Here is a 53,379-nt window from a genome sequence, read left to right as displayed (position 1 = left end):
AAGCCGCCGATGAAGGCCCCGATGCCCTCGGGACCGGCCGTGAAGGCCAGCGAGTAGCCGTAGAACACCCACAGGATCGCCACGAGGGAGAACACCGCGAAGACCTGGGTGAGCAGGGACAGCATGTTCTTGGTGCGCACGAGGCCGCCGTAGAACAGCGCGAGCCCCGGGATCGTCATGAGGATGACGAGCACCGTCGAGACGATCATCCAGGCGGTGTCGCCCTTGTCGACGGTGGGGGCCGTGGGAACGGGCGGGGCGGCCGGAACGGCTGGAGCCGGGGCTTGGGCGAGAGCCGGCTCGAAGGCCAGCAACGCAAGCGCGGCCCCTCCGAGGGCGAGCGCGAGAGCGGGACGAAACTTCATCGGACGAAAACTCCGGAATGGTGAAAGAGAGGACATCACAGGGCGTCGGTGTCGGTCTCGCCCGTACGGATGCGAACCGCCTTCTCGAGCGAGGTGACGAAGATCTTGCCGTCGCCGATCTGGCCGGTGCGGGCAGCACTCGTGATGGCCTCGATGACCTGCGGCACCATCTCGCTGGCGACCGCGACCTCGATCTTCAGCTTCGGCAGAAAGCTCACGGCATATTCGGCGCCGCGGTAGATCTCCGTATGGCCCTTCTGCCGGCCGTACCCCTTCACTTCGGTCACGGTGAGGCCGTGCACGCCGAGGGCGGTGAGCGCGTCGCGCACCTCCTCGAGCTTGAACGGCTTGATGACCGCCATCACAATCTTCATGGGAAATGCCCCCTTGGGTCTCTTGGGCTGCGGGCAGCCCATGGACGGTTGCAGCGAACGCGCGCCAGGTTCGGCGCGTGTGTCGCAGGGGGTTATTCAAGAACCGTGCCAAACCGGCCAAACGGCCTCGTTCAACAGGTCTGCCCGTTCAGGAGGCAGTGCCAGTTGCACAGGCGTTCGGCGCTTTGCTCAAATTGTGGGCGGAAACCGGCGCTTTCTCAACCGCCACGGTTGCGGATGAGGCCTTCTTGGGCAACGGAGGCCACGAGCGTCCCGTCCTGCTTGAAGATCAGGCCGCGGGAGAAGCCGCGGGCTCCCGACGCGCTCGGGGTATCCTGGGCATAGAGCAGCCATTCGTCCGCCCGGAAGGGACGGTGGAACCAGAGCGCATGGTCGAGGCTCGCGGCCTGGACATTGGGATCGAACACCGTTCGGCCGTGGGGCACCAGGGAGGTGTCTAGCAGGGTCATGTCGGTGGCGTAGGCCAGCACGCATTGGTGGATCGCCGGATCGTCCGGCAGGGGGCCGGTGGCACGCATCCACACGTGGAATTGCGGCGGCATCGGCTCCCGGGACATGTAGCGCTCGATCTCCACGGGCTTGAGCTCGATGGGCCGCTCGCGTGTGTAGTAGGTGCGCATGGGCTCGGGCATCTGCGGCACGAGATCGGCCCGGATGTCCTCCTCGGACGGCAGCGCGTCCGGGGTCGGCACCCCCGGCATCACGGCCTCGTGGGCAAAGCCGTCCTCCTCGACTTGGAAGCTCGCTGACATGGCGAAGATCGCCTGGCCGTGCTGGATCGCCACCACCCGGCGCGTGGTGAAGCTCCGGCCGTCGCGGATCCGGTCGACCTCGTAGATGATCGGCACCTTCGGGTCGCCCGGCAGCATGAAATAGCCGTGCAGCGAATGGGGATGGCGTCCCTCGACGGTTCGGCAGGCCGCCACCAGGGCCTGTCCGATCACCTGCCCGCCGAACACCCGCTGCCAACCGGATTTCGGGCTCTGGCCCCGGAAGAGGTTCTCTTCCAGCTTCTCCAGATCGAGAAGGCTGAGCAGGTCGGCAACGGCGCGGGACATGGGTTCATCCTTGGGCACTCCCCGCCATCCATCGGGGAGCGGCGCGGGAACGTCAAGCTTCCATTAACGGTAGGCATGGACTGGGATCAGGCTAGCCGACCGGGGGGCGTGAGAGTGGCTGGTGAGGCGTGCTGCGGGAAAAGATAGTTGATCCATTTATCCCAAAGCTCCTCCTAGAAAGAGGAAGCATCGTGGCCACAGTACCAGAGCACACCCTAGACAACGCATGTCAACCATCCAATATTTGTCTGATCTTTTTCTGATAAAGCGCATAGATCATGGTACGAGAAATTGCTAAGCTAGAGATGATCGACAGCAAGGCGGTCAAGAGCTTGGTCGACGCCCAGGCGATTCACGGTGCCACGGTGCTGGGCCAGCCTGGCGGCTGGGCCGTCCTGGTGCGTTACGGCGCCCTGGAAAAGGCAGTCGCGGCTCAGAGATCGCGCCAGATGCGGCTGTGGCGTCACCTCGACACCGCCGCGAGCTTCATCCGGGACGAACTGCACCTGCCGCGCTTCGAGGTCGATGCCGTGGGCCATGAGCCGGAGGCGGTCGAGCGCCGGCGGCCCGACACGGCGGAACGACAACGCCAAGCCCATGCAGCGGCCGAGCATGATCGTTGGTTCCGGGCCGAGGTTCAGAAGGCTCTCGTGATGGCCGATGACCCCGCCACGGTGTGGGTGGCGCATGAGGACGTCAAAGCCCGCTGGGCGACGAAACGGGCGGCCCTGGTGGCGCGGATCGAGGCCTCGGAGGACGAGGCTTGAAGGTCGTCTGGCTTCCGCTCGCCCTGGACGATCTCGACGCGCAGATCGACTACATCGCGGCTCAGAACCCCAAGGCCGCCGTCGCGCAATTCGACCGTATTCTGCACCAGGCCGACAGGCTGGGCGATCACCCCGAAATGGGGCGGCCCGGCCGCGAGCCGGACACCCGCGAATGGGTGGTCACGGCCACTCCGTTCATCGTGATCTACCGCCTGCGGCCCAAGGCCCAAAGTCTCGAGATCCTGCGCCTCCTGCACGGTGCACAGCAATGGCCGGTGTGAGTTGCTTGGGACGAAACTGGTGGACGCAAGGGACTTAAAATCCCTCGTTGAAACTAAACGCGGCGGGGGGACTTGAACCCACGACCTCCCTGCCCGTAGATAGAATTGCTGTATCCCATCCACGTAGAAAGCAAGGTGCTCTATCCTGCTGAGCTACGCCGCGAAACTCGTTATTCTTTGTCGTTATTGACGACTAATTTAGGCTTCTTCCGACTAAGCCGTTCTCTTTTGGCTTCAGTGTTCTTTTTGATCTCATCCAATTTTTCTTCTGCGAATGGTTGAGCTGCTTTGATCAGCCCTTCGAAGCTATAGAGATTGGTATCACTCCCCCGCTTTGTGTGCCGCCGTTCATGGCGCGTAATAAGTCCTAACTCCTGCAGAGCCTTCACACGTTTCTGGATTGTACGAGGCTTTACACCAATAGCTTTCGCTATTGTCTCAACAGATGGGTGGGGAAGGTTATCGGAACGCCACCAGTAATGGGACAGATGGATAATGATGTTCATATCGAGGGCGTCTAACCCTAGAGCCTCCTGCTTCTCGATAATCACGTTAGGGATGGCATTCCACCCGGCTGCCATTAGCGACTTGCCCCACTTCTTTTCATTGACGCGAAGCTTCTCTACATCCAGCTCTTTAACGTCCGTGCTCTTACTCATTGGATGCCCTCGGCCTCGCTTGAATAAGGTTAATATTGCGAGGTCTTATTGAGAAAACAATGTCTCCAGGGGCGTCTCTAAATTCGTCCCCGGATGTATGGAAAGCCGCCCGCCGTGTGAACCCATGTACGCCGGGCGGATGTACCCAGGCGCACCCAAAGTAGGATTCATTGATAATCAGGACCAATGGATCAATGGACGAATGGTCAGATACTCATAGGACAATTCATGGGACGTCCTCCTGTTCGCCCGGTGCGGCCTGTTTTGAGTAAGTCAGATTTCAATTAGGCCCGCCTAGGCTGCGCATGTAGCCGTGAACGATCCGCCGCCGCTTGGCTTCGTCGTCCCGGAGCCAAGGACGTTTGCGCTCATAATCCTCGACGTCGCTGACGAGCCAAAGCCGGGTCCGACCGTTGTTCACGGCGGTGATGGGCTCGGGGAAGTTGGGATCAAACCGGATCAGATTGCGAAGGCCCTCCCGACTGTAGTTCCAGCGGCGGACGAGATCGGCCTGGGCGCAAAGGCGGGGAAAGTTAGGCACCATGCAAACATTGTTGCGCTGTGCTGGCAATATGCCAACGTATAAGTGCGCCCTTCGATAAAATCTCGGGATTGCGGGAGAGACCAATGATCCATCCTGACGACCACCATTTGCTGCATGACTGGCCTATCTACGGCCCCAAGCGGCCTGAGATCGCGGACCTGGTCCAAGCCCTGGCCGAGAAGGGCCTCCGGGTCGAAACCATCGAGGATCAGATCGAAGCCTTCCTGCGCGAAAAGTTGCGGGAGTTGGAGCGGCAGGAGACATCTAACCGGGGTCTGTGACTGGTTTCGCAAGCCCTATGGTCGCGGGTCTTGCTGACGGCAATAAGTGTTGCGGCCTCTGCTTGACGCATTCGCCGCAATGGGAAACACCTCGAAACGGACCTGAAGGAGACAGACATGAGCGCAGACGCGTCCCGCATCGTGATCGCCGGCGGGGGACTGGCGGGCCTGTCCCTGGCGCTGGCCCTCAAGCAGGCCTTGGGCGATGGGGTCGACGTGGTGATGTGCGATCCGGCGCTGGCGCGCGATCCGAACGGGGACCGCCGGGCCTTCGCCATCGCGGCGGCGGCGCGGCGGATGCTGAACGCCTTGGGCGTCTGGCCCGAGGTCGAGCCGAAGGCGCAGCCCATCCTCGACATGACCATCACCGACAGCCGCCTGCACGATCCGGTGCGGCCGGTCTTCCTCACCTTCGACGGCGCCGTGGACGACGGCGAACCCTTCGCCCACATGGTCACGTCCGGCGACCTGACGGCTTCCCTGCTCGAGGCCTGCCGGAACGCGGGCGTCAGCCTGCGGCCCACGGGCGTGAAAGGCTTTTCCAACGAGCCGGGCCGGATCGCGGTGACGCTCGGCGAGGGCGAACCCCTCTCCGCCCACCTGCTCGTGGCGGCGGACGGCGCGCGTTCGAAGCTGCGCGAGCGGGCCGGAATCGGCTGGATCGCCTGGCCGTACCGGCAATCGGCCATCGTGGCCACCATCGCGCACGAGCGCGACCACGAGGGCCGGGCCGTGGAGCATTTCCTGCCCTCCGGCCCCTTCGCGATCCTGCCTCTCAAGGATCCCGGCACCGTGCCGGATACGGGGCTTCCCCACCGCTCCTCCATCGTGTGGACCGAGCGCTCCGACGCGGTGCCGGTACTGCTGGAATCCCATCCGGAGGACCTTCTGCTGGAGCTGGAGCGCCGCTTCGGGCTGCAGCTCGGTCGCATCGCCTTCGACACCCGGCCGCACGCCTACCCGCTCTCCTTCGGGATTGCCCGCTCCTTCGTGGGCGAGCGCATCGCTCTCCTGGGCGACGCCGCGCATGTGATCCATCCCATCGCCGGGCAGGGTCTCAATTTGGGCCTGCACGACGCGGCGGCTTTGGCCGAGATCGTCATCGACGCCATGCGGCTGGGCGGCGATCCGGGCGGCGCGGATGTGCTCGACGCCTACGAGAGCGCCCGCCGCCGGGACATCACCGCCATGGGGGTGGTGACGGACGTGCTCAACCGCCTGTTTTCCAACGACGCCTTGCCGGTACGGCTCGCCCGGGATCTGGGCCTTGGCCTCGTGGACCGCATGCCGGGCCTCAAGCGCTTCTTCATCCGCGAGGCGGCCGGCACCACGAACCGGAACGCGCCCCGCCTCCTGAGGGGCGAGGCGCTCTAGGACCCTTGTGCCGCATCGTGCGACCGCAAAACCGGGACCCCTTGTGCGCGAGAGGCTCTAGCCCCGCTCGCTGTCGAGATGCGCCATGAGCGGCTCCGCGTAGCGCGTGCCTGCGGCGGAGCCCTTCGGAACGGCGGCCTCGATGGCCGCGAGATCCTCCGCGCTCAAGGTCACGTCCAGCGACCCCAGCGCCTCGGTCAGCCGGTCCCGGCGGCGGGCCCCCACCAGCGGCACGATCAGCGGGTCTTGCGCGGCCACCCACGCGATGGCGATCTGGGCCACGCTCACGCCCTTGCGCCTCGCGATGGCCCGCAGGGCTTCCACGAGGGCGAGGTTGCGGTCCGCGTTCTCGCCCTGGAAGCGCGGGCTGACGCTGCGGAAATCGCCGGCCTGAGCGGCGCCCTTTTGCCAATGCCCGCTGATGAGGCCCCGCGACAGGACCCCATAGGCCGTGACGCCGATGCCGAGCTCCCGGCAGGTTTGCAGGATGCCGTCCTCGATGCCCCGCGAGAGCAGCGAGTACTCGATCTGGAGGTCGGAGATGGGATGCACGGCGGCGGCCCGGCGGATCGTCTCGGAGCCCATCTCGGACAACCCGATATGGCGCACGTAGCCGGCCTTCACCATGTCGGCGATCGCCCCGATCGTGTCCTCGATCGGCACGGCGGGATCGAGGCGCGACGGGCGGTACACGTCGATGTGGTCGACGCCCAGGCGCTGGAGCGAATAGGCCAGGAAGTTCTTCACGGCGGCGGGCCGCGCATCGTAGCCGGACCAGCCGTTCTGCGGATCGCGCAGGGCCCCGAACTTCACGCTGATCACCACGTCGTCCCGGTTGCGGCCGCGCAGGGCCTCACCGATCAGCATCTCGTTGTGGCCCATGCCGTAGAAATCGCCGGTATCCAGCAGGGTGATCCCGGCCTCCAGGGCCGCGTGAATCGTGGCGATGCTCTCTTGTCGGTCGGCGGGGCCGTACATGCCCGACATGCCCATGCAGCCGAGGCCGAGGGCGGAAACGAGGGGGCCTGTCCGGCCGAGGGTCTTGGTGTGCATGGCAGGTCTCCGGAGGGGTGAAAGCCATATGCCCTCTTTTCGGCCGTGCGATAATCCGGCATGACCAGAACGGGCCGTTCGGAAACTCGAACAATGACGGATCTCGACCTTGGCGACCTCGACGCTTTCGCGGCGGTCGCCCGCACCCGCTCCTTCCGGCAGGCCGCGCGCCTGCGCGGGGTCTCGGCCTCGTCCTTGAGCGAAGCTCTGCGCCGTCTCGAGGGGCGGCTCGGCGTCCGGCTCCTCAACCGTACCACCCGCAGCGTGACGCCGACGGAGGCGGGCGAGCGATTGCTGGACCGCCTCGGACCCGCCTTGGTCGAGGTCGCCGCCGCCCTCGACGCGGTCAACCATTTCCGGGACAGCCCGACCGGAACCCTCCGGCTCAACGTGCCCCACATCGTGGCCCGCTCGGTCCTTCCGCCCGTCGTCGGCCGCTTCCTGCGGGCCCACCCCGGCATCGTGCTCGAGGTCACCACCGAGGACAGCCTCATCGACGTGCTGGCGGCGGGCTTCGACGCGGGCATCCGCTACGACGAGAGCCTGGAGCGGGACATGATCGCGGTCCCGGTCGGCCCGCGGGAGCAGTGTTATGTGACCGCCGCCGCGCCATCCTGCCTCGCCCTGCACGGCATCCCGTCCCATCCCCGCGACCTGCTGCATGTCCCGTGCGTCCGCCACCGCTTCATCAGCGGCGTCACCCTGCCGTGGGAGTTCGAGCGGGGTCCGGAGAGTGTCAAGATCAACCCGACGGGGCCGCTGATCGCCACCACCATCGACCTGGAATTGAGCGCCGCCGTCGAGGGCCTGGGCTTCATCCATACCTTCGCGGATTTTTTGGCGCCCGCTCTGGAGAGTGGCGCGCTGGTGCAGGTGCTGCACGCGTGGTCGCCGCGCTTCTCCGGCCCGTTTCTATACTATCCGAGCCGCCGCCACATGCCCGCGCCCCTGCGCGCCTTCGTGGATTTTCTCAAAGCCGAGGCCGCTTCCCGCGGCTAAGGTCTCAGCGCCGGAATCGGCCCATGGAAGGACACCCCATGCCCCTCTCGATGCATCAAGCCTCCATCCCGGTCTTCGTCCGGGGCCTCACCGTGCTGTCGGGTCTGCTGCGCAAGGGCGAGGCCCATGCGCGGGAGAACGGGCTCGACCCAGCCGACCTGATCGGCGCGCGCCTCGCGCCCGACATGCTGCCGCTCTCGGGCCAGGTGCAGCGCGCCAGCGACACCTCGAAGCTGTCGGGCGTGCGTCTCTCCGGTGTCGCGGCGCCGTCCTTCCCGGATACGGAAACGACCTTTCCGGAATTGCAGGAGCGCATCGCCAAGACGGTCGCGTATCTCGACAGCATCCCGCCGGACGCCCTGGACGGGAGTGAGGGACGGAGCGTCGAACTCTCCTTCGGAAGCCGAAAGCCGACATTCCGGGGCGATTCGTATCTCCTCACCTTCGCGCTGCCGAATTTTTATTTTCACGTCACGACGGCCCACGGCATCCTTCGCCATAAGGGCGTGAAGGTCGGCAAGGCCGATTTCCTCAGCCCTGCCGATTGATCACGTGATCCTCGGCGCATTGGCCGTGATCGCCCAGAACCTGGAGGATGCGGCACTCCCGCACTTCGCCATGGGCGCAGCCCTCGACCATCCGGGCGATCTCGGCCCGGAGGCTGGTGAGATGGGCGATGCGCCGGTCGATGGCCGCGAGGTGCTCCGTCGCGATGGCATCCACGGCCTCGCAGGATTGGCCCGGATCGAGGCTCAAGGCCATCATCTCCCGGATCACCGGCATGTCGAATCCCAGTTCGCGGGCATGGCGGATGAAGTCGAGCCGCCCCACGGAACGCGCATTGTAGCGCCGCTGCCCGCCCTCCGAACGGTCGGGTGCGTCCAAGAGACCGACCTCTTCATAGTAGCGAATGGTCGGCACCTTCACGCCCGTGCGCCGGGCCAATTCGCCGATGGACAATCCCCGCATGGCGCCTCAACTTTTCGCTTGAACCTCTAGTCGCTAGAGAGAGTAAGCCGATTCCCAACGCTTGAAAAGGAATCGCTTCATGGCCGAGGCCTGCTGCACGAACCATCATGGACACGACCACCACGGGCATGACCACCACGGGCACGATCACGCCCCTGAGGCCGCCGCGAAGGCTCACGATCAGGCTCACGACACCTGCGGCTGCGGTGGCGGCGTCCCGGTCTTCGACGGGGTGGACCCGCGCTACAAGCGGGTGCTGTGGACGGTGATCGCGCTCAACGGCGGCATGTTCCTGATCGAGCTGCTCGCCGGGCAGCTCGCCGGATCGCAGGCGCTCCAGGCCGACGCCCTCGACTTCCTGGCCGATACGGTCACCTACGGGCTGAGCCTGGCGGTCATCGGCGCGAGCCTTCGGGTGCGTGCCACGGCAGCCCTGGCCAAGGGCCTGAGCCTGACCGTCATGGGCGCCTGGGTCATGGGCTCGACGGCCTATGCGGTGCTGTTCCTCGACCTGCCTCGCGCCGAGATCATGGGCGGCATCGGCCTGATGGCCCTTGCCGTCAACGTGGCGAGCGTGCTCCTGCTCATGCGCTACAAGGATGGGGACGCCAATGTGCGCTCGGTCTGGCTCTGCTCCCGCAACGACGCCATCGGCAACGTGATCGTCATGGCGGCGGCGCTCGGCGTCTGGGGCAGCGCCTCGGCCTGGCCGGACCTTGCCGTGGCGGCCATCATGGCGGGCCTGTTCCTGACCTCGGCGGTGCAGATCCTGCGCCAGGCCTGGGCGGAGTTCCGCGCTGGTCCGACCCACGCTCATCCGTCTCCGGCGGAATGAAAAAGGCCGGGCTCCGAACCCGGCCTTACATCCCTGCAGGGGCGCGCCGGGACACCTAGTTCGAGGTGTACCGCTCCGTCAGTTCCTTGGTCCGCCGCTGCGTCATGTCGAGAACGCAGGCCTGCTGGGCCGCCGTCGTGCCGCTTCGGTTGTCCCACTCGGCGCCGATCAGCTCGAACAGGCAATTGGCGTTCCGGTAGGCGATCCAGGCCCGCTGGGCCTTCACGAGGTTCGCCTGCCAGGCCGGCTTCTGGTCGGCCGGCGTGTCGGTGTCGGCGGTGATATACGCCTGCGCACGCTGGTAGGCCACGTTCAGCGCCTTATCGGCTTCAGTGATCGCCTTGTTGAGGCAGTTCTGCGCCTCATAGCCGCCGAAGCGGTCGCAGGATGTCGGAGGCGCCCATTGGGCATGAGCCATCGTCGAGACGCATCCCAGGGCCAGGATGCCGAGAACGAGCCGGACCATCATCGTTGTCTTCCACGTTGCGCTGAGATGAAGGCCGGGCAAGACCCGGCCTTCCGTGTTTCGCGCTCAGGCCTTCTGCTTGGCGGCGCGCTCCATGCCCTCGCGGATCAGGCGATGGGCTTCCGTGGCGTCGCCCCAGCGGATGATCTTCACCCACTTGCCGGGCTCCAGATCCTTGTAGTGCTCGAAGAAGTGCTCGATCTGCTTGAGGGTGATCTCCGGCAGGTCCGTATAGGTCTTCACCCGGTCGTAGCGCTGGGTGAGCTTGCTCGACGGCACCGCGATGATCTTCTCGTCCTCGCCGCCGTCGTCCTCCATCACCAGCACGCCCACGGGCCGTACGTTGATGACGGCCCCGGGCGCGATGGCGCGGGTGTTGGCCACGAGCACGTCGCACGGGTCGCCGTCGCCCGAGAGCGTGTGCGGGACGAAGCCGTAATTGCCGGGGTAGCGCATGGACGTGTAGAGGAACCGGTCCACGAAGAGGGCGCCGGAATCCTTGTCCATCTCGTACTTGATGGGCTCGCCGCCGAGCGGCACTTCGATGACGACGTTCACGTCGTCCGGCGGGTTCTTTCCGGTCGGGATGGCGTCGATGCGCATAAGGGCGTTTCTCCGAACATGAGGCGGGTCGTCAAAAGACGCGTCTTATGGCCTCACTACCCGTACTCGGAGCAAGCAACAAGCCTGGGGAAGGTTTCAACCGAACAGATATGCGATCTTGGCTAACGGGATGCCGCCGATGCGCTCGTCTACCCGGGCGATGCTCCGGCCGCCCAGCCCTTCATAGAACGCGCAGGCCCGGGCGTTGTCGGCCAGGGCCCAGACCGCCACGCGCTCCATGTCCCGGTCGCGCAGGTCGTTGCGCACCGCCTTGAACAGCCGACGGCCGAAGCCGAGGCCCTGATACTCGGGCGCCAGGTAGAGCTCGTCGATCTCGCCGCCGGCAGGCAGGGCCCGGTCTCGGCAGCGGCCATAGGAGACGTAGCCCGCCACGCCCTGGCCGATATCGAGCACCGCCAGCGGGCGGCCCCGGCTCAGGGTCGAGCGCCACCAGCGCGGGCCGCGCCGGGCCAGCATCTTCTCCAGGGCGACGCCGGGAATGATGCCCTGGTAGGCCTCCCGCCAGGCCGCGTCGAACACCTTCGCCAGGGCGGGGGCGTCGGTGGGCTTGGCGTGGCGGATACTGACGAGAAGGTCGCTCATGGGCAGTCGCTTGAAAAAATCTGAGCCGCAACATCAGCTTCCGCCCGGGAGGGTTAACGCGCGCTTAACGGCCCCCGGTTCGAAAGCGTGACCATTCAAGCAGACAGGGAGACCGGTGCGCAGGGGCCAAAATGCCGCAAGCCGGCAAAGCATTGGACCTGGCGAGAGGGTGGGTTCAGCCCTGAACGTAGCCCGGCCGGTCGAGATCCTCGAGGAGGCCGATCCCCTTCGGCCGCCATCCGAGCCGCTCCTGCGTCAGGCGGCTCGAAGTCGGACAATCCAGACCTGCAAAATGCGCAAACCAGCCGAAATGCCGGGCAGCCTCGTCGGGGGTCAAGCTCCGCACCGGGAGATCGAGGCGGCGTCCGATCACGCCCGCGATGTCCCGGAACAGGATCCCCTCCTCGGCAACCCCGTGGTGGCGGGCCCCAGCGGATCCGTGTTCGAGGGCGAGCCGGAAGAGCCGGGCGGCATCGTCCCGGTGAACGGCGGGCCAGCGGTTCGCCCCATCGCCGATGAAGGCGGAGATTCCCGTCCGGCGGGCGATGCCGATGAGGATCGGCACGAAACCGCGATCCCCATCCCCATGCACGGACGGGGGGAGCCGCACCACCGACACAGGCAGGCCCTCGGCCGCAAGCGCGTTCGCCGCCTCCTCGGACGCGGCTCTGGGATGGGCGGCCGCGCCCGTGGCCGGGTCCGAGGCTTCGGTCGATACCCGACCCTGCGGCAGGATGCCGATCCCCGACGTGACCACGAGAGGGCGGTCCGAGCCCGCAAGGCCGGAACCGAGCGCCGCGATCACCCGCCGGTCAGCCTCGCAATTGTCCCGGAACGTCGTGAAATCATGGTTGAAGGCCGTGTGAATCACGCCCTCGGCCGCCTCGGCTCCCGCCCGCAGGCCGTCGAGGTCCTCGAGGCTGGCCCGGTGGACGCCGGCCCCGGCGGCCTCCAGAGCGTTGGCGGCTGCCTCGGAGCGCGCGAGGCCGGTGACCCGATGGCCCGCCTCCATCAGATCCCGCACGACCGCCCCGCCGATGAAGCCCGTTGCCCCCGTCACGAAAACCCGCATCCCGTTTCTCCTCGTCTCGCCATAGCCCGCAGGGTCGGCTGATGAGAGGAGGCTAGGCGATCACTCCGGGACGATCTATGCTGCATCGTCCTTGTTTTTCTCGCAATCGTCCAGGATGGGTCATGGACACGCTCTCGGATATCCTGTCGCTGCTGCGCCCCCTCGACTACATGTCGGCGGGTCTCGACGCGGGCGGCCGCTGGTCGGTCGGGTTTCCGGGCCCGCCCCACACGATCAAATGCGGGGCCGTGGTGTCCGGCCGGTGCTGGCTCTCGGTGGACGGCGTTCCCGAGGCGGCCCGCCTGGAGCCCGGTCATTGCTTCCTGCTCCCGGGCGGGCGTCCGTTCCGGCTGGCGAGCGACCCGGTCCTGCCGCCCGTTGCGGCAGGCAACGTTTTCGCCTCCGCCCGCCGGGGCGGGGTGGTCACCTGGAACGGCGGCGGGGACGTGCTCCTGGTCAGCAGCCGCTTCGCCCTGGCGCAGGACCAGGCGCCCGTCCTGCTGGGCCTCCTGCCGCCTCTCGTGCATATCCGCGCGCCCCTGAGCGGCGACCCCTTGCGCCGCTCGGTGGAGCAAATGATGGCGGAGCTGCGCGAGCCCCAGCCCGGCGGCGCGCTGGTCCTGCGGCACCTTGCGCACATGATGCTGGTCCAGGCCCTGCGGCTCTCCCTGAACGAGGAGCCTGAGGGTGCTGCGGGCTGGCTCGCCGGGCTCGCGGACAAGCGGCTGCGGGGCGCGATCAATGCCGTGCACGAAGACCCGGCGCGGCGCTGGACGCTTCGCGACCTGGCCGGGGAGGCGGGCATGTCGCGGTCGGCCTTCGCCCTCGCGTTCCGGAGCGCCGTGGGCACGGCCCCCATGGAGTACCTGACCCGTTGGCGGATGAGGCTGGCGGCGGACCGGCTGGCGCGCACGCAGGATCCGGTGTCCGGCATCGCCCTGTCGCTGGGTTACGAATCCGAGAGCGCCTTCGGCACGGCTTTCAAGCGGGTGATGGGCGTCTCGCCCCGGCAATACGGGCGCGGCCGACTACCCGTTTTGCCGGGCGACGGCGCTCCGCTCGATCCCCTACAAAAAAGCCCGCTCCTTTCGGAGCGGGCTTGAGGGTTCGGGCGCGAGACGCCCGCAGCCTTAGGCCGCGAGCTGGCGCAGCACGTACTGGAGAATGCCGCCGTTGCGGAAGTATTCCAGCTCGTCGAGCGTATCGATGCGGCAGACCAGCGGGACCGTCTTCTTGGAACCGTCCGCCGAGGTGATCTCCATCTCCATGCGCTGACGCGGCTTCACGTCGCCGGTCAGCCCCAGAATGGTGATCGTCTCGTCGCCCTTGAGGCCGAGCGACGCCCAGGAGGTGTCGCCCTCGAACACGAAGGGAGCCACGCCCATGCCGACGAGGTTCGAGCGGTGGATGCGCTCGAAGCTCTCGGCGATCACGGCGCGCACGCCCAGAAGGTTCGTGCCCTTCGCGGCCCAGTCGCGGGACGAGCCGGTGCCGTATTCCTTGCCGGCCAGGATCACCAGCGGCACGCCCTCGGCCTGGTAGCGCATGGCAGCGTCGTAGATCCACATCCGCTCGCCGGAGGGCTGGTGGATGGTGTAGCCGCCCTCGACCACGTGGCCGCTCTCGTCCTTCACCATCTGGTTCTTGATGCGGATATTGGCGAAGGTGCCGCGCATCATGACCTCGTGGTTGCCGCGACGGGTGCCGTACTGGTTGAAGTCGGCCACGCGCACCTGATGCGACTGGAGGTACTCGCCGGCGGGCGAGTTCGCCCGGATGTTGCCGGCGGGCGAGATGTGGTCGGTGGTGATCGAATCCTGGAAGAGGCCCAGCACCCGCGCATTCACGATATCCGTGACGGGCTTGGGCTCCTTGGTCATGCCCTCGAAATAGGGCGGGTTCTGCACGTAGGTCGAACCCATGTCCCACTCGTAGGTGAGGCCCGGCTCGAAGGTGACCTTCTTCCAGTTCTCGTCGCCCGTGAACACGTCGGCGTAGCGGGTCTTGAACAGCTCGCTCGTGATCGTGCGGTCGATGAACTCCTGCACCTCGGCGGAAGACGGCCAGATGTCCTTGAGGTAGACCGGCTGGCCGTCGGACCCGGTGCCCAGCGGCTCGGTGGTGAGGTCGATCAGCATGGAGCCCGCCAGCGCGTAGGCGACCACCAGCGGCGGCGAGGCCAGGTAGTTGGCGCGCACGTCCGGGTTCACGCGGCCCTCGAAGTTGCGGTTGCCCGATAGCACCGACACGGCCACGAGGTCGTTGTCGTTGATGGCCTTCGAGATGTTCTCCGGCAGCGGGCCCGAATTGCCGATGCAGGTGGTGCAGCCGAAGCCCACCAGGTTGAAGCCGAGCGTGTCCAGGTCGCCCTGCAGGCCGGCCTTCTTGAAGTATTCCTCGACGATCTGCGAGCCGGGCGCGAGCGAGGTCTTCACCCAGGGCTTCGACGACAGGCCCTTGGCGACGGCGTTGCGGGCCAGAAGCCCCGCGCCGATCATCACGCTCGGGTTCGAGGTGTTGGTGCAGGAGGTGATCGCCGCGATCACCACGTCGCCGTGGCCGATGTCGAAATTGGCGTCATCGACCTTGACGCGCTTGCCGATCTCGGCGGCCTTGCGGAACTCGGTCTCCATGGCGCCCTCGAAGGAGGTCTTGGAGGTGTCGAGCGTCACGCGGTCCTGCGGGCGCTTGGGGCCGGCGAGCGAGGGCTGCACGTCGCCCAGGTCCAGCGCCAGGCTGTCGGTGAAGACCGGGTCCGGCGTCTCGGCGGTGCGCCACATCCCTTGAGCCTTGGCGTAGGCCTCGACCAAAGCCACGCGCTCGGGGGTGCGGCTCGTGGTCTTGAGATAGTCGATCGTCTTCTGGTCGATCGGGAAGAAGCCGCAGGTGGCGCCGTATTCGGGCGCCATGTTGCCGATGGTGGCGCGGTCGGCCACGGACATGTCGTTGAGGCCCGGTCCGTAGAACTCCACGAACTTGCCCACCACGCCCTTCTTGCGCAGCATCTGGGTGACGGTGAGCACCAGGTCGGTGGCCGTGATGCCTTCCTTCAGCTTGCCCGTGAGCTTGAAGCCGATCACTTCCGGGATCAGCATGGAAACGGGCTGGCCCAGCATGGCGGCCTCGGCCTCGATGCCGCCCACGCCCCAGCCCAGCACGGCGAGGCCGTTGACCATGGTGGTGTGCGAGTCGGTGCCCACCAGGGTGTCCGGATAGGCGATCTCGTTGCCGGACGCCACGTCCTTGCGGGTCCACACGGTCTGGGACAGGAATTCCAGGTTGACCTGGTGGCAGATGCCGGTGCCGGGAGGCACCACCGAGAAGTTCTCGAAGGCGGTCTGGCCCCATTTCAGGAAGCGGTAGCGCTCGCCGTTGCGCTCGTATTCGAGCTCCACGTTGCGGTCGAAGGCCTTGGGCGTGCCGAACTCATCCACGATCACCGAGTGGTCGATGACGAGGTCGACGGGCACGAGCGGGTTGATCTTGCGCGGGTCGCCGCCGAGATTCTTCATGGCGTCGCGCATGGCCGCCAGATCCACCACGGCGGGCACGCCGGTGAAGTCCTGCATCAGCACGCGCGCCGGACGATAGGCGATCTCCTTCTCGTCCTTGCCCTTGTTGGCAAGCCAGGCCGCCACGGCCTCGATATCGGCCTTGTGGACGGTGCGGCCGTCCTCGTAGCGCAGGAGGTTCTCGAGCAGCACCTTCATGGAGAAGGGCAGGCGCGAGACGTCGGCGAGGCCGTTCTTTTCGGCCTCGGGGATGGAATAGTAGGTATAGGACTTGTCGCCGACCTGGAGGGTCTGGCTGGCATTGAAGCTATTGGAAGCGGTCACGGCGAATCCTCGCGTGCATTGGGTTACGAACACAGTGTTCGGCCGAAAGCGCGAAATGCGCGCGCCGCTCCGGGGGCGCCCGGACAGGGAAAAGCGCGCGAGACGGATTGGACGCCGTGGCGCGCGGCGCAGCCGCGGGTGGTATAGATCATTTTCAAACGCCCCGCTACACGGATTAGAACGATTCCGGGGTGGTTTTTCGCGGGGGGTTTTGCGGTTGCGTCTCAGCGTCAGGGGTTTGGCTTGCGAGCGGGGCGGGCGCCGGGTTTTCGACGGGGTCTCGTTCACTCTCGACGAGGGGGAAGCCCTACTCGTCACGGGACGCAACGGCGCCGGCAAATCCTCCCTCTTGGAGATGCTGGCCGGTCGTCTCCGCCCGGCCGGGGGCCGGATTCTCTGGGACGGAGCCGGGGAGCGCAGCCTGGCCGAGAGCCTTCACCATGTCGGCCACCGGGATGCCCTGAAGGGCGCCCTGACGGCTCGGGAAAACCTCGACTTCGCCCGGGACTTCCTGGGGTGTCCCGCGCTCTCCGCCCTCGAGGCCCTGGAGGCGGTGGGGCTCGCTCATGCGGCCCGGCTACCCGTGGGCTATCTCTCGGCCGGGCAGCGGCACCGGGTGGCGCTGGCCCGGCTCCTCGTGGCCCATCGCCCGCTCTGGCTCCTCGACGAACCGACCTCGGCCCTCGATGCCGCCTCGCAGGAGATCTTGCGCGGGCTCCTGGAGGATCACCGTGCGAAAGGCGGCCTGATCGCCGCCACGACGCACGTGCCGTTGTTTCTGAAGACGCCCAAAGAGATCCGGATCGAGCGCGCCTTCCCTCCCCCCTCCGCGGGGGAGGGTGCCGAGCGCAGCGAGGCGGGAGAGGGGTCGAACCCACCTCCTGACGCCCCCTCTCCCGGCCCTGCGGGCCACTCTCTCCCGCAAAGGGGAGAGGGACGATCCAGATCGGGAAAATCCGATCCGGATGGGGGAGAGGGAAGACGCGGAGAGGGATCATGACCCGCTCCTTCCGGGCCCTCCTGATCCGCGACCTGAGGCTCGCGGCCCGTGTCGGCGGCTCGGGCGTCATGGGCCTGATCTTCTTCCTGGCGATCGTGACCCTGATCCCCTTCGCGCTCGGGCCCGATCTCAACCTGCTGGCGCGGATCGGCCCCGCGATCCTGTGGATCGCGGCCGTGCTCGCGACGCTGCTCGGCCTCGACCGGCTGTTCCAGGCCGACGAGGAGGACGGCTCCCTCGACCTCCTGCGCCTGTCGCCCGCGCCGCTCGAGGTGATCGTGCTCGCCAAAGTGCTGGCCTATTGGCTCACCACGGGCCTGCCGCTGGTGATCGCCGCGCCGCTTTTCGGCCTGCTGGTGGCGCTGAGTCCCGAGGGCATGCTCGCCATGGTGGCGACGCTGCTCGTCGGAACGCCCGCGCTCGCCTTCCTGGGGGCGGTCGGGGCGGCGCTCACGGCGTCCTTACGCCGGGGCGGCCTGATCCTGTCGATCCTGGTCCTGCCCTTCATGATCCCCACCCTGATCTTCGGCGTCGCGGCCGCCAACGCGGCGCTCGGCGGCACGGTGCCGTTCATGACGCCGTTCCTGATCCTCATGGCGATCACGCTGGTCAGCGCCGTGGTCGGGACCTTCGGGGCGGCGGCGGCGCTCAGGGCGGGGGAGTGAGTTCTCCCTCTCCCGAGTGGGAGAGGGTTGGGGTGAGGGAGCGCGGTGTCTCGTGGGGTACGCTCGCACCGGTGCAGTTCGGCCCTCTCCTCCCCCTTGTGGGGAGGAGTTGGAGGTGGGGGTGTCTGCACGACGCTGGTTCGATGGAGCGCTCACACCCCCACCCCGGTCGTTTTCGCGACTCGACCCTCCCCACAAGGGGGAGGGGAAGAGGTCGAGGCTCCGCTCTTCTATTCTGAAACGGCATTCCCTCTCCCCTGCCCCTCTCCCAAACGGGAGAGGGAAGCGTCGCCAAGCGACCAGGGTCGAAAAGTCGGGCGCGTTTAATTGTCGGAACGCAAACATCCTGCCGTCATGCCCGGACTTGATCCGGGCACCCACGCCACACGTCGCAAGAAATCTCATTTGAAGACGTGGATACGCGGCTCAAGGCCGCGCATGACGACAGTTTTTGGATCGGCGGCGCGCAAACATCTGCTCGGCTGAACAAAAATGTGGCGCTGAGTCCGTGGACGTCCAATCTCCGCAAGAGCCTCATGGGCCCGTGGAAACCGATGGCAGGCTCGATTTCCGTGGCCGGGGGGCATCGGCACATGTCCAAGACGTGGAGTCCAAAAGCCGATCGAGCCGCTTGAAACGGTCTGCAGGCCCCCGGCCCTTTCCTGCCGTCACGGTTTCAAGTTGATCCCGAACGCCTGCTCCAGCACCGGCTTGCCGTCCCGCTCCACCCGGTAGACCGCCCGGTAGAGGCCCGGCGGCCACCCGGAGGCGGGGCGGCGCAGGCCGCCGAAGGACATCCATTGGGCCTTGTCGCGGTCGAGGGCCGGCACCTTGTTCTGGGCGAGCGGCTTGCCGTCGGGGCCGAACAGCGTGAGGGTCTGGATATCGCCGCCGCGCAGCCCGACCGCCCGGATATAGGCCACCAGCGCGGTCGAGGCGGCATCCGGCAGGCTGGTCTCGACGGTGCCGGATTCGATGGCCTCCATGGTCACGGGACCGGGAGCGAAGCCTTTGTTGAGCAGGTAGGGCTGCTGGTAGGACAGGCTCGCGCGGGCGGACGCGTCCCAGAGCGAGGTCCCGCCGCCGCAGGCCTCCGGCGCCGCCCCGAACGCGAAGGGATCCACCGCCTTGTCGTCCTTGCGCACGGTAAAATGCAGGTGCGGAAACTCGGTCTGGCCCGACAGGCCGACCCGGCCGAGCCTGTCTCCCGCCTTCACGGCATCGCCGGACCGGACCGCGATGCTGTCCTTGGCCATATGGCAATACTGGGTCTGCCAGCCGTTGCCGTGATCGATCACCACTCCGTTGCCGCATTCGATGTTCTGCACCGCGTCCTTGCCGGTCGCCGCGATGGATACGTCCGCCACGCCGTCGCGGGTGCGCAACACCTTCCCGTCCGCCGCCGCCAGAACGTCGACGCCCTGTTTCTGGGCCGCCATCGTGGGCAGACGCAGATCCGTGCCGTCATGCCCGTCATAGGTCAGCCGCCCGCATTGATAATCCCGTGTGGCCGGGGACGGGTCCCGGTCCACGAGATGCTGCACGAAGCAGGTCTTGCCCACCTCGCAGGCGAGCGGCAGCCGGAGGGAGATGTCCTGGGCCGTCGCGGCAGTCGCGCCGAGGATGAGGGCAGGCAGGAGGCCCGAGGACAAGAGGCTCAGGGAAAGCGCGCGCATGGTCGTCTCGCAACAGTGATGCGGGGGATATAGGGCGGGGACGGTGGCGGATGGAAGGCGGACGATGCCGCATCGGCTCGACAACGGCATCCTCCCCTCGACCTCATCCTGAGGAGGGCCGTCAGGCCTGTCTCGAAGGAGGGCTCCAGCGGAGTGTTTCCAGCGCGATCTGGACAATCCTTCGAGACGCCCGCTGCGCGGGCCCTCAGGATGAGGCTTCGAGACGAATGGCTCCGCCATTCCCTCGGGATGAGGCTTCAAGACGGCCTGACGGCCTCCTCAGGATGAGGTTTTGAGGGTGAAGGCTGCTTTCAGGCACCCTTCGCCACTCGCCATTCGCCTCCTTGCGTCAATCCTCTCGTTGCGGGCGGGCCTTCGGGCCGCTACATCGGGGCCATGATCCGTGAGCTTGCCAACCCGACCCGTTTCATGAGCCTCAGCGGCATAGCGCTGCCGTGGATCGGCGGGCTCTCGGCCGTCGTTCTGGTCGTCGGGCTGTATCTCGCCTTCTTCGTGGCGCCCGCCGATTACCAGCAGGGCGACACGGTCAGGATCATGTACGTGCACGTGCCCGCCGCCTGGCTCGGGCTTTTCTTCTACGTCACCATGGCGGCCTCCGCGGTCGGGTCCCTGGTCTGGCGCCATCCCCTGGCGGACGTGTCCCAGAAGGCCGCCGCGCCCATCGGGGCCGCCTTCACGCTGATCTGCCTCGTCACCGGCTCGCTCTGGGGCAAGCCCATGTGGGGCACCTACTGGGTGTGGGACGCGCGGCTTACCTCCATGCTGGTGCTGCTGCTGATCTATGGCGGCATCCTGGCCCTGTGGAACGCCATTGAGGAGCCCAACCGCGCCGCCCGGGCGGTGTCGATCCTGACGCTGGTGGGCGCGGTCAACATCCCTGTCGTGAAGTTCTCCGTCGATTGGTGGAACACCCTGCACCAGCCCGCCTCCGTGTTCCGCATGGGCGGCTCCACCATCCACCCGTCGATCCTGGTGCCGTTGCTGGTCATGGCCGTGGGCTTCACCCTCTTAGGCGTTGCCCTGCACCTGTCGGGCATGCGCACCGAGATCCTGCGCCGCCGGGTGCGGACGCTCACCATCCTGGAGGCCGAGCGCCTCGATGCCGGGTTGGCTCACCCGGCACCCGCCGGCCCGGCCCCTATCCGCACGGGAGCGGCCTGACCATGAGCCCCTATACATTCTTCATCGCGGGCGCCTACGGCGTCACGGCCTTCGTCGTGGCGGGCCTGGTCCTGCGGGCCGTGCTCGATTATCGCGCCCAAGTGCGGGCGCTCGCGGATCTCGAATCCCGGGGCGTCGGCCGGAGGTCGCGCCGTGGCTGACGCGACCCTGGCCCGCTCCCGTCCCCACCTGCTCTATCTCCTGCCCGTCCTGGTCTTCGTGGCGCTGGCGGGCCTGTTCCTGGTGCGGCTCGGCTCCGGCGACCCGTCCCGGGTGCCCTCGGCGCTGATCGGCAAGCCCGCGCCGGCTTTCCGGCTCGAGCCGCTGGAGGGCCTCGTGGCAGGGGGCCGCCCCGTGCCGGGCTTCTCCAGCGAGGACTTGAAGGGCCGGACCACCGTGGTGAACATCTGGGCGTCCTGGTGCGGGCCCTGCCGGGAGGAGCACCCGCTCCTGGTGGACTTGGCGCGTGATCCGTCGATCCGCGTGGTCGGCATCAACATGAAGGACGACCCCGACAACGCCCGCCGCTTCCTCGGCCAGCTCGGCAACCCGTTCTCGGCCGTGGGCGTCGACCCCAAGGGCCGCGCCGCCATCGAGTGGGGCGTCTACGGCGTGCCCGAAACCTTCATCGTCGGCCCCGACGGCACCATCCGGCACAAGCAGATCGGGCCGCTGACTCCGGCCAATATCGGAGCGTTCAGGGAGCGCCTGCGCCAAACCCCGCCCGCTTGAGGCGGTTGAGGGCCACGTCCAGCGCCGACAGGAACGCCGAGCGGTCGCGGGGCGAGAAGGGTTTGGGCCCGCCCGAGACCTCGCCCATGGCGCGCAGGTCCTCCATGAGGTTGCGGGTGGCGAGCGCCATGCCGATGGAGGCCTCCGAGAACGGCCTGCCGGTGGGGCCGAGCACATCCGCGCCCGCCTTCACGCAGCGGCTCGCCAGCGGGATGTCGGACGTCACCACGATGCAGCCGCGCCGGGCCCGTTCGGCGATCCAATCGTCCGCCGCGTCGAAGCCCGAGCCCACGATCACGCGCTCGACCAGGGGATCGCGGGGCACGTTGATGAAGCTGTTGGCGACCACGAACACCCGCGCCCGGTGGCGCTCCGCGACCTTGTAGATCTCGGCCTTCACCGGGCAGGCATCGGCATCGACGAGGATTTCGATGGGCGGGAGCGGGTCAGTCATGCGGGACCGGTCTGTGACGAGGGCGGAGGGGTTGCTTCACGGGGAGAACTAATACGCGGCGGGCCGGTTGTCTCCCAGGAACGGCCCCGGTTGACCGAAACGGACCGTTTCCTCCCACCCCTTTCGGGCAGCGTCTCGTTCCCTTGTCCGCTCCATCCAGCGCCCCGTCCGATCCCCAGCCCGAACGGCGCCGGAAGCGCCACCGCCTCGACAACGCCACGGAACGGCTCGTGAAGGAGGCCGAGGTCCTGGCCCTGCGCCGGGCCGGCCTCGCCCGCGTGGTGGCGGCGGGCCTGCTCCTCATCGGGGTGCTGGCCGCGGTGAGCGGGGTCCGGATCTCCAACCCGGTCGCGCTGCGCCAGATCGCCGCCGTGGAAGTCACCCTGGTGCTGTTCGGGCTCGCGGGCTGGTGCGAGGCTTGGCTCGCCTCCCGGCGCATCGCCATCCAGACCCTGCCGGTGGTGGCGGCCACGGTCGACGCCGTCCTGATCTTCGGCAACCTCCTCTACGGCCACGTGGTGCTGGGGATCCCCGGCAGCCTGTTCGCGGCCTCGCCCATCGCCTGGGTGGTGCCCATCACCATGGCGGCCACCGCGATCTATTATCGGCCCCGGCTCCAGCTCTACGTGGCGGGCCTGTACGCGGTGGGCTTCCTGGTGCTGGGCCTGTCGGGCGAGGCCCTGACGATCGCCGAGCGCCGCACGGATCTCGCGGCGCTGGCGGGCCTGTTCGGCGAATCCGCCAACATGGTGCGGGTGATCATGGTGGTGTCGGCGGCGCTCATCCTCGTGGTGGTGGCCCAGCAGGGCCGCTTCCTTCTCGACCGGGCGGTGCGCGAGACCACCATGCGGCTCCACCTCGTGCGCTACCTGCCGGGGGAACTCGCGCCGATCCTCACCGACCAGGCCTTCGCGTCCCTGAGGGCCGGGCGGCGCATCCGCATCACCCTCCTGTTCGTGGACATGCGCGCCTCCACCACGTTCGGCGAGACCATGGATCCGGCACGCCTCGCGATCTTCATCACGGCCTTCCGGCGCCGGGTCATCCGGGCGGCGGCCCGCTATGGCGGCATGATCGACAAGTTCACGGGGGATGGGGCGTTGATCCTGTTCGGCGTTCCGACCGAGAGCACGAGCGACGCCGCTCGGGCGCTGGAATGCGGCCGCACGCTGCTCACCCTCATCGAGCGCTGGAACGCCAAGCGGGGCTTCGACCCGGCCGTGCGGGTGGGGATCGGCATCCACACGGGCGAGGTGTTCTGCGGCGTGGTGGGGGACGAGAGCCGGCTCGAGTTCACGGTGCTCGGCGAGACCGTGAACCAGTGCGCGCGCATCGAGCAGGCCACGAAGGCCGCCGACGCGCCCCTGCTCGCCTCCCGCGAGACCGTCGAGTCGGCGGGCGAGATCGACGCATGGGTCGAGGTCGAGAACGTGGACCTGCCGGGCGTCACCCGTCCGGTCTGCGTGATGCGGCCGGTTTGAGCGCATCCCGTCATGCCGTGACGGGATATGCTCCGCTGACGTTTCCCATTGAGAGGCCGCCGCTATTCGATAGCGGCGGCCTTGTTCGTGACGCCGACGTCAGAGGATGAAGTCGGCCAGAGTCACCACGGCCGGCTTGTTCTTCAGCAGGATCATGAACTCCGCCGACGCGTCCTTGTCCGTGTTCCCCGACAGGATCCCGGTCTTGGCATCGTAGTGCAGCTGGCCCGCTTTGGTGAATGTCTGCTCCCCCGTCAGCAGCCATCGGAACTTGTTGTTGCCTGCCGCCGCCTTGTTGGCGTCGATGTCCTTGAGGTCGATACGGTCGACGCCGTGCTGGAAGTCGATGATCGTGTCCATCATCTTCCGGTTCGGGCCGCTCTCCGGTGCGGCGTCGAAGACGAACCTGTCGCGCCCCGCTCCCCCGGAAATGGTATCGGTGCCGGCTCCGCCGATGATGACGTCGTTGCCGGCGCCGGCCGACAGGTCGTCGTGGCCGAAGCCGCCGATCAGAACATCGTGTCCGGCATTGCCCTTGACGGTATCGTTGCCGGCTTTGCCGGCCAGCAGTTCAGCCTTGATACTTCCGTTGATCTTGTCTTTGGAATCGCCGCCGACGGTCGTCGTCACGATCGTCCGGATGTCGGACAGCGTCTTGATCGACCCATCGGAGAATTTCAGGGTTTCAATGGGACCCGCGATGGTGAACCCAGAGGGATTCTTCACATCGAAATAGTTTTCGATGATGAGGGTTTGCCCATCGGGCGCCGCCACCCAAAGATTGACGTTCTCCTGATCGGTCGCGAACTTCAGGTCGGTGAAGGCATAGCCGAAAATCACCATGTCGTTGCCGCTGTAGTCGTCGACGGTGTCGCCGATGGCCCCGACGAGCTTGTTGGCGCCCGGCCCCCAGAGATAGGTGTCGTCTCCAAGGCCGCCGCGCATGACATGGGTGCCGTCATTGCCTTCGATGATGTCGTCCCCCATCGTTCCGACCAGGACTTCGTTCTGGGCCGTTCCCTTGAACGATTCCCCTGCTGGCTTCACGGCCCGCAGCACGTCGTCACGTCCCCAGGAGCCATCCTCGAACACGATTTTTTCAATCGTCTGCCCTGAAACTGCGGGCAATGCGGCGATGTTTTTGGGGGTGAACGTGAAGTATCGCTGGATCGTCAAAGCCGATCCGTCATTCGCCGTGATCGTGAGATGGCCGCTGTTCCAGTCGGCGGCATACTTGTACTCGGACGCCTTGCCCGTGACGATGACGCTGTCGTTGCCGCTCTCGTCGTAGATGGTATCGTTGCCGCCATCCCATTCGTACATGTCGTCGCCCTGGTCGCCCCAGAGATAGTCGCTTCCGGCCTCGCCCTTCAGGAAATCGTTGCCAGTTCCGCCGAAGAGCTGATCGTCGGCCTTGCCTCCCTCAAGCGTGTCGTCGCCGGCGTAGCCACGGATGATGTCCGGATTGTCCGTGCCGGTGAGCTTCTCCGAAATGTCCTTGCCGTCGATGTCATTCCATCCACTTGCCATAATATTCAAAACCTAATTAAAAATCGTATTTGAGACGCTATTACGTAGCGTACTTTTACCGGTCAAGCTTAATCTTTGCCGTGTTGATTTTTCCCTTTATTGAAGGCGACACCAACAAAGGACGCCTCCCGTGCAGCTCACCGTCTCGACCTGGAACATCAACTCGGTTCGCCTGCGCATCGATCAGGTGCGGCGTTTCCTGAGCGAACGTCGTCCCGACATCCTGTGCCTGCAGGAGACCAAGTGCCCGAACGACAAGTTTCCGCTCAAAGAGCTCCAGAGCTTCGGGTATCCGTTCGTGGTCCATATGGGCCAGAAGGGCTATAACGGCGTCGCGATCCTGTCGCGCTACCCGTTCTCGGCCACGAGCAACATGGAGATGTGCGGCCGCGCGGATGCCCGCCACATCACCGTGACCCTGGCGCGTGACGCCAAGAAGGCGGGCGGGATCACGATCCACAATTTCTACATCCCGGCGGGCGGCGACATCCCGGACCCGAAGCTGAACGAGAAGTTCCAGCACAAGCTCCAGTTCATGGAGGAGCTGCGCGCCTGGGGCGGCACCGCCAAGCCCACCGGCGCGCCCGCCATCCTGGTGGGCGACCTCAACGTGGCGCCCCTCGAGCACGACGTGTGGAGCCACAAGCAGCTCCTCGACGTGGTGAGCCATACGCCGGTCGAAACGAAGGCCCTGGAGGAGCTGCGCGGGGAGGCCGGCTGGACCGACGCCATGCGTCACCTGCGCCCGGAGCCCGAGAAGATCTATTCCTGGTGGAGCTACCGCTCTCCCGATTGGGCCGCCGCCAACAAGGGCCGCCGCCTCGACCATATCTGGCTCTCGGGCGACCTGGCCGGAACCCTGAAATCCATCGACGTCTCCCGCGAGACCCGCGGCTGGGAGCGTCCGTCCGACCATGTGCCGGTGACGGCGGTGCTGGAGCTCTAGCGGCCCGGTTCATGGGCCATCCGGACGAAGGCGATGGGGAGGCCTCCTAGGCCGCCGGCGTATCCCCGCCGTCGATCGCCATCAGCTGGCGCCGCACCCGCTCCAATCCCGCATTCATGCGCTCCAGCTCCTCGGCCATCGCGTCCTGGATCGACGCGGCGGCGCCCGGGAACTCCTCCAGGACCCGGCGCATGAGACTCGGGCTGATCCGGATCACCGCGGAGGGCTCGCGGGCCGTCGCGGTGGCGGGGCGCTCGATGCGGGTGAACAGGGCGGCCTGGCCGATGAGGCTGCCGGGCCCGGCGATGAAGGCCGCGGGCGAGCCGTCGTCCCTGGCATCGAGGGCGACCGCGCCGCTCTTCACCACGTAGCCGCCATCCGACCGGTCGCCCTTGCGGAACAGCATGTCTCCGGCCCGGAGCACGCGCGGCTCCGCCGCGAAGGCGACGAGTCGAAGCGCGTCCCGTTCGAGCAGGTTCAGGAGGGGCGCCCGCGACAGGAGCCCGATATCGTCCTCGAGGGTCATGGGGTCAGGGCATCAGTTTGTAGCCGCCGGGCTCCGTCACGAGGATACGGGCGTTGGACGGGTCCGCCTCGATCTTCTGGCGCAGGCGGTAGATATGGGTTTCGAGGGTGTGGGTGGTGACGTTGGAGTTGTAGCCCCAGACCTCCGCCAGGAGGGTATCGCGCCCCACCACCTCCTGATTGGCCCGGTAGAGATAGCGCAGGATCGCCGTCTCCTTCTCGGTGAGCTTGAGCTTCGAGCCCTTATCGGTGGACAGGAGCTTCGAGCCCGGCCGGAACGTGTAGGGGCCGATCTGGAACACCGCGTCCTCGCTCGCCTCATACTGGCGCAGCTGCGCCCGGATGCGGGCCAGCAGCACCGCGAACTTGAAGGGCTTGGTCACGTAATCGTTGGCGCCCGCCTCCAGGCCCATGACGGTGTCGGCGTCCGAGCCCTGGCCGGTGAGCATGATCACGGGGCTGCGGAAGCCGTCCCGGCGCATCACCTTCACGGCCTCGCGGCCATCCATGTCGGGCAGGCCCACATCCATGATGGCGAGGTCGATGCGGGTGTCCTTGACCGTCTCGATGGCCTCGGTCGCGTTCTGGGCGGTCTTGATCTGGAACTCGTCGTAGAAGTCGAGCTGCTCGGCCAGGGTTTCGCGGAGATCCCGATCATCGTCGACGACAAGGATGCGGCTGGCATTCGACATCAGAAACCTTTCCGAAGCTGCAAGGGCGCGGGCTCTGGGAAAACCCGGCGCTTCGCCATAGAGTAGTCACTCCTGCCTTGACAACAAGAGGCGGCCCCTTCCCGTCCACCAAACTTGGCCCCTGCCGCCGCCCATGACGCGCCGCTATCTCCGCCTCCTCCGGGTCCATCCCTGCCCTCTCGACCGCAGACGGGGCCGCCTCGTGGCGGGCTCGATGGTGCTGCCCTGCGCCCTCGGCCGGTCCGGCATCACCCGCGCCAAGCGCGAGGGCGACGGTGCCTCGCCCGTAGGAATTTTCCCTCTCCTGCAAGGGTTTTACCGGGCGGATCACGGGCCGAGGCCGCGCTCGGGCCTCCGGCTCCGGCCCATCGGGCCCCGGGACGGCTGGTCCGACGATCCCGCCGACCGGCGCTACAACCGCCCGGTCCCCCTGCCCTGCCCGACGGGCCACGAGATCCTGTGGCGGGAGGATCATCTCTACGACATCGTGATCGACATCGCCTGGAATCGCGGGCCGATCCGGCGCGGCCGCGGCAGCGCCATCTTCCTGCACCTCGCCCGCCCGGGCTTCGAGCCGACCGCCGGCTGCGTCGCGGTGGAGCCCGCGAAGGCGAGACGGTTGCTGGAGCGGATCGGGCCGGAGACGCGGATCGAGATCGTCGGCTAGAGTCGCGGAGGCTTGCGATGCCCCTCCGGTGAGGATACCCTTCCTTACGAAGAAGGGTATCCTATGGCGCTCCAAATCAAGGATAAGGCAATCCTTCAGCAAATTGACCATCTCAGCCGGATGCGGCGGGTCTCCAAAACGGAAGTGATCCGGACGGCGCTCCGGCACGAGATCGAGAAGGAAGCCGAGAAGCTCGGTGTGCGGGAATTGTTGGCACCCGTCCTCGCCAAGGCCGACGCCATGGGGACCCGCAAGCCAACAACGCCGGAAGACGATAAGCGCTTCTTCGACGAGTTGTGGGGCGAGTAAGATGTTTCTCGATGCCTCAGCGGTTCTCGGCATCCTTCTCAATGAACCGGATCGTGATGCTCTCCTCAGCCGCATCGAAGCGAGCCGGACCCCACTGACCACCTCGCCTCTCGCGACCATGGAAGCCGTCACCGGGTTCGCAGCCCGGAGGAGCGTGCCTGTCGAAGACGCTTTGGAGGTCGTCATGGCCTTCATGACCAGTCTCAAGGTGAGAACCATCTCCATCACGCCGGAGATCGGCGCGGGAGCCATCCGGGCCTATGCGACCTATGGCAAGGGACACGGCAAGGGACGAGGCACCTCTGCGAAGCTCAACATGGGCGATTGCTTCGCCTATGCCTGCGCCAAGAATTATGGCCTCCCGCTTCTCCATAAGGGTCACGAGTTCAGCGAAACCGATCTTCGTCAGCCGGGCGATTAAGGTCTTCAGCGTCCGCCAAAAATCGCGCTGCCGACCCGTACATGGGTGGCGCCCATCTGGATCGCGGCGTCAAAATCGGCGCTCATGCCCATGGAGAGGGTGCTCAATCCGTTGCGCCGCGCGATGGTGTTGAGCAGGCCGAAATGCGGCGAGGGCGGATCCTGGCTGGGCGGGATGCACATGAGGCCTTCGACCGTCAGGCCGTAGGCGTCCCGGCAGGCGGCCAGGAAGGCGTCGGCCTCGGCCGGCATCACGCCGCCCTTCTGCGGCTCCTCGCCGGTATTGACCTGCACCAGCAGGCGCGGCGCGCGCCCGGCCTTCCGGATCTCTTTCGCGAGCGCTTCGGCCAGGGACGGGCGGTCGAGGGTGTGGATCATGTCGAACAGCGCCACCGCTTCCCGGGCCTTGTTGGATTGCAGGGGCCCGATGAGGTGAACCTCGGCGTCGGGATAGCGCTCCTTGAGGGCCGGCCACTTGGCCTTGGCCTCCTGCACGTAGTTCTCGCCGAACACCCGCTGGCCCGCCGCCAGCACCGGCTCGATGGCCTCCGCCGGAAAGGTCTTGGACACCGCGATCAGGGTCACGGAGGCCGGGTCCCTGTCGGAATCGGACGCGGCCCGCCCGATGGCGGCGCGAACCGCGTGCAGGTTCTCGACGGATGGGGTGTCGCTCATGGGATCCTCTGTCAGACGGTTCCGGCGCGGCCTCATAGCCGGTCTGTCGCGCACGCGAACCCGTTGACCGCGCCGCGTGCCTGTGTCCTAGTCCGCCGCGACCGAGCGGCGCAAGCCGTATGACTGTTTTGCTTGATGGATATGCGAGAACGATGAGGTCCGAGCGCTACAACGCCAAGGAAGCCGAACCCAAATGGCGCCAGGTGTGGAACGAGCACGATCTGTTCGCCACGAAGAACGACGATCCGCGCCCGAAATACTACGTGCTGGAGATGTTCCCCTACCCGTCCGGGCGCATCCACATGGGTCACGTGCGCAACTACGCCATGGGCGACGTGGTGGCCCGCTACAAGCGCGCCCGGGGCTTCAACGTCCTTCATCCCATGGGCTGGGACGCCTTCGGCATGCCGGCCGAGAACGCCGCCATGCAGAACAAGGTCCATCCCAAGGAATGGACCTATGCCAATATCGCCAGCATGCGGTCCCAGCTGCAATCCATGGGCTTGTCCCTGGACTGGAGCCGGGAGATCGCCACCTGCGATCCGGCCTATTACAAGCACCAGCAGAGCATGTTCGTCGATTTCCTGAAGGCGGGAATCGTCGACCGCAAGACCGCCAAGGTGAACTGGGATCCGGTGGACCAGACGGTGCTCGCCAACGAGCAGGTGATCGACGGGCGCGGCTGGCGCTCGGGCGCCCTGGTCGAACAGCGCGAGCTGACCCAGTGGTTCTTCAAGATCACCGACTTTGCCCAGGACCTCTCCGACAAGCTCGACACCCTGGACCGCTGGCCCGAAAAGGTGCGCCTGATGCAGCGCAACTGGATCGGCCGCTCGGAAGGACTGCTGGTCCGCTTCGCCCTGGCACCTGAGACGACGCCCAACGGCGACAGCGAGCTGGAGATCTACACGACCCGGCCCGACACCCTGTTCGGTGCCCGCTTCCTGGCGCTCGCGCCGGATCATCCGCTCGCCCGGTCGGTGGCCGAGACCAATCCGGAGCTCGCCGCCTTCATCGAGGAGTGCAAGCGCGTCGGCACGGCGCAGGAGGCCATCGACAAGGCCGAGAAGCTGGGCTTCGACACCGGCATCCGCGCGGTGCATCCCTTCGACCCGTCCTGGACCCTGCCGGTTTACGTCGCCAACTTCATCCTGATGGACTACGGCACCGGCGCCATTTTCGGCTGCCCGGCGCACGACCAGCGCGACCTGGATTTCGTCAACAAGTACGGCCTCGGCAACACGCCCGTGGTCTGCCCGCCGGGCCAGGACCCCGCCACGTTCACGGTCACCGACACCGCCTATGACGGCGAGGGCCGGATGATCAACTCGCGCTTCCTCGACGGCATGACCATCGAGGCCGCCAAGGACGAGGTCGCCCGCCGCCTGGAATCCGAGACCCGCCACAACCGGCCGGTGGCCGAGCGCAAGGTCAACTTCCGCCTGCGTGACTGGGGCATCTCGCGCCAGCGCTACTGGGGCTGCCCGATCCCCATCATCCATTGCGACGAATGCGGCGTGGTGCCGGTGCCGAAAGAGCAGCTCCCGGTGGTGCTGCCGGAGGACGTGAGCTTCGACGTGCCCGGCAACCCCCTCGACCGGCATCCGACCTGGAAGCATGTGAGCTGCCCGCAATGCGGCGGGAAAGCCCGGCGCGAGACCGACACCATGGACACCTTCGTGGATTCGTCCTGGTACTTCGCGCGCTTTACCGACCCGCATCTGGCGGACGCGCCGACGGATCCCGGGGTGGTCGACCACTGGCTGCCCGTGGACCAGTATATCGGCGGCATCGAGCACGCGATCCTGCACCTGCTCTATTCGCGCTTCTTCACCCGCGCCATGAATCAGACCGGGCATTCCAACGTGCGCGACGGCGAGCCCTTCGCGGGGCTGTTCACGCAGGGCATGGTGGTGCACGAGACCTACAAGGCGTCCGACGGCACCTGGGTGCAGCCCAGCGAGGTGCGCATCGAGAGCGACGGCTCCCAGCGCCGGGCCGTGCACGTCACGACCGGCGCGCCGGTCACGATCGGCTCGGTCGAGAAGATGTCCAAGTCGAAGAAGAACACCGTCGACCCGGACGACATCATCGCGTCCTACGGGGCCGATACCGCGCGCTGGTTCATGCTGTCCGACTCGCCGCCCGAGCGCGACGTGATCTGGACCGAGGAAGGCGTGCAGGGCGCGGCCCGCTTCGTGCAGCGCGTCTGGCGCCTCGTGTCCGAGATCGCCGAGCGTTCGGGGGCCGCCGACGGCGCCGCTCCCACGGGCCCGCGCGGCACCGCCGTGCGCAAGGCCGCCCACAAGGCGCTCGCCGCCGTGGGCGAGGATGTGGAGCGCCTGCGCTTCAACCGCTGCGTGGCGCATCTCTACGAGCTGGCCAACGCCCTCCAGGAGCAGATCAACCCCACCGGACCGGCATCCGAACCCGGCCTCGCCGAGGCCTTCCGCGAGGCCGGGCGCATCTTCGTGCAGCTTCTCGCCCCGATGATGCCCCATCTGGCCGAGGAAGCCTGGCAGGTGCTGGGCCAGGACGGCCTTGTGGCCCAGGCCTCATGGCCGAAGCTGGACCCGTCCCTGCTGGTGGAGGACACCGTCACGTTGCCGGTGCAGGTGAACGGCAAGAAGCGCGCGGACGTGACCGTGGCCCGGGACGCCGACCAGGCCACCATCGAGGCCACCGTGCTCTCGCTAGATGCCGTGCAAAAGGCTATGGAAGGGAAGCCGGCCCGCAAGTTCATCGTGGTGCCGCAGAGGATCGTGAATGTCGTCGTTTAACGTCCCGTCTTTCAGCCCCCGCAGGGTCGCCCGCGTCGTGGCCGTCGCCGCCATGGCGTTGGGCCTCACGGCCTGCTTCAGGCCGCTTCACGGCCCGACCGCGAGCGGCGAGAACCTTCAGGCCGTGATGGCCTCCATCGATGTGCCGGAAAACCAGTTTCCCGACCAATACGCCCAGGTCGAGCACTATCTGCGCAGCGAGCTGATCTTCAACCTCAACGGCTCCGGCGTCCCGGCGCCGAAGAAGTACAAGCTGACCCTGGCCTATACCCAGGCGCTGGCGACACCCATCGTCGATTCGGTCTCGGGCCGGGCGCTCTCGGCCACCGTGTCGAGCACCCTGCGCTACACCCTGACCACCCTCGACGGTTCGCGGGCGATCACCACCGGCACCGCCTATTCGAACGCGACCTACGACCGGTTCGAGCAGCGCTTCGCCAGCATCCGGGCCAACCGGGACGCGCAGATCCGCGTGTCGAAAGACCTGGCCGATCAGGTGCGCACGCAGATCGCCGCCGCCCTGGCGACGCGGGGCTGACGCCCCCGTGCCGGGCATCAAGGCGGGTGACGTGGACGGGGTGCTGCGGCGTCCCAACCCGCACATCCTGGTCTTCCTGTTCTACGGTCCCGATATCGGCCTCGTGAGCGAGCGCGCCCGCGCGCTGGCGGAAGCGTCCGTGCCCGATCCGGCCGACCCGTTCCAGCTCATCCGCATCGACGGCGACACCATCGCGGCCGACCCGGCGCGCCTCGTGGACGAGGCCGGCACCATGGCGCTGTTCGGCGGCAAGCGGGCGCTCTGGATCAAGTCCACCTCCCGCAACATCGCGCCCGCCGTGGACGCGGTGCTCGACGCGAAGGTGCAGGACACCGTGATCGTCATCGAGGGCGGCGATCTCCCGAAATCCTCGCCGCTGCGGGCCGTGTGCGAGAAGTCGCAGCGGGCTCTCGCCCTGCCCTGCTACGCGGACGAGGGCCGCAATCTCGGAACGGTGGTGGACGAGGCCCTGAAAGAGGCGGGCTTCTCGATTTCCCGCGAGGCCCGCGCCGCCCTGCTCGCGAGTCTCGGCGGGGACCGGCTCGCCACACGCGGCGAACTCGCCAAGCTCATGCTCTACGCCCATGGCCAGCGCGAGATCACCCTGGACGACGTGGATGCGATCCTCAGCGACGTGTCCGGACTCGCCATGGATGCGGTGATCGACGCGGCTTTCTCGGGGGCCGGAAACGAGCTCGAAATCGGCTCCCGACGCCTGGCCGCCGAGGGCACCCACGCGTCCGTGCTCCTGGGGGCCGCCCTGCGTCACGCTCTCGCGCTGCTGCCGGCCCGTCAATCGGTGGAGGAAGGCCGTCCCGTGAAGAGCGTGGTGGAGGGCATGCGCGGCCTGCATTTCCGCCGCAAGGACGCCATGGAACGGCACCTGCAGCGCTGGACGGCGGCCAACCTGAGGGGCGCCATCGCGGCGATCCAGGCCAGCCTGCTCGACAGCCGCCGCATGGCCGATCTCGGCGACGCCATCGCGGTCAAGACCCTGTTGGACCTCGCCCGCGCGGCGCGCCGTTGACCGAACTTAAAGCACTGTAATTCTTACGTTTTCTCCATCCCCGGAGGTGTTCAGGCGCCGGCAGAGCCCGTCGAGCTGCTCCAGGGTCTCGTAGCGCACGCGCAACTCCCCGCCCTGACCCTTGTGGTCGATCGCGACCTTGAGTCCAAGCACGTTCTGCAGGGCCTCCTCAAGCGCCCGGGTGTCCGCATCCTTCTCCTTCCGGGACTTCGGCGCGGCCTTCGGGTTGGTGTCCGCCTTGCCGGCATTGTCGGCCTGGGCGATCTCCTCGACGCCGCGAACGCTGAGACCCTCGTCGAGAATGCGCTGCGCCACGCGAACCGGGTCCTTGACGGCCAGGAGCGCCCGCCCGTGGCCGGCCGTAATCTTACGTTCGACCAACAGTGCACGGATCGCGTCCGGCAGGTCCATCAGGCGCATCATGTTCGCGATGTGGCTGCGGCTCTTGCCGATGATCTTGGATAGGTTGTCCTGGGTGTATTTGAACTCGGCCATCAGGCGCTCATACCCTTGCGCCTCCTCGACGGGGTTCAGGTCCGAGCGCTGGACGTTTTCCAGGATGGCATATTCCAACGAGGTCTTGTCATCGATGTCGACCACGACCACCGGCACCTCGTGCAGGCCCGCCTGCTGGGCGGCACGCCAGCGGCGCTCGCCCGCCACGATCTCGAACGCATCCGGCAGCTTCGGCATCGGCCGCACGACGATGGGCTGAATGATCCCGCGGTCCTGGATGGATTGGGCCAGTTCCTTGAGATCGCCGTCCTCGAAATGCTTGCGCGGGTTGCGCGGGTTCGGCCGCAAAAACTCGACGGGAACGCGTCTTTGACCCCGTCCCTTTTCCACCACGCCGATCTCGTCGCCGACCTCGCCGATCAGCGCCGCCAATCCCCGCCCGAGCCTGCTGGGCTTCGCCCCGTCTTCCGCCATGATGTTCCCTTACGCGACTGTGTGGTCAAGCGGCCCGGAGGGCGCGCTCCCGTTGAATGATTTCGGAGGCCAGCCGGAGATAGGCCTGCGATCCGGCGCATTTGAGATCGTAGAGCAGCACCGGCTTGCCGTGGGATGGCGCCTCCGACACACGCACATTGCGCGGGATCATCGTCTCGTAGACCTTGCTGCCCATAAACTGACGCACATCCGCCACCACCTGACCCGAAAGATTGTTACGCGGGTCGAACATGGTGAGCACGACCCCGTGGATGGTCAGGCTCGGATTGAGGGACGTGCGCACCTGCTCGACGGTCTTGAGCAATTGGCTCAGGCCCTCGAGAGCGAAGAACTCGCACTGGAGCGGCACGAGCACGGCGTCGGCCGCCGTGAGAGCGTTGATCGTGAGCAGGTTCAGGGACGGCGGGCAGTCGATCAGCACATAGGTGAAGGGATCGGCGCTGGTTTTGGCCATCAGGCCCTTGATGGCCATGCGCAGGCGGTGGGCCCGATCGCGTTCGTTGGCGATCTCGAGTTCGACGCCCAGCAAGTCGAGGGTCGACGGCGCCACGCAGAGCCGGGGCACGACGGTCTCGGTGATGGCCTCCTCGAGGGAGGCTTCGCCGCCGAGGACGTGATAGGTCGAGATCTGGCGGCTTTTACGGTCGATCCCGAGACCCGTCGAGGCGTTGCCCTGCGGATCGAGGTCGATGATCAGCACCTTCTCGCCGATCGCCGCGAGCGCCGTTCCGAGATTGATGGCCGTGGTCGTCTTGCCGACCCCGCCCTTCTGATTGGCCAGTACCAGAATACGCGGCTTGCCGAGCTGAGTGGTGAGACTCGCTCCGCCAGGGGAAACCGTCATGGTTTATGTCTCGAAGGATGTAATGCGGATGATGCCAGCCTCGGAATCAGTCCGGCTGGGCATGATGTCGGCCTCGAATGTCCATCGTTTTCGGGCATCGGTCAATTCGGTTTGGAGGTCCCTGCCCTTGGGAAACATCCCGGTTGTGCCCGCTTTCAACAACGGGGCGGTCCACTCGATCAGCTGTGTGAGGGACGCCAAGGCACGGGCTGAGACGATATCGGCCTGCCCGACGAAACCTGGGACCACCTGTTCGACACGCGCTTCAAGGATGGTCACAGGCGTCTCCGTGACGCGGGCGGCGTGACGCAGGAAAGCGCATTTCCGGGCATTGCTTTCCACGAGCGCGACCTCGAGCCCAGTCTCTCGCCCCGCGATGGCCAGGACAAGCCCCGGAAAACCGGCCCCTGAGCCCAGGTCGAACCAGCGCCCGGCGGTGCCGCGATAGGCGAGAAGTTGGAGTGAGTCTTCGATGTGTCGATTCCAGATGTGGTCGAGGGTTCCGGGACCGACGAGGTTCTTGATCGCCTGCCAGCGCTGAAGCTCCGACACCAAAAGCTGGAGCTTCTCATATGTTTCACGTGAAACATCCACCGAAGCGACCGAGTGGATCGCCGAATCTGTCATCGGACCGTCTCCCCTGCCGCAACGGATCTGGACGTCCGCTTTACGTGGGCCGCCAAGAGAGTCAGCGCCGCAGGTGTGATTCCCTCGATGCGGGCTGCTTGTCCTAGGGTCGCGGGTCGGACCGTCTCCAGCTTGAGCTTGATCTCGTTCGACAAACCCGGCAGCGCCTTGAAATCGATATCACTGCGAAGAACGATGGCCTCGTCGCGACGATACGCAGCGATGTCGGCATCCTGCCGTTCGAGATAGACCGCGTAAGTCGCATCGGTCTTCAACCTCTCACGCACCTTCGCAGAAGCCTGTCCCAGATGGGGCCAGATCCGACTGAGATCGCTCCACTGCAGGGCCGGATAGGACAGGAGCTGATAGGCTGTGCGCCGAATGCCGTCACGATTCAGGTCGATTCCCTGCTTCAAGGCTTCGCCGGGCGTGACCGTCAGGGTGTTCAAGAGGTGACGCAGATCCATCAGCTCCGCCTGGGCGGCGTGGTAGTGCCGGGCCCGTTCCGGGCCGATGCACCCGGATGCCAGACCTTTCGAGGTCAATCGCTCGTCGGCATTGTCGGTGCGCAAGCTGAGCCGATACTCGGATCGCGACGTGAACATGCGATAGGGTTCGCTGACGCCGCGCGTGACCAGATCGTCGATCAACACACCGATATAAGACTCGGCGCGGTCGAAGACGATGCCGGTCTGATCCCCTGCCCGGCGCGCCGCGTTGAGACCGGCGACAAGACCCTGGGCGGCAGCCTCCTCGTAGCCGGTCGTTCCGTTGATCTGACCGGCCAGGAACAGGCCCGCGATGGCTTTGGTCTCCAAGGTGGCTGTCAGATTCCGGGGATCCACGAAGTCATACTCGATGGCGTAGCCGGGCTGGATCATGCGGGCGCGTTCGAGCCCTGGAATATGTTCTAGCAAGGCCTGTTGAACGTCCTCCGGCAACGAGGTCGAAATGCCGTTGGGATAAACCGTGATGTCGTCCAACCCTTCCGGCTCCAGGAAGATCTGATGACTGTCGCGATCGCCGAAACGAACGACCTTGTCCTCGATCGACGGGCAGTAGCGAGGGCCTCTGCTCAAGATATCGCCACAATACATGGGCGCACGGTGAAGGTTGGCGCGGATCAGGTCATGACCCGCCCCTGTGGTGCGGGTGATGCCGCACTCGATCTGAGGTGTTGAGATCCGTTCCGTCAGGGCCGAGAACGGGACAGGTTCGGCATCGGCCGCTTGCTTGTCGAGTGAGGCCCAGTCGATAGTCCGCCCGTCGAGCCGCGGCGGCGTCCCGGTTTTCAGGCGGCCGAGATCGAAGCCGAAGCGCCGCAGGGTGGCAGACAATCCGAGAGCCGGCCCCTCTCCCATGCGCCCGGCGGCGATCTTACGTTCGCCGATATGAATCAGTCCGGAGAGAAAGGTCCCGGTCGTCAGGACCACCGATCCGGTGCTCAATTGGCGACCGTCGCCCAGGATGAGGCCGGTGACGCGGTTTTCCTCCAAAGCGATGTCGTGCGCTTCAGCTTCGATGATCGTCAGGTTCGGCGTGCGGCTCAGCTCGTCTTGCATCGCACGAGCGTAAAGCTTCCGGTCGGCCTGTGTGCGGGGTCCGCGCACGGCTGGACCCTTGCGGCGGTTCAGGAGGCGAAACTGGATGCCGGCCTGATCGGCGATCCGACCCATGACCCCATCGAGCGCGTCGATCTCCCGGACGAGGTGGCCCTTGCCGAGGCCTCCGATGGCAGGGTTGCACGACATGGCACCAATAGTGGCGCGTTTTTGGGTCACCAGAGCGGTTTTGGCGCCGGCGCGTGCGGAAGCCGCGGCTGCCTCGGCGCCAGCATGGCCGCCGCCCACGACGATGACATCGAAGTTTATACTCATTTGAATCTCATGGGGCCGATCGGTCGGAGTGGTTCTCAAGCTATGTTTCACGTGAAACATTCCGAGTCGGCCGAGGGCTCACTGGTACCTGATTATGGTCTCGAGAGGAACCTGCCTGACAGTCCCACAATGACACAGGACATATGCTGCAGCGCAAAAAAATGCGGCGGATCACTTGCCGATGCAGAAGCCCGCGAAGAGGCGATCCAAAACGTGCTCCACATCCACGCGGCCGGTCACTTTCCCGAGGGCCCGAACTCCAAGGCGAACATCCTCGGTCGCGAGCTCGAGCCCGTCGCCGGCCTTCAGGGACGAGAGGGCCCGATGGAAGGCCCCAGATGCCTCTTCGAGCGCCCAACGGTGGCGATCCCGGGTGATGATGGCGTCGGCACCCTCGCCCGTGAGAGCTTCGGCGTCCCGTTTTAGGTGCTCCAGCAGCTCTCCCATACCCTCCCCCGTGAGAGCCGAGATTCCGAGAGCGCAATCCGCGCGCCGGTCCCCAAGGTCGGTCTTTGACGCCACCCGCAGGACGGATCGGCCCTCGGGCGGGTTTTGCGCCGGATCGTCCGGACCCAGCAGCCAGAGCACCATGTCGGCCGTGCGAGCACGAGCGCGGGCCCGCTGGACGCCCTCCCGCTCGATCAGGTCGTCACTCTCCCGCAGGCCAGCCGTATCCACCACCGTCACGGCGATCCCGCCGAGGTCGCAACGGACCTCGATCGCGTCGCGCGTGGTTCCAGCCATTGGCGACACGATCGCCACGTCCCGCCGGGCCAAGGCGTTGAGAAGGGTCGATTTTCCCGCATTGGGCGAGCCGACCAGCACCACGGTGAGTCCCTCTCGCAGGCGCTCACCGGCCGGATTCGCTAGCGCGGTGTCGATCTCGGTCACAAGGTCTGACAGGCGACCGGCTGCGCTCGTCTCCAGGTCATCCGGTACGCCGTCTTCGTCCGAGAAATCCAAGGTGGCTTCCAAAGCCGCCAGGATATCGATTCCGGCATGCCGCCAGCGCTCGGCCGCTTGTCCCAGATGGCCCTCCAGGTGAAGAAGGGCCTGCCGACGCTGGGCCTCGGTCTCGGCGTCGATCAGATCCGCGAGGCCCTCCACCTGTGTGAGATCCATCCGGCCGTTGAGAAAGGCTCTTCGGGTGAACTCCCCGGCCTCAGCCGGGCGGCAACCCCGGATGGCCCCCAGGGTTCGCAGCACCGCCGCGCGGCTCGCCAGACCACCGTGAATGTGCAGTTCGGCTTGGTCCTCACCCGTGAAACTCCTGGGACCCGGCATCCAGGCCACGAGCGCCTGGTCGAGTTCCGCGCCCGCAGGATCCCTCAAGCGGCGCAGGACCAGCCGCCGCGGTTCGGGCACCCCGCCCGTCAGACCGGCGAGAACGGACAGGCAGGCCGGACCGCTGATCCTCACGACGCTCACGGCGGCGCGTCCCGATCCTGACGCAACGGCAAAGATGGTGTCGTCAAAGTGCATGTTCATCGAAACTCTGGCGTGGGAGGGGATGTCCCGAAGGTCACGGCTTTGCGTGGTCCCGGTTCACCGGCTCACAAGGCCGATGATCTTGTCAAGTTTCCCCTGGCATCCTAGACAGCACCACCTGCCCGGCCAGGGCAGGTGATGATCTCAGGGCGGGGTGAAAGTCCCCACCGGCGGTGATGGGGGCCCGTTTGGAAACCCTCGAGCCCGCGAGCGCTTCCCGGTCTCCGGGAGGGTCAGCAGATATGGTGAGAATCCAAAGCCGACGGTGACAGTCCGGATGAAAGAGATCGGTCATCCCGATGCCGCAAGCATGCGGTTCGTCGCGGTGTCCGCATGCCCTGATTCATGTCCCGGCCAAACAAGGAGCCATCATGAATCAGTCCCCCATCACGTCCCACGCCTCCAACCCTCTGCCGGTGCCCGTTCGAGTCGCGTTCGTCCAATCGTCCTGGCATCGGGATCTCATCGATCGGTGCCGAGACTCGTTTCTCGACGCGATGAGCGAGGCGGGCATTCCCCATGGGTCCGTCGACGTCCACCATGTTCCGGGCGCTTTTGAAATCCCCCTGAGAGTTCAACGTTTGGCGCGAACCCGGACCTATGCCGCCATCGTGGCGGCGGGGTTGGTCGTCGACGGTGGAATCTACCGGCATGAGTTCGTTGCCGAGGCGGTCATTTCCGGCCTCATGAGGGTTCAACTCGATGCGGACGTTCCGGTGCTTTCGGCGGTGCTGACCCCGCAGCACTTCCATGAACACGACACTCATCGGTCCTTCTTCTCCGATCACATGGTCGTGAAGGGCCGCGAGGCGGCCGCCGCGTGCCTGAGCGTTCTGGGCCGAGCCGAAGCCTAGGTTCCAAAAGAACAGGCCCCCGCGGAGCTCCGCGAGGGCCTGTCGAGACGGTCGATTCGGCCGCGATCAGGTGTTCATCGAGTCGAAGAAGTCGCTGTTCGACTTGGTCTGACGCAGCTTGTCGAGCAGGAACTCGATGGCGTCGACGGTACCCATCGGGTTGAGGATGCGGCGCAGCACATACATCTTCTTGAGCGTATCGCTAGGCACCAGCAGCTCCTCCTTGCGGGTGCCGGAGCGAGTGATGTCGATGGCCGGGAAGGTGCGCTTGTCGGCCACCTTGCGGTCCAGGATGATTTCCGAGTTGCCGGTGCCTTTGAACTCTTCGAAGATCACCTCGTCCATGCGCGAACCGGTATCGATGAGCGCCGTCGCGATGATGGTGAGCGAACCGCCCTCCTCGATGTTGCGGGCCGCGCCGAAGAAGCGCTTGGGACGCTGGAGCGCATTGGCGTCGACGCCGCCGGTGAGCACCTTGCCGGAGGACGGCACCACCGTGTTGTAGGCACGGCCCAAGCGGGTGATCGAGTCGAGCAGGATGACCACGTCGCGGCCATGCTCCACGAGGCGCTTGGCCTTTTCGATCACCATCTCGGCCACCTGCACGTGGCGGGTCGCGGGTTCGTCGAAGGTGGAGGCCACGACCTCGCCCTTCACGGAGCGCTGCATGTCCGTCACCTCTTCGGGGCGCTCGTCGATGAGCAGCACGATGAGGTAACATTCGGGATGGTTGGTGGTGATGGATTGGGCCACGTTCTGCATCAGCACCGTCTTACCGGTGCGCGGCGGGGCCACGATCAGGGCGCGCTGGCCCTTGCCGATGGGCGACACCACGTCGATGATGCGGGAGGAGAAGTCCTTGCGGGTCGGGTCCTCGATCTCGAGCTTGAAGCGCTCGGAGGGGAAGAGCGGCGTCAGGTTGTCGAAATGCACCTTGTGCCGGATCTTCTCGGGATCCTCAAAATTGATGGTGTTGACCTTGAGCAGGGCGAAATAGCGCTCACCCTCCTTGGGGCCGCGGATCGGGCCGTCCACCGTGTCGCCGGTGCGCAGGCCGAAGCGGCGGATCTGGCTGGGGCTGACGTAGATGTCGTCCGGGCCAGGCAGATAATTCGAGTCGGCCGAGCGCAGGAAGCCGAAGCCGTCCTGCAGCACCTCGACGACGCCCGCCCCGATAATCTCCACCTCACGGGCAGCCAGCTGCTTGAGAATGGCGAACATGAGCTCCTGCTTGCGCATGGTGCTGGCGTTCTCGACCTCCAGCTCCTCGGCAAAGGCGATCAGCTCGGTGGGCGACTTGGATTTCAGATCTTGAAGTTTGATTTCCCTCATCGGGGAACACTCTCAGGGTGGGAAGCGCGGGGCAGAGAGGACTGAACGCGCGAGGCGGAGGGGAAGGATGGTTCGACAGGGCCGCCCCTCATCACGATTGTGAAAGCGGGAGGGCTGATGAGGCCCGATGCAGCGCAACCTGTCTTTTAGGAAGAGGCCTGTCTTGTAACGCTTTTCCGGGCGAGTCTCAAGAGCCCTAGCTTGAGAATATGAAATAGCGGCCCGAATGTCCCAAGTCCATGGGGATATCTTTCGCGACGCCCTGCGGGACGAGCGCGCCCGGAACGTTCCGTGCGAGAAGCCGGTTATCGGCCTGCCGCTTCAACGCAAGGACACCCCGTGACCCAGCTGACCCTTTCCGACCTGTCCGACAAGATGCGCGAGATCGATTTCGCAATGCTGTCCACCCACACCGAAAGCGGCGAGATCGCCGGGCGCCCCATGAGCAATAACGGCGATGTTGCCTATGAGGGCGATTCGTATTTCTTCTCCTACGAGGACACGCGGACGATCGAGGACATCAAGCGCGACCCCAAGGTCGCCCTATCCTTCCAGGGCAGCAAAGGGCTCCTCGGCAAACCGCCGATCTTCATCGCCGTCGAAGGACGCGCCGAACTGATTCGCGACAAGGGTGCTTTCGAGGCGCATTGGACCAAGGATCTGGAGATCTGGTTCAAGGATGGCGTGAATACGCCCGGCCTCGTTCTGATCAAAGTCCATGCCAGCCGCATTCACTACTGGCAGGGCGCGGATGAGGGTGAGATCAAGGTCTAAGCACTTTCCCGCGCTGCAACGAGACCGGACAAACCGGGGACTCCTCTCCGGTTTTCGTTTCTTTATTACATTTTAAGATCGGGCCACTAAACAGGCTGCTTCGATAGGGAAAGCAGCAGCGCCGGGCCAGCGGCGCGATCCGGCCGGATAGGCTCGCCGGACTGTGGCGACAGCCTCGCCTTCGAAACGGAGGTGCAAGCGATGTGGTTTTGGCCCATCAGCTTCACCCTAGATATGAAAAAGACCCGGACGGGCTGGCAAGTCTCTGTCCGGGTCTGGATTATCTTCTAGGAACGAGGGGCGGGCGAAAGCCCGTCTCTCACTCCGGTACTATAAGCTGTAACGCCCTGACATTTCAAGGCCTTGCCATCCTGCCGTTAGAACGGCTTCACGATCACCAGGATCACGATGAGGATCATGAGCACCGTCGGGACCTCGTTGATCATCCGGTAGAACCGCGCCGGGCGCACGTTCTCGTCGGCGGCGAACACCTTCACGGTCTTGGACAGGAAGCCGTGCACGCCGGACAGGACCAGCACGAAGAGAAGCTTGGCGTGAAGCCAGCCCGAGGCGAACCAGCCCCCGTCCCAGGCGAGGTACAGGCCGAGCACCCAGGTGACGATCATGGCCGGGTTGATGATGGCCTTGAGGAGCCGCCGCTCCATGATCTTGAAGGTCTCGGACTGAATCGAGCCCATCTGGGCCTCGCAATGATAGACGAAGAGCCGTGGCAGATAGAGCATGCCAGCCATCCAGCTGATCACGGCGATCACGTGCAGGGCCTTGATCCAGAGATACATCATCGTGGGTGAGCCTTATGCGCCGCGCACGCGGGCCACGAGCTGGGAGACGTGCTCGGTCGGGGTCTCGGGCAGGATGCCGTGACCGAGGTTGAAGATGTGCGGGCGGCCGCGAGCCGCCTCCAGGACATGGTCGATGCCGTTCTCCAGGGGCTTTCCCCCGGCGATGAGCGCCAGCGGATCGAGATTGCCCTGGGTGGCGATGCCGGGCAGCGTCGGCAGGACGAGGGTGGGATCGAGGGTCCAGTCCAGGGCGAGCGCGTCGCCGATGCCGTTCTCGGCGAAGCGCCTGAGATGGGCGCCCCCGCCCCGCACGAACACGATGACCCGCGCGGCCGGGCGGGCCGCCTTCAGGCCGGACACGATGCGGCGGATGGGCTCCAGGGACAGGCGGTCGAAGAGCGCCGGCGGCAGGGCCGAGCCGAAGCTCTCGAAGATCTGCACGGCCTCGGCGCCCGCATCGATCTGCCGGATGAGGTAGACCGTCGAGGCCTCGACCAGCTTGTCGATCAGCTTTTGCATGAAGGCGGGATCGCGATAGGCGGTCAGGCGGGCCGGTGCCTGATCCGGCGTGCCCTTCCCGGCGATCATGTAGCTCGCGACCGTCCAGGGGGCCCCGCAGAAGCCCAGAAGCGTGGTCTCGGACGGGAGAGCACCCCGCAAACGGTCGAGGGTCTCGAAAACCGGCTCCAGACGGCTCAGGGGCAATTCCTCGGCCAGCCGCGCCAGATCGGTCTCTGACGTGACCGGGTCGAGCTTGGGGCCTTCGTTCTCGACGAAGCGGACCTCCTGGCCCAAGGCATGGGGAATGACCAAGATATCGGAGAATAGGATCGAGGCGTCGAAGCCGTAGCGGCGGATCGGCTGAAGCGTCACCTCGGTGGCGAGCTTCGGGTTGTAGCAGAGATCGAGGAACGATCCCGCTTCCGCCCGGGTGGCGCGGTATTCCGGCAGATACCGGCCCGCCTGCCGCATGATCCAGATCGGCAGCGGCCAGACAGGTTCGCCATCGAGCACGCGCAGGATCGTCTTGGATGAGGTCTTTTTGGGGGAACGCTCCGTCACAAGGCCTCTCTTCTAAAAAGATAGAATCTTAGATTCTGAGAATCTGTTGTTTCTCTTGGGCCGTGAATCGTAAAGCCGCAACCCCGTCCACAGGACCTCCACATCCGGCGTTTCGTTAACGTCTCGTTTACGGGTGAGACGCCCCCGCCACAATCCTTTCCGAATTCTTAAAGCTTAACAGATCCCTAACGCGGTCCGATCCGATTCAAAGTCACGTTTGGGAATCGATTCGTACCGGATTCTCCCACGAGTCCGATTCCCGGGTCCCCCATCGGACGGATCTGTTGACGGAATCCGGAGCGGTCCACAGGGGGCTTTCGCTGGACCCGGAAACACAAGCGAACTATCCACATTCATCGACTCCTTATGCAGGGGGCCTGTGTGGGACGCAGCTACTTCCATCTTCACCTCGTATCCGACTCCACGGGCGAGACCCTGATCACCGTGGCCCGCGCCGCGGTGGCGCAATACGAAGGCATCGCGGCCATCGAGCACGTCTACCCGCTCGTACGCTCCTCGACCCAGCTCGAGCGGGTGATCGCCGAGATCGAGACCGCGCCGGGCATCGTGCTCTATACCCTGGTCGAGCAGGACCTGTCGCAGCGCCTCGAAGAGGTCTGCCGCGCCACCGGCTCGCCCTATCTGTCGGTGCTCGAACCGGTTCACTCCCTGCTGTCGTCCTATCTGGGCACCGCCTCGACCGCCCGCCCGGGGGCGCAGCACATGCTGAACGCCGAATATTTCAAGCGCATCGACGCCATGAACTTCACCCTCCTGCACGATGACGGGCACCTGCCCCTCGACCTGGAGGACGCCGACGTGGTGCTGGTGGGGGTGAGCCGCACCTCCAAGACGCCGACGGCGATCTATCTCGCCAACCGGGGTGTCAAGACCGCCAACATCCCCCTAGTGCCGGGGGTGCCACCGCCGGACGTGCTGGAAAAGGCCCGGCGTCCCCTCATCGTGGGGCTCGTGGCGACGCCGGAGCGCATCGTGCAGATCCGCCAGAACCGGCTGCTCAGCCTCAGGGCCGACGACGACACCTCCTATGTGGACCGGAATTCGGTGGCCGAGGAGATCGCGGCCTCGCGCAAATTGTTCGCCCGGCACAACTGGCCCATGATCGACGTGACGCGCCGCTCCATCGAGGAGACAGCCGCCGCGATCCTGGACTATTACCGCGACCATCGCCTGAAATTCATCGCGGAATCCTGATGCCTCCCGTCTGGGCCGCCCCCTCCCCGCTCCTGCTGGCCTCCACCAGCCGAACGCGCCGAGCCCTGCTCGAATCCGCCGGGATCGTGCCGGAGACCGAAGCGCCCGGCGTGGACGAGCGGGCCATCGAGATGGAAGCCGCTTCGGACCGTCTCTCTCCGCCTGCCCTCGCGGCTCGTCTCGCACGTGAGAAAGCGCTTGCGGTCAGCCGACGGCATCCGGCCCGTATCGTTCTGGGGGCCGATCAGGTGCTGGCCTGCGACGGCATCCTGTTTCACAAGCCAGGCGGCCGGGACGAAGCCTTCGAACAATTGTCGCGGCTGTCGGGCCGAACGCACGCGCTTCATGCGGCCGGATGCCTGGCGCGGGACGGTGAGATTCTGTCGGATTTCGACGCCACGGCCCGCCTGACCATGCGCGAACTTGGACCCGACGCCATCAACCTGTACCTGGACCGCGCGGACTCGTCCGTCCTGGTCAGCACCGGCGTCTATCAGGTCGAGGGCCTCGGGATTCATCTCTTCGAGCGCATCGAAGGCGATCATTCCACCATCCTGGGCCTCCCGCTCATCCCTCTCCTGTCAGCCCTGCGCGGTCTCGGCTGTCTCGCATTCTAAGGAATTCATTGCATGGCGAAGGCCTTCGTCATCGGCCAGCCGATCCAGCATTCCCGCTCGCCTCTCATCCACGGCCATTGGTTGCGGAAGCATGGGCTCGACGGCTCCTATGAGGGGATCGAGGTCGCGCCCCAGGATCTGGCCCGTTTCCTGAAAAGCTTCGCGGCGAACGGCTATGCGGGCGGCAACGTGACCATTCCCCACAAGGAGGCCGCCTTCGCGGTGGTGGACCGGCGTACGTCCCGGGCCGAGCGCCTGCGCGCGGTCAACACGGTCTGGGTCGAGGACGGCGTCCTGTGGGGCGACAACACCGATGTCGAGGGTTTCATGGCGAATCTCGACCAGAGCCTGGGCGAGGGCTGGGACGCCGTTGAAGGCGGCGCGCTCGTGATCGGCGGGGGCGGCGCCGCGCGGGGCGTCGTGGCCGGATTGCAGGAGCGCGGCATCCGGCCGATCCGGGTGGCGAACCGCACCGCCGCGAAAGCCGCCGACCTCGTGCGGGATCTCGATCCGACGGGCCAAGACCTCGAAGCCGTCGCCTGGGAGGACCTGAACGAGGCGGCGCGCCAGGCGGGCCTCATCGTCAACACCACGTCGCTCGGCATGGCGGGCCAGCCGCCCCTCGACATCGCGCTGACGGACGCCAAGCCCGGCGCCATCGTGGCGGACATCGTCTATGTGCCGCTGAAAACGCCCCTCCTAGCCACCGCCGAGGCCAGGGGCCTGCGGATTGTGGATGGGCTCGGCATGCTGCTGCACCAGGCCGTGCCGGGCTTCCGGCGCTGGTTCGGGGTCGAGCCGCGGGTGACACCAGAACTGCGGGCGCTGATCGTGGCGGATCTCGAGAGGCCGAAATGACCTTCGTGCTGGGGCTCACGGGATCGATCGGGATGGGCAAATCCGCCACCGCCGCCCTCTTCCGGGAGCGCGGCGTGCCGGTGCACGATGCGGATGCGTCCGTTCACGCCCTCTATCGCGGCCGCGCCGTTCCGCTCATGGCCGGGGCGTTTCCCGAGGCGGTCGTGGACGGCGCGGTGGATCGCGCGATCCTCGGCCGGCTGGTTCTCGGCCAGCCCGACGCGATGCGGCGCCTGGAGGCCATCGTCCATCCGTTGGTGCGGGACGAGGAGGCGGCGTTTCTCGAACGGGCCGCAAAGTCGGGCGCGGGCCTTGCCGTCCTCGACATCCCCCTGCTCTTCGAAACCTGCGGACAGGCGCGCTGCGACGCCGTCGCGGTCGTCACGGCCGCGCCCGAGATCCAGCGCGCGCGTGTTCTCGCCCGGCCCGGTATGACGGAGGAAAAATTTCAGCTCATCCTGTCCAAGCAGATGCCGGATGCGCAAAAGCGAGAAAAAGCCCATTTCCTTGTGGACACAGGGCGCGGCTTCCCCTCGGCGCGGGCGCAGGTGCGCGATATCTTAACCTGTCTCGCCGGACGCTCCGGGCGAGTGATGCGGGATGCCTTCGATGTTGCGTGAGATCGTTCTCGATACCGAAACCACCGGAACCGACCACGCCAAAGGCGACCGGATTGTCGAGATCGGCTGCGTGGAACTCCTCAACCACATTCCGACCGGGCAATATTATCACGTCTACATCAACCCGGAATTTCCGGTGCATGAGGGCGCCTTCAAGGTGCACGGGCTCAGCAACGAGTTCCTGGCCGACAAACCGGTCTTCGCGGCCATCGCCGACGATTTCATGAATTTCGTGGGCGACGCGACCCTCGTCATCCACAATGCGGCCTTCGACGTGGGCTTCCTCAACGCGGAACTCGCCCGCACGGGCCACAAGAGGTTCGCGCTGGCCGACGCGGTCGATACCCTGGCGCTCGCCCGGCGCAAGCATCCCGGCGCGGCCAACAACCTCGACGCCCTGTGCTCGCGTTATGGAATCGACAATTCCCGCCGCACCAAGCACGGGGCGCTGCTCGACTCGGAAATCCTCGCCGAGGTCTATATCGAGCTGATCGGCGGCAAGCAGACCGGCTTCGACCTGTCGTTCCAGAGCACCGCCCGCACCAACGTGGCGCTCACAACGGAAACGGCCGCTCCCCGGAAAGAGCGGCCGCTGGTGTCCCGCCTGACGGACGATGAGCGCAAGGCCCACGAGGCGTTCATTCAGACCCTCGGTCCGAACGCCCTGTGGCGGGGCTATCTCGGCGAAGAGCAGGCTTCCTGAAAAGAAAGAACCTCATCCTGAGGAGCCGCGAAAGCGGCGTCTCGAAGGAGGATCCAGAGAGCGCTGGAACCATCCTTCGAGACGAATGGCTTGCGCCATTCCCTCAGGATGAGGGCGGTGTCCTTGAAGGCGTCGACTCGGGTCCCGTCTTACGACAGGGTCTGGTTTGCGGCGCCCTGCTGGGCCTGCATCTCGGCGGCGCGCTGGCGGTAGAGGGCCACGAAATCGATCGGGTCGATGTAGAGGGGCGGGAAGCCGCCGTTGCGCACCGCTTCGGCCACGATCTGGCGGGCGAAGGGGAAGAGCAGGCGCGGGCACTCGATCATCACCACCGGATGAAGCTGGTCGGCCGGCACGTTCTGGACCCGGAACACGCCCGAATAGGTCAGCTCGAAAGCGAACAGCACATCCTTGCCGCCCACCTTGGCGCTGCCTTCCAGCGTCAGGTCGACCTCGAAATCGGCCTCGTCGAGCTGCTTGGCGTTGACGTTGACCTGCAGGTTAATCTGCGGGCCTTCCTGTTGCGGCTGCAGCGAGCGCGGCGCGTTCGGGTTCTCGAACGAGAAATCCTTGCAATATTGCGCGAGGGCGTTCAGGGCCGGGGTGGCGTCCTGCGTGGCCCCGTTGGTTGCCGGTGTATCGGCCATGATGGTCTTGCTCCGAGGGAGGATGATCGATCGGGCCCGAACGAAGCGCCTGAGAGGCGCCCAAACGGCGACGGGCCATGGACCCCCGCGCTAGCACGCTTCCTCCCGGTGAACAAGATTCCGTTAGGCCCGTCGCTTGTCGCAAGAGAAGGTGGATGTTACGAGCCTATGACCCCATATGCGAGGGAACGCCCCTCCACCCCTGAGCGGGTGCCGGCCCAGGCCTGACGCCGCCGGCATCGACTGACTCAAACCGGATCGACGATGCAGGACTCCTTCGACATCACGACCCTTATCTTCATCGTGCTCGCGGTTTTCGTCGCCTGGCGCCTTCGTTCGGTGCTGGGCCAGAAAACCGGTAACGAGCAGCAGCCGCCCTTCGACCCGTTGTCCCGCCGGGAGCCCCCCATGCGGCCCGAGGCTCCCGCGGCCGACCGGGACAACGTGGTCCGGCTGCCGAACCAGAACGGCGACAAGCCCGCCGCTCCTCCGGTTCCGCCCGCCGAGCGCTGGAAGGGCATCGCCGAGCCCGGCACCCCGGTGGCGAACGGCCTCGACGCCATCGACCGGGCCGAGCCCGGCTTCGACGCGGGCGTGTTTCTCGAGGGCGCCAAGGCCGCCTACGAGATGATCGTGATCGCGTTCGCGCAGGGCGACCGCAAGACCCTGAAGGACCTGCTCTCCCGGGACGTCTATGACGGTTTCGAGGGCGCCATCATTGAGCGCGAGAAGCGGGGCGAGAAGGTGGAGACCACCTTCGTGTCCATCGACAAGGCCGATATCGAGAACGTCGAGGTGGCCGGCAGCAGCGCCCAGATCGTGGTGCGCATCCTGTCCAAGCTCATCACCGTGACCCGCGATCCGTCCGGCCAGGTGGTGGACGGCAGCCCCGACACGGTGGTGGACGTGACCGACGTGTGGACCTTCGCCCGGACGCTCGGCAGCCGCAATCCCAACTGGCAGCTCGTCGCGACCGAAGCGGGGCAATGAGGCGTGCCGGGCTGGCCGTCCTGGCCGTGCTCGCGGGGACACCCACCATGAACGCCGCCCTCGCCGAACAGGCGGACCTGAAGCCCCTCGCCTTCTCGGACCTGGCCGGATGGGCCGAGGACGATCACGCGGCTGCCTTCCGGGCCTTCCGGCGCAGCTGCGGGCCCATCCTGGACAAGCAGGCGGAGCTTCGCCCGGCCCAGATCGCCGGGGCCGGCCTCCGGGAGGTCTGCCAGGCGGCGTCAGCCCTGACCGTGCGGTCGAAGGCCGAGGCGCGCCGCTTTTTCGAGACCCATTTCAGGCCCCATGAAATCGTCCTGAAGACCGGCCGGGGTTTTTTGACCGGCTATTACGAGCCGGAGTTCAGGGGCTCGCGGACCCGCACCGAAACCTTCACGGTTCCCCTCCTCGACCGGCCCGACGATCTCGTGACGATCCCGCAGGGCGAGAGCCTTCCGGGGATCGAGCCGGGTCTCCAGGCCGCGCGACGCACCGCAACCGGTTACGAGCCCTATCCCGACCGGGCCGCCATCGAGGGCGGAGCGCTGGGACAGCGCGCCAAGCCCGTCGTCTGGCTGAAAGAGCCCGGCGAAGCCTTCATCCTCCATGTTCAAGGTTCTGCCCGCATCCGCCTGACGGACGGCTCCGTCATGCGGGTCGCCTATGCGGGCCGCAACGGCCGGCCCTACACGTCCATCGGCCGGGTCCTGGTCGAGCGCGGGATCATGGATCTGGAGAGCATGACGCTGGAAAAGCTCATGGGCTGGCTGAAGGACAACCCGGCCGAGGCGCGGGAGCTCATGCACCGGAACCGGTCCTACATCTTTTTTCGCGAGGCCCGGGAGCTTGCCCCCGATGAGGGACCCGTCGGCGGGGCCGGGCACCCCCTCGTGCCGGGCCGCAGCCTCGCGGTCGACCGCAATCTCTGGCCTTACGGCCTGCCCTTCTGGCTCGAAGGCCGGCTCCCGGTCACGCTGGAGAAAGCCGATCCCCTGAACCGCCTCATGATCGCCCAGGATACCGGCTCGGCCATCTTGGGACCCGCGCGAGGCGATTTCTTCGTCGGCAGCGGGCCGGAGGCCGGAACGCGGGCCGGGCTGATGAGGCACACGACCCGTTTCGTCGTGCTTCTTCCGGCCCGATGACCAAGCTCGTGCCATGACCAAGCGCCGCCGCCCGCTCAGCGCCGAGGAAAAGCGCCTCTGGGCTCATGTGGCCCGGCATGTGAAGCCCATGAAGGGCAAGGTCTATCCGGAGGAGCCTGAGGCCGAGGCGGCGCCCGTGCTTCCGGCTCTCTCGGCTAAAGGCTCCACGAATAAGGCCCCTTCCAAAACCCCTTCCAAAACCACTTTAAAGCCCCCTGTCCCACCGCCCCTCAAGCCGCAGCCCAAACCCGCCGTTCCGCCGTTGGCGCCTGTGGAGCGCAAGACTCTCCAGGCTCTCCGCCGCCGGACACGGGCGGTGGACGGCACCATCGACTTGCACGGGATGCGCCAGGAAGAGGCGCATTTCGCCCTGGTCGGGTTCCTGCACCGGGCCCAGAATGCCGGCCACGCCGTCGTTCTGGTGATCACCGGGAAAGGCGGAGCCGCCTCCCCGGGCGCGCTTTTCGAGGAGCGCGGCGTCCTGCGCCGGATGGTGCCGCACTGGCTGCGGCTGCCGGACCTGCGATCTCTTGTGGTCGGATTCGACGAAGCCTCTCCACACCACGGCGGATCTGGTGCACTCTACGTCCGGCTTCGCCGCAGGCGCGGTGCAGGATCGACGGATGACTCCCTTTGGTGAACGGGTGCGGCGGTTGCGCCGCGAGCGCGGTCTGCTCTTGAAGGACATGGCTGCGCATCTGGGTGTATCGAGCGCCTATCTGTCGGCCCTGGAGCGCGGCGAGCGCGGAAAGCCCACCTGGACGCTGATCCAGGGCGTGATCCAGTATTTCAACATCATCTGGGACGAGGCCGACGAGCTCGCCCGCCTGGCCGACCTGTCCGACCCGCGCATCAAGGTCGACACCGCCAGCACCAATCCGGCCGCGACCCTGCTGGCCAATCGGCTCGCCCGGGAAATCCGGGGTTTGAGCGAGGACGACATCGCCCGAATCCTGCGGGTTCTCGACGCCGCCGCCGAGAAGAGCCGCAAGGCCATGCCCCTGGAACCCGACGCCGACACGCTCCAGGCCTCGATGATTTAAGAGCCTTTCGGGCCGGATCGGACGGGGTGACGATCCCTTGCCCGGTCGAGAGCCGCCCGGACCGATCCCGGCGTGCAGCTTGACCGCCCGCGTCCCGGATGCGAAAGCGCGCCGGTCCCATCACGCAATCCGGTTCCCTCATGTCCCATCCCCGCATCGACGTTCTTACCCTCGGCAACGCCATCGTGGACGTGCTCGCCCATACGGACGAAGCCTTCCTGGTTTCCAAGAACGTCCATAAGGGCGCCATGCAGCTCATCGACGAGGCGCGGGCGGAGGAGCTCTACAACGACATGGGCCCGGCCACGATCGTGTCGGGCGGTTCGGCCGCCAACACGGCGGCGGGCATCGCTTCGCTCGGCGTCCGGGCGGGCTTCATCGGCAAGGTGAAGAACGACGAGACCGGCAATCTGTTCGCCCACGACCTGAAGGCCATCAGCGTCCATTACGACGTGGCGCTCGCCGGGGACGGCCCGGCCACCGCCCGCAGTTTCATCCTGGTGACGCCGGACGGCGAGCGCACCATGAACACCTATCTGGGCGCCTGCCAGAACCTGACCCCGGACGACGTCAACCCGGCCACCGTCGAGGCCTCCGCCATCGTCTATCTCGAGGGCTATCTCTGGGACCCGCCGGCCGCCAAGGAGGCCTTCCGCAAGGCCGTGACGATCGCCCATGGGGCTGGCAACAAGGTGGCGCTCACCCTGTCGGATTCCTTCTGCGTCGACCGCTACCGCGACGAGTTCCTCGGATTGATGCGGGACGGGAGCCTCGACATCCTGTTCGCCAATATCCACGAGCTGCAGAGCCTGTTCCAGACCTCGGACGCCAGCACGGCGCTCGCGGCCCTGCGGGACGAGAAGGTGCTGGGCGTCGTGACGCGCTCGGAGCAGGGCGCCCTGGTGGTGAGCCGCGGCGAGACCCTTGCGGTTCCGGCCTATCCGGTCGCCAAGGTGGTGGACACCACGGGCGCGGGCGATCTCTTCGCGGCGGGCTTCATGGCGGGCCTCGCCCGCGATCTCAGCCTGACCGACTGCGCCCGCCTGGGCGGTCTGGCTGCCGCGGAGGTCATCAGCCATCTGGGAGCCCGTCCGCAGGCGAGCCTGCTCGACCTCGCCCGCCAGGAAGGGCTGCTGTCGTAAGGGTTTTCGTCACGTCCCGCCGGTGCGCCCGAACATCACCGTGAACAGGGCCGCCAGGGCGACGAGCACCAGGAAGCCGTTCACGGCCAGGAGCAGGGCAGGGGGCATGCGCCGCACGTCCGGATTGGGCGGCGGCGCGCCGACGAACACCTGGCGCCAGACGGCGGCCGCGAAGCAGAAGGCGCTGAACAGCACCAGCACCGAGCCCGTGGCCACGATCATCCCCTCCGGCACGACGCCGTCCAGGAGCTTCTTGGCCCCGATGCCGGAGGCCAGGGCGGCCAGGCCCGTGCGCACCCAGGCCGCATAGGTTCGCTCCGCGGCGAAC

Annotated in this window: 60 protein-coding genes, 1 tRNA gene, 1 pseudogene and 1 riboswitch (2 of these 63 only partly in view); of the genes and pseudogenes, 33 read left to right on the top strand and 29 right to left on the bottom strand. The window is 66.3% G+C overall.

The window, feature by feature from the left end; genetic code table 11:
* The 3 genes from ILT42_RS08165 to tesB form a co-directional block, all read right to left on the bottom strand.
* Positions 1-365: the 5' portion of an ammonium transporter gene (locus tag ILT42_RS08165; RefSeq protein WP_229428363.1), read on the bottom strand. 1,012 nt of this gene lie to the left of the window's left edge; 365 of the gene's 1,377 nt are visible here — the first part of the coding sequence; it begins with the start codon at positions 363-365; its stop codon lies beyond the left edge, outside the window.
* Positions 366-400: 35 nt separating this feature from the next.
* The gene (locus ILT42_RS08160) at positions 401-739 is read right to left on the bottom strand and encodes a P-II family nitrogen regulator (RefSeq protein WP_204214938.1); all 339 of its coding nucleotides are present in this window, start codon (positions 737-739) and stop codon (positions 401-403) included.
* A gap of 218 nt (positions 740-957) precedes the next feature.
* On the bottom strand, positions 958-1,818 hold the full coding sequence (tesB, locus tag ILT42_RS08155) for an acyl-CoA thioesterase II (RefSeq protein ID WP_204214937.1): 861 nt from the start codon (positions 1,816-1,818) through the stop codon (positions 958-960).
* A 305-nt stretch (positions 1,819-2,123) separates the two neighbouring features.
* On the opposite strand from tesB, the gene ILT42_RS08150 reads away from it, so the two are divergent.
* Both ILT42_RS08150 and ILT42_RS08145 read left to right on the top strand, forming a co-directional pair.
* Positions 2,124-2,585, top strand: coding sequence for a hypothetical protein (locus ILT42_RS08150; protein WP_204214936.1), 462 nt, complete (start codon positions 2,124-2,126; stop codon positions 2,583-2,585).
* Positions 2,582-2,866, top strand: coding sequence for a type II toxin-antitoxin system RelE/ParE family toxin (locus tag ILT42_RS08145; protein WP_204214935.1), 285 nt, complete (start codon positions 2,582-2,584; stop codon positions 2,864-2,866). Before ILT42_RS08150 ends, ILT42_RS08145 begins: the two co-directional genes overlap by 4 nt.
* Before the next feature lie 57 nt (positions 2,867-2,923).
* On the opposite strand, the gene ILT42_RS08140 is transcribed toward ILT42_RS08145, so the two are convergent.
* From ILT42_RS08140 to ILT42_RS08130, 3 genes are all read right to left on the bottom strand, one after another.
* A tRNA-Arg gene (locus ILT42_RS08140) sits at positions 2,924-3,029 on the bottom strand.
* A gap of 7 nt (positions 3,030-3,036) precedes the next feature.
* Positions 3,037-3,525, bottom strand: coding sequence for a helix-turn-helix domain-containing protein (locus ILT42_RS08135; RefSeq protein ID WP_204214934.1), 489 nt, complete (start codon positions 3,523-3,525; stop codon positions 3,037-3,039).
* Positions 3,526-3,805: 280 nt separating this feature from the next.
* Entirely contained in the window at positions 3,806-4,069 is a 264-nt protein-coding gene (locus tag ILT42_RS08130; protein WP_204214933.1) for a hypothetical protein, read from the bottom strand.
* A gap of 83 nt (positions 4,070-4,152) precedes the next feature.
* Here ILT42_RS08130 and ILT42_RS08125 point away from each other — a divergent pair, with 83 nt between their 5' ends.
* Positions 4,153-4,350, top strand: coding sequence for a hypothetical protein (locus ILT42_RS08125; protein WP_204214932.1), 198 nt, complete (start codon positions 4,153-4,155; stop codon positions 4,348-4,350).
* A gap of 117 nt (positions 4,351-4,467) precedes the next feature.
* The gene (locus ILT42_RS08120) at positions 4,468-5,724 is read left to right on the top strand and encodes a ubiquinone biosynthesis hydroxylase (RefSeq protein WP_204214931.1); all 1,257 of its coding nucleotides are present in this window, start codon (positions 4,468-4,470) and stop codon (positions 5,722-5,724) included.
* 57 nt (positions 5,725-5,781) lie between these two features.
* Here ILT42_RS08120 and ILT42_RS08115 read toward each other — a convergent pair whose 3' ends face one another.
* Positions 5,782-6,777, bottom strand: a complete 996-nt coding sequence (locus ILT42_RS08115) for an aldo/keto reductase (RefSeq protein WP_204214930.1) — start codon at positions 6,775-6,777, stop codon at positions 5,782-5,784.
* A gap of 93 nt (positions 6,778-6,870) precedes the next feature.
* Here ILT42_RS08115 and ILT42_RS08110 point away from each other — a divergent pair, with 93 nt between their 5' ends.
* Together ILT42_RS08110 and ILT42_RS08105 are read left to right on the top strand one after the other, a co-directional pair.
* Complete coding sequence (locus tag ILT42_RS08110) at positions 6,871-7,776, top strand: LysR family transcriptional regulator (protein ID WP_204214929.1); 906 nt, start codon at positions 6,871-6,873, stop codon at positions 7,774-7,776.
* Positions 7,777-7,814: 38 nt separating this feature from the next.
* Complete coding sequence (locus ILT42_RS08105) at positions 7,815-8,324, top strand: DUF1993 domain-containing protein (RefSeq protein WP_204214928.1); 510 nt, start codon at positions 7,815-7,817, stop codon at positions 8,322-8,324.
* Here ILT42_RS08105 and ILT42_RS08100 read toward each other — a convergent pair.
* The gene (locus tag ILT42_RS08100) at positions 8,308-8,745 is read right to left on the bottom strand and encodes a MerR family transcriptional regulator (RefSeq protein ID WP_204214927.1); all 438 of its coding nucleotides are present in this window, start codon (positions 8,743-8,745) and stop codon (positions 8,308-8,310) included. The genes ILT42_RS08105 and ILT42_RS08100 overlap by 17 nt on opposite strands.
* 79 nt (positions 8,746-8,824) lie before the next feature.
* Here ILT42_RS08100 and ILT42_RS08095 point away from each other — a divergent pair, with 79 nt between their 5' ends.
* Entirely contained in the window at positions 8,825-9,580 is a 756-nt protein-coding gene (locus ILT42_RS08095; protein ID WP_204214926.1) for a cation transporter, read from the top strand.
* 55 nt (positions 9,581-9,635) lie between these two features.
* On the opposite strand, the gene ILT42_RS08090 is transcribed toward ILT42_RS08095, so the two are convergent.
* The 4 genes from ILT42_RS08090 to ILT42_RS08075 all read right to left on the bottom strand — a co-directional run bounded on the left by ILT42_RS08090 (position 9,636) and on the right by ILT42_RS08075 (position 12,324).
* Positions 9,636-10,049, bottom strand: coding sequence for a lysozyme inhibitor LprI family protein (locus tag ILT42_RS08090; protein WP_204214925.1), 414 nt, complete (start codon positions 10,047-10,049; stop codon positions 9,636-9,638).
* A 63-nt stretch (positions 10,050-10,112) separates the two neighbouring features.
* Positions 10,113-10,649, bottom strand: a complete 537-nt coding sequence (ppa, locus tag ILT42_RS08085; RefSeq protein WP_204214924.1) for an inorganic diphosphatase — start codon at positions 10,647-10,649, stop codon at positions 10,113-10,115.
* Positions 10,650-10,745: 96 nt separating this feature from the next.
* Entirely contained in the window at positions 10,746-11,252 is a 507-nt protein-coding gene (locus ILT42_RS08080) for a GNAT family N-acetyltransferase (RefSeq protein WP_204214923.1), read from the bottom strand.
* 175 nt (positions 11,253-11,427) lie between these two features.
* A complete protein-coding gene (locus tag ILT42_RS08075) occupies positions 11,428-12,324 on the bottom strand; it encodes an SDR family oxidoreductase (protein WP_204214922.1) in 897 nt (298 codons plus the stop codon).
* A 122-nt stretch (positions 12,325-12,446) separates the two neighbouring features.
* Here ILT42_RS08075 and ILT42_RS08070 point away from each other — a divergent pair, with 122 nt between their 5' ends.
* The gene (locus ILT42_RS08070; protein ID WP_204214921.1) at positions 12,447-13,427 is read left to right on the top strand and encodes an AraC family transcriptional regulator; all 981 of its coding nucleotides are present in this window, start codon (positions 12,447-12,449) and stop codon (positions 13,425-13,427) included.
* 27 nt (positions 13,428-13,454) lie between these two features.
* Here ILT42_RS08070 and acnA read toward each other — a convergent pair whose 3' ends face one another.
* Positions 13,455-16,160, bottom strand: a complete 2,706-nt coding sequence (gene acnA / locus ILT42_RS08065; protein ID WP_204214920.1) for an aconitate hydratase AcnA — start codon at positions 16,158-16,160, stop codon at positions 13,455-13,457.
* Between the two features lie 217 nt (positions 16,161-16,377).
* Here acnA and ccmA point away from each other — a divergent pair.
* A pseudogene (gene ccmA, locus ILT42_RS08060) lies at positions 16,378-17,016 on the top strand (heme ABC exporter ATP-binding protein CcmA); the annotation flags it as partial.
* Positions 17,017-17,156: 140 nt separating this feature from the next.
* Positions 17,157-17,825 carry a heme exporter protein CcmB gene (gene ccmB / locus ILT42_RS08055; protein WP_204214918.1) on the top strand — a complete coding sequence of 223 codons (669 nt, stop codon included), beginning with the start codon at positions 17,157-17,159 and terminating at the stop codon, positions 17,823-17,825.
* Positions 17,826-18,493: 668 nt separating this feature from the next.
* Here the strand turns inward: ccmB and ILT42_RS08050 are convergent.
* Positions 18,494-19,501: a M23 family metallopeptidase gene (locus ILT42_RS08050; RefSeq protein WP_204214917.1), complete on the bottom strand. Its 1,008-nt coding sequence runs from the start codon at positions 19,499-19,501 to the stop codon at positions 18,494-18,496.
* A 396-nt stretch (positions 19,502-19,897) separates the two neighbouring features.
* On the opposite strand from ILT42_RS08050, the gene ILT42_RS08045 reads away from it, so the two are divergent.
* Genes ILT42_RS08045 through ILT42_RS08035 form a run of 3 tightly spaced genes read left to right on the top strand, consistent with a single transcriptional unit; the run spans position 19,898 to position 21,415 of the window.
* On the top strand, positions 19,898-20,683 hold the full coding sequence (locus tag ILT42_RS08045; protein WP_229428362.1) for a heme ABC transporter permease: 786 nt from the start codon (positions 19,898-19,900) through the stop codon (positions 20,681-20,683).
* A 2-nt stretch (positions 20,684-20,685) separates the two neighbouring features.
* A complete protein-coding gene (ccmD, locus tag ILT42_RS08040; protein WP_204214916.1) occupies positions 20,686-20,844 on the top strand; it encodes a heme exporter protein CcmD in 159 nt (52 codons plus the stop codon).
* Complete coding sequence (locus ILT42_RS08035; protein ID WP_204214915.1) at positions 20,837-21,415, top strand: DsbE family thiol:disulfide interchange protein; 579 nt, start codon at positions 20,837-20,839, stop codon at positions 21,413-21,415. Before ccmD ends, ILT42_RS08035 begins: the two co-directional genes overlap by 8 nt.
* Here ILT42_RS08035 and ILT42_RS08030 read toward each other — a convergent pair.
* On the bottom strand, positions 21,381-21,869 hold the full coding sequence (locus ILT42_RS08030; protein ID WP_204214914.1) for a YaiI/YqxD family protein: 489 nt from the start codon (positions 21,867-21,869) through the stop codon (positions 21,381-21,383). The genes ILT42_RS08035 and ILT42_RS08030 overlap by 35 nt on opposite strands.
* Positions 21,870-22,012: 143 nt before the next feature.
* On the opposite strand from ILT42_RS08030, the gene ILT42_RS08025 reads away from it, so the two are divergent.
* Entirely contained in the window at positions 22,013-23,350 is a 1,338-nt protein-coding gene (locus ILT42_RS08025; protein WP_204214913.1) for an adenylate/guanylate cyclase domain-containing protein, read from the top strand.
* A gap of 99 nt (positions 23,351-23,449) precedes the next feature.
* Here the strand turns inward: ILT42_RS08025 and ILT42_RS08020 are convergent, their stop codons facing one another.
* A complete protein-coding gene (locus ILT42_RS08020; RefSeq protein ID WP_204214912.1) occupies positions 23,450-24,880 on the bottom strand; it encodes a calcium-binding protein in 1,431 nt (476 codons plus the stop codon).
* Positions 24,881-25,010: 130 nt separating this feature from the next.
* Here ILT42_RS08020 and xth point away from each other — a divergent pair, with 130 nt between their 5' ends.
* On the top strand, positions 25,011-25,826 hold the full coding sequence (xth, locus tag ILT42_RS08015) for an exodeoxyribonuclease III (RefSeq protein ID WP_204214911.1): 816 nt from the start codon (positions 25,011-25,013) through the stop codon (positions 25,824-25,826).
* 46 nt (positions 25,827-25,872) lie between these two features.
* On the opposite strand, the gene ILT42_RS08010 is transcribed toward xth, so the two are convergent.
* On the bottom strand, positions 25,873-26,352 hold the full coding sequence (locus ILT42_RS08010; protein WP_204214910.1) for a cyclic nucleotide-binding domain-containing protein: 480 nt from the start codon (positions 26,350-26,352) through the stop codon (positions 25,873-25,875).
* A gap of 4 nt (positions 26,353-26,356) precedes the next feature.
* Positions 26,357-27,043: a response regulator transcription factor gene (locus tag ILT42_RS08005; protein ID WP_204214909.1), complete on the bottom strand. Its 687-nt coding sequence runs from the start codon at positions 27,041-27,043 to the stop codon at positions 26,357-26,359.
* A gap of 133 nt (positions 27,044-27,176) precedes the next feature.
* On the opposite strand from ILT42_RS08005, the gene ILT42_RS08000 reads away from it, so the two are divergent.
* From ILT42_RS08000 to ILT42_RS07990, 3 genes are all read left to right on the top strand, one after another.
* Complete coding sequence (locus ILT42_RS08000; RefSeq protein ID WP_204214908.1) at positions 27,177-27,710, top strand: L,D-transpeptidase family protein; 534 nt, start codon at positions 27,177-27,179, stop codon at positions 27,708-27,710.
* A gap of 63 nt (positions 27,711-27,773) precedes the next feature.
* Complete coding sequence (locus tag ILT42_RS07995) at positions 27,774-28,019, top strand: type II toxin-antitoxin system VapB family antitoxin (protein WP_204214907.1); 246 nt, start codon at positions 27,774-27,776, stop codon at positions 28,017-28,019.
* Position 28,020: 1 nt separating this feature from the next.
* Complete coding sequence (locus ILT42_RS07990) at positions 28,021-28,440, top strand: type II toxin-antitoxin system VapC family toxin (protein WP_204214906.1); 420 nt, start codon at positions 28,021-28,023, stop codon at positions 28,438-28,440.
* Positions 28,441-28,445: 5 nt separating this feature from the next.
* Here the strand turns inward: ILT42_RS07990 and ILT42_RS07985 are convergent, their stop codons facing one another.
* Positions 28,446-29,114, bottom strand: coding sequence for a YggS family pyridoxal phosphate-dependent enzyme (locus ILT42_RS07985; protein ID WP_204214905.1), 669 nt, complete (start codon positions 29,112-29,114; stop codon positions 28,446-28,448).
* 119 nt (positions 29,115-29,233) lie between these two features.
* On the opposite strand from ILT42_RS07985, the gene leuS reads away from it, so the two are divergent.
* From leuS to holA, 3 genes are read left to right on the top strand one after another with little or no spacing between them, the layout of a single operon-like run.
* Positions 29,234-31,894, top strand: a complete 2,661-nt coding sequence (gene leuS, locus ILT42_RS07980; RefSeq protein WP_407664508.1) for a leucine--tRNA ligase — start codon at positions 29,234-29,236, stop codon at positions 31,892-31,894.
* Positions 31,881-32,432 (top strand): LPS assembly lipoprotein LptE, encoded by a 552-nt coding sequence (gene lptE, locus ILT42_RS07975; RefSeq protein WP_204214903.1) that lies wholly within the window; start codon positions 31,881-31,883, stop codon positions 32,430-32,432. The genes leuS and lptE overlap by 14 nt, the downstream gene beginning before the upstream one ends.
* 7 nt (positions 32,433-32,439) lie before the next feature.
* Positions 32,440-33,459: a DNA polymerase III subunit delta gene (gene holA, locus ILT42_RS07970; protein WP_204214902.1), complete on the top strand. Its 1,020-nt coding sequence runs from the start codon at positions 32,440-32,442 to the stop codon at positions 33,457-33,459.
* 6 nt (positions 33,460-33,465) lie between these two features.
* Here holA and ILT42_RS07965 read toward each other — a convergent pair whose 3' ends face one another.
* From ILT42_RS07965 to mnmE, 5 genes are all read right to left on the bottom strand, one after another.
* The gene (locus ILT42_RS07965) at positions 33,466-34,389 is read right to left on the bottom strand and encodes a ParB/RepB/Spo0J family partition protein (protein ID WP_204214901.1); all 924 of its coding nucleotides are present in this window, start codon (positions 34,387-34,389) and stop codon (positions 33,466-33,468) included.
* Positions 34,390-34,414: 25 nt separating this feature from the next.
* Positions 34,415-35,254 (bottom strand): ParA family protein, encoded by an 840-nt coding sequence (locus ILT42_RS07960; protein ID WP_204214900.1) that lies wholly within the window; start codon positions 35,252-35,254, stop codon positions 34,415-34,417.
* Positions 35,255-35,257: 3 nt separating this feature from the next.
* Positions 35,258-35,881, bottom strand: a complete 624-nt coding sequence (gene rsmG / locus ILT42_RS07955) for a 16S rRNA (guanine(527)-N(7))-methyltransferase RsmG (RefSeq protein ID WP_204214899.1) — start codon at positions 35,879-35,881, stop codon at positions 35,258-35,260.
* Positions 35,878-37,758 (bottom strand): tRNA uridine-5-carboxymethylaminomethyl(34) synthesis enzyme MnmG, encoded by a 1,881-nt coding sequence (gene mnmG / locus ILT42_RS07950; protein ID WP_204214898.1) that lies wholly within the window; start codon positions 37,756-37,758, stop codon positions 35,878-35,880. The genes rsmG and mnmG overlap by 4 nt, the downstream gene beginning before the upstream one ends.
* Before the next feature lie 171 nt (positions 37,759-37,929).
* Positions 37,930-39,240, bottom strand: coding sequence for a tRNA uridine-5-carboxymethylaminomethyl(34) synthesis GTPase MnmE (gene mnmE, locus ILT42_RS07945; protein WP_229428531.1), 1,311 nt, complete (start codon positions 39,238-39,240; stop codon positions 37,930-37,932).
* 142 nt (positions 39,241-39,382) lie between these two features.
* Positions 39,383-39,539: riboswitch (FMN riboswitch) on the top strand.
* Between the two features lie 78 nt (positions 39,540-39,617).
* Between mnmE and ILT42_RS07940 the strand changes: the two genes are divergently transcribed.
* Complete coding sequence (locus tag ILT42_RS07940) at positions 39,618-40,100, top strand: 6,7-dimethyl-8-ribityllumazine synthase (protein ID WP_204214896.1); 483 nt, start codon at positions 39,618-39,620, stop codon at positions 40,098-40,100.
* A 66-nt stretch (positions 40,101-40,166) separates the two neighbouring features.
* On the opposite strand, the gene rho is transcribed toward ILT42_RS07940, so the two are convergent.
* Positions 40,167-41,432 carry a transcription termination factor Rho gene (rho, locus tag ILT42_RS07935; protein WP_204214895.1) on the bottom strand — a complete coding sequence of 422 codons (1,266 nt, stop codon included), beginning with the start codon at positions 41,430-41,432 and terminating at the stop codon, positions 40,167-40,169.
* 339 nt (positions 41,433-41,771) lie between these two features.
* Between rho and ILT42_RS07930 the strand changes: the two genes are divergently transcribed.
* Positions 41,772-42,206, top strand: a complete 435-nt coding sequence (locus ILT42_RS07930; RefSeq protein ID WP_204214894.1) for a pyridoxamine 5'-phosphate oxidase family protein — start codon at positions 41,772-41,774, stop codon at positions 42,204-42,206.
* A 377-nt stretch (positions 42,207-42,583) separates the two neighbouring features.
* On the opposite strand, the gene hemJ is transcribed toward ILT42_RS07930, so the two are convergent.
* Together hemJ and hemE are read right to left on the bottom strand one after the other, a co-directional pair.
* On the bottom strand, positions 42,584-43,006 hold the full coding sequence (hemJ, locus tag ILT42_RS07925; protein WP_324617724.1) for a protoporphyrinogen oxidase HemJ: 423 nt from the start codon (positions 43,004-43,006) through the stop codon (positions 42,584-42,586).
* 15 nt (positions 43,007-43,021) lie between these two features.
* Positions 43,022-44,071, bottom strand: coding sequence for a uroporphyrinogen decarboxylase (gene hemE, locus ILT42_RS07920; protein ID WP_204214892.1), 1,050 nt, complete (start codon positions 44,069-44,071; stop codon positions 43,022-43,024).
* Positions 44,072-44,452: 381 nt separating this feature from the next.
* On the opposite strand from hemE, the gene ILT42_RS07915 reads away from it, so the two are divergent.
* Genes ILT42_RS07915 through dnaQ form a run of 5 tightly spaced genes read left to right on the top strand, consistent with a single transcriptional unit; the run spans position 44,453 to position 48,084 of the window.
* Entirely contained in the window at positions 44,453-45,286 is an 834-nt protein-coding gene (locus ILT42_RS07915) for a pyruvate, water dikinase regulatory protein (protein WP_204214891.1), read from the top strand.
* Positions 45,286-45,903, top strand: coding sequence for a Maf family protein (locus ILT42_RS07910; RefSeq protein WP_204214890.1), 618 nt, complete (start codon positions 45,286-45,288; stop codon positions 45,901-45,903). Before ILT42_RS07915 ends, ILT42_RS07910 begins: the two co-directional genes overlap by 1 nt.
* A 12-nt stretch (positions 45,904-45,915) precedes the next feature.
* Positions 45,916-46,761 carry a shikimate dehydrogenase gene (locus ILT42_RS07905; RefSeq protein ID WP_204214889.1) on the top strand — a complete coding sequence of 282 codons (846 nt, stop codon included), beginning with the start codon at positions 45,916-45,918 and terminating at the stop codon, positions 46,759-46,761.
* Entirely contained in the window at positions 46,758-47,381 is a 624-nt protein-coding gene (coaE, locus tag ILT42_RS07900) for a dephospho-CoA kinase (protein ID WP_204214888.1), read from the top strand. The genes ILT42_RS07905 and coaE overlap by 4 nt, the downstream gene beginning before the upstream one ends.
* Positions 47,371-48,084, top strand: coding sequence for a DNA polymerase III subunit epsilon (dnaQ, locus tag ILT42_RS07895; protein ID WP_204214887.1), 714 nt, complete (start codon positions 47,371-47,373; stop codon positions 48,082-48,084). The genes coaE and dnaQ overlap by 11 nt, the downstream gene beginning before the upstream one ends.
* A gap of 149 nt (positions 48,085-48,233) precedes the next feature.
* Here the strand turns inward: dnaQ and secB are convergent, their stop codons facing one another.
* Positions 48,234-48,731, bottom strand: a complete 498-nt coding sequence (gene secB, locus ILT42_RS07890; RefSeq protein WP_204214886.1) for a protein-export chaperone SecB — start codon at positions 48,729-48,731, stop codon at positions 48,234-48,236.
* A 264-nt stretch (positions 48,732-48,995) separates the two neighbouring features.
* On the opposite strand from secB, the gene ILT42_RS07885 reads away from it, so the two are divergent.
* From ILT42_RS07885 to ILT42_RS07865, 5 genes are all read left to right on the top strand, one after another.
* The gene (locus ILT42_RS07885; protein WP_204214885.1) at positions 48,996-49,721 is read left to right on the top strand and encodes a Tim44/TimA family putative adaptor protein; all 726 of its coding nucleotides are present in this window, start codon (positions 48,996-48,998) and stop codon (positions 49,719-49,721) included.
* On the top strand, positions 49,718-50,866 hold the full coding sequence (gene mltA / locus ILT42_RS07880; protein WP_204214884.1) for a murein transglycosylase A: 1,149 nt from the start codon (positions 49,718-49,720) through the stop codon (positions 50,864-50,866). The genes ILT42_RS07885 and mltA overlap by 4 nt, the downstream gene beginning before the upstream one ends.
* A 13-nt stretch (positions 50,867-50,879) precedes the next feature.
* Complete coding sequence (locus ILT42_RS07875) at positions 50,880-51,506, top strand: Smr/MutS family protein (protein ID WP_204214883.1); 627 nt, start codon at positions 50,880-50,882, stop codon at positions 51,504-51,506.
* Positions 51,490-51,909, top strand: a complete 420-nt coding sequence (locus tag ILT42_RS07870; protein ID WP_204214882.1) for a helix-turn-helix domain-containing protein — start codon at positions 51,490-51,492, stop codon at positions 51,907-51,909. Before ILT42_RS07875 ends, ILT42_RS07870 begins: the two co-directional genes overlap by 17 nt.
* A 140-nt stretch (positions 51,910-52,049) precedes the next feature.
* A complete protein-coding gene (locus ILT42_RS07865; protein WP_204214881.1) occupies positions 52,050-53,051 on the top strand; it encodes an adenosine kinase in 1,002 nt (333 codons plus the stop codon).
* A gap of 9 nt (positions 53,052-53,060) precedes the next feature.
* On the opposite strand, the gene ILT42_RS07860 is transcribed toward ILT42_RS07865, so the two are convergent.
* Positions 53,061-53,379: the 3' portion of a YidH family protein gene (locus ILT42_RS07860; RefSeq protein WP_204214880.1), read on the bottom strand. Its footprint extends 182 nt past the window's final position; only the last 319 of its 501 coding nucleotides appear in the window; its start codon lies off the right edge, out of view; its stop codon occupies positions 53,061-53,063.

This window comes from Microvirga pudoricolor (assembly GCF_016892705.1).
Lineage (GTDB): Bacteria > Pseudomonadota > Alphaproteobacteria > Rhizobiales > Beijerinckiaceae > Microvirga > Microvirga pudoricolor.
The sequence above is the reverse complement of the archived record's forward strand: the minus strand, read 5'-3'. Positions and strand labels throughout refer to the sequence as shown.

What these genes read in the sequence shown, in the direction of transcription:
- ILT42_RS08160 (WP_204214938.1), bottom strand. Translation starts at nt 739, where the DNA reads ATGAAGATTGTGATGGCGGTCATCAAGCCGTTCAAGCTCGAGGAGGTG.
- tesB (WP_204214937.1), bottom strand. Translation starts at nt 1,818, where the DNA reads ATGTCCCGCGCCGTTGCCGACCTGCTCAGCCTTCTCGATCTGGAGAAG.
- ILT42_RS08150 (WP_204214936.1), top strand. Translation starts at nt 2,124, where the DNA reads ATGATCGACAGCAAGGCGGTCAAGAGCTTGGTCGACGCCCAGGCGATT.
- ILT42_RS08135 (WP_204214934.1), bottom strand. Translation starts at nt 3,525, where the DNA reads ATGAGTAAGAGCACGGACGTTAAAGAGCTGGATGTAGAGAAGCTTCGC.
- ILT42_RS08130 (WP_204214933.1), bottom strand. Translation starts at nt 4,069, where the DNA reads ATGGTGCCTAACTTTCCCCGCCTTTGCGCCCAGGCCGATCTCGTCCGC.
- ILT42_RS08125 (WP_204214932.1), top strand. Translation starts at nt 4,153, where the DNA reads ATGATCCATCCTGACGACCACCATTTGCTGCATGACTGGCCTATCTAC.
- ILT42_RS08120 (WP_204214931.1), top strand. Translation starts at nt 4,468, where the DNA reads ATGAGCGCAGACGCGTCCCGCATCGTGATCGCCGGCGGGGGACTGGCG.
- ILT42_RS08115 (WP_204214930.1), bottom strand. Translation starts at nt 6,777, where the DNA reads ATGCACACCAAGACCCTCGGCCGGACAGGCCCCCTCGTTTCCGCCCTC.
- ILT42_RS08110 (WP_204214929.1), top strand. Translation starts at nt 6,871, where the DNA reads ATGACGGATCTCGACCTTGGCGACCTCGACGCTTTCGCGGCGGTCGCC.
- ILT42_RS08105 (WP_204214928.1), top strand. Translation starts at nt 7,815, where the DNA reads ATGCCCCTCTCGATGCATCAAGCCTCCATCCCGGTCTTCGTCCGGGGC.
- ILT42_RS08100 (WP_204214927.1), bottom strand. Translation starts at nt 8,745, where the DNA reads ATGCGGGGATTGTCCATCGGCGAATTGGCCCGGCGCACGGGCGTGAAG.
- ILT42_RS08095 (WP_204214926.1), top strand. Translation starts at nt 8,825, where the DNA reads ATGGCCGAGGCCTGCTGCACGAACCATCATGGACACGACCACCACGGG.
- ILT42_RS08090 (WP_204214925.1), bottom strand. Translation starts at nt 10,049, where the DNA reads ATGATGGTCCGGCTCGTTCTCGGCATCCTGGCCCTGGGATGCGTCTCG.
- ppa (WP_204214924.1), bottom strand. Translation starts at nt 10,649, where the DNA reads ATGCGCATCGACGCCATCCCGACCGGAAAGAACCCGCCGGACGACGTG.
- ILT42_RS08080 (WP_204214923.1), bottom strand. Translation starts at nt 11,252, where the DNA reads ATGAGCGACCTTCTCGTCAGTATCCGCCACGCCAAGCCCACCGACGCC.
- ILT42_RS08075 (WP_204214922.1), bottom strand. Translation starts at nt 12,324, where the DNA reads ATGCGGGTTTTCGTGACGGGGGCAACGGGCTTCATCGGCGGGGCGGTC.
- ILT42_RS08070 (WP_204214921.1), top strand. Translation starts at nt 12,447, where the DNA reads ATGGACACGCTCTCGGATATCCTGTCGCTGCTGCGCCCCCTCGACTAC.
- ccmB (WP_204214918.1), top strand. Translation starts at nt 17,157, where the DNA reads ATGACCCGCTCCTTCCGGGCCCTCCTGATCCGCGACCTGAGGCTCGCG.
- ILT42_RS08050 (WP_204214917.1), bottom strand. Translation starts at nt 19,501, where the DNA reads ATGCGCGCGCTTTCCCTGAGCCTCTTGTCCTCGGGCCTCCTGCCTGCC.
- ILT42_RS08045 (WP_229428362.1), top strand. Translation starts at nt 19,898, where the DNA reads ATGATCCGTGAGCTTGCCAACCCGACCCGTTTCATGAGCCTCAGCGGC.
- ccmD (WP_204214916.1), top strand. Translation starts at nt 20,686, where the DNA reads ATGAGCCCCTATACATTCTTCATCGCGGGCGCCTACGGCGTCACGGCC.
- ILT42_RS08030 (WP_204214914.1), bottom strand. Translation starts at nt 21,869, where the DNA reads ATGACTGACCCGCTCCCGCCCATCGAAATCCTCGTCGATGCCGATGCC.
- ILT42_RS08020 (WP_204214912.1), bottom strand. Translation starts at nt 24,880, where the DNA reads ATGGCAAGTGGATGGAATGACATCGACGGCAAGGACATTTCGGAGAAG.
- ILT42_RS08010 (WP_204214910.1), bottom strand. Translation starts at nt 26,352, where the DNA reads ATGACCCTCGAGGACGATATCGGGCTCCTGTCGCGGGCGCCCCTCCTG.
- ILT42_RS08005 (WP_204214909.1), bottom strand. Translation starts at nt 27,043, where the DNA reads ATGTCGAATGCCAGCCGCATCCTTGTCGTCGACGATGATCGGGATCTC.
- ILT42_RS08000 (WP_204214908.1), top strand. Translation starts at nt 27,177, where the DNA reads ATGACGCGCCGCTATCTCCGCCTCCTCCGGGTCCATCCCTGCCCTCTC.
- ILT42_RS07995 (WP_204214907.1), top strand. Translation starts at nt 27,774, where the DNA reads ATGGCGCTCCAAATCAAGGATAAGGCAATCCTTCAGCAAATTGACCAT.
- ILT42_RS07990 (WP_204214906.1), top strand. Translation starts at nt 28,021, where the DNA reads ATGTTTCTCGATGCCTCAGCGGTTCTCGGCATCCTTCTCAATGAACCG.
- ILT42_RS07985 (WP_204214905.1), bottom strand. Translation starts at nt 29,114, where the DNA reads ATGAGCGACACCCCATCCGTCGAGAACCTGCACGCGGTTCGCGCCGCC.
- leuS (WP_407664508.1), top strand. Translation starts at nt 29,234, where the DNA reads ATGACTGTTTTGCTTGATGGATATGCGAGAACGATGAGGTCCGAGCGC.
- lptE (WP_204214903.1), top strand. Translation starts at nt 31,881, where the DNA reads ATGTCGTCGTTTAACGTCCCGTCTTTCAGCCCCCGCAGGGTCGCCCGC.
- ILT42_RS07965 (WP_204214901.1), bottom strand. Translation starts at nt 34,389, where the DNA reads ATGGCGGAAGACGGGGCGAAGCCCAGCAGGCTCGGGCGGGGATTGGCG.
- ILT42_RS07960 (WP_204214900.1), bottom strand. Translation starts at nt 35,254, where the DNA reads ATGACGGTTTCCCCTGGCGGAGCGAGTCTCACCACTCAGCTCGGCAAG.
- rsmG (WP_204214899.1), bottom strand. Translation starts at nt 35,881, where the DNA reads ATGACAGATTCGGCGATCCACTCGGTCGCTTCGGTGGATGTTTCACGT.
- mnmG (WP_204214898.1), bottom strand. Translation starts at nt 37,758, where the DNA reads ATGAGTATAAACTTCGATGTCATCGTCGTGGGCGGCGGCCATGCTGGC.
- mnmE (WP_229428531.1), bottom strand. Translation starts at nt 39,240, where the DNA reads ATGCACTTTGACGACACCATCTTTGCCGTTGCGTCAGGATCGGGACGC.
- ILT42_RS07940 (WP_204214896.1), top strand. Translation starts at nt 39,618, where the DNA reads ATGAATCAGTCCCCCATCACGTCCCACGCCTCCAACCCTCTGCCGGTG.
- rho (WP_204214895.1), bottom strand. Translation starts at nt 41,432, where the DNA reads ATGAGGGAAATCAAACTTCAAGATCTGAAATCCAAGTCGCCCACCGAG.
- hemJ (WP_324617724.1), bottom strand. Translation starts at nt 43,006, where the DNA reads ATGTATCTCTGGATCAAGGCCCTGCACGTGATCGCCGTGATCAGCTGG.
- ILT42_RS07910 (WP_204214890.1), top strand. Translation starts at nt 45,286, where the DNA reads ATGCCTCCCGTCTGGGCCGCCCCCTCCCCGCTCCTGCTGGCCTCCACC.
- ILT42_RS07905 (WP_204214889.1), top strand. Translation starts at nt 45,916, where the DNA reads ATGGCGAAGGCCTTCGTCATCGGCCAGCCGATCCAGCATTCCCGCTCG.
- coaE (WP_204214888.1), top strand. Translation starts at nt 46,758, where the DNA reads ATGACCTTCGTGCTGGGGCTCACGGGATCGATCGGGATGGGCAAATCC.
- dnaQ (WP_204214887.1), top strand. Translation starts at nt 47,371, where the DNA reads ATGTTGCGTGAGATCGTTCTCGATACCGAAACCACCGGAACCGACCAC.
- secB (WP_204214886.1), bottom strand. Translation starts at nt 48,731, where the DNA reads ATGGCCGATACACCGGCAACCAACGGGGCCACGCAGGACGCCACCCCG.
- ILT42_RS07885 (WP_204214885.1), top strand. Translation starts at nt 48,996, where the DNA reads ATGCAGGACTCCTTCGACATCACGACCCTTATCTTCATCGTGCTCGCG.
- mltA (WP_204214884.1), top strand. Translation starts at nt 49,718, where the DNA reads ATGAGGCGTGCCGGGCTGGCCGTCCTGGCCGTGCTCGCGGGGACACCC.
- ILT42_RS07875 (WP_204214883.1), top strand. Translation starts at nt 50,880, where the DNA reads ATGACCAAGCGCCGCCGCCCGCTCAGCGCCGAGGAAAAGCGCCTCTGG.
- ILT42_RS07870 (WP_204214882.1), top strand. Translation starts at nt 51,490, where the DNA reads ATGACTCCCTTTGGTGAACGGGTGCGGCGGTTGCGCCGCGAGCGCGGT.
- ILT42_RS07865 (WP_204214881.1), top strand. Translation starts at nt 52,050, where the DNA reads ATGTCCCATCCCCGCATCGACGTTCTTACCCTCGGCAACGCCATCGTG.